The following is a 55125-nucleotide window of genomic DNA, read 5'->3' on the forward strand; positions in this document are numbered from 1 at the left end:
CTTCCGGCGCAGGCTGGCCGAGGAGCTGGGCGTCGACCCCGGGCCGCGCCTGAGGCTGCTGCACCAGCGGGTCCTCACCTCGGCCCCGGAGCTCGCCCCCCCCCCCCCCCCCCCCCCCCCGCCCGGCCCCCCCCCGCGCGGCCCCCCCCCCACGCCGCGTTCCGGCGCAGCACGAGACTGCGCAGCACGAAGCTGCCGCGGCCGCCGGCGATCCGGCGGCCGGACACCCGGACCGTCCGGACCGTGCGGACCATCCGGGCGAATCCGACCCCGAGCACTTAGCCGACGGGTCCGGTCCCGGGCCGTTACCCGAGCACTCGCCCAAGCGATCAGGCGCGCGGGCGGGGCCGGGTCCCCGGGGCCGCGAGCCATCGCCTTCGGACCAGGAACTCATCCGGCGGCTCAAGGAGGGGTACCGGCTCGGGACCGCGAGCCCGACGGCCGGTGAGACCCTCTACCGCCGCCACCGCGAGGCGGCGCTCGCCTACGCCCGCACCTGTTGCCGCACCCTCCACGACGCCGAGGACCTCGTGTCCGAGGCGTTCATCCGTACGTTCCATGCCGTCCGGTCGGGTGGGGGTCCGCGTGGCCCCTGGCGCCCGTACCTGCTGACCGTCATCCGCCACACCGCGATCGAGTGGAGCGCCGGCGACCGTCAGGTGCTGCTCACCGCGGACTTCGAGTCCTGGCGGCAGCAGTCGGCCGAGGCGGACCCCCAGCAGCGCCTGCTGGCCGACGAGGACCACAGGCTACTGATCCGCAGTTTCCAGACCCTCCCCGCGCGGTGGCGGACCGTGCTGTGGCACACGCTGGTGGAGGGCGACTCCCCGCATCACGTCGCCGCGCTGATGGGCCTGTCCCCCAGCGGTCTCACCTCCTTGGCCTTCCGGGCCCGTGAGGGGCTGCGCGAGGCGTATCTGCGCGCTCATGTGCAATCCGTGTCCGCGGACAACGACCGCTGCCGCCACTTCGGCTCCCTGATCGGCGCGGCGGTGCGGCGTGGCGCCGTGCGCGGCCGCGGCCTCGCGCGCCATCTGGCCGAGTGTGGCCTCTGCTCGCAGGCGTACACCGAGCTGCTCGCCCTCAACGCGGCCATGCCGGTGACCACTCGGGCCACGGAGTCCGCGGGGTCTCGGGGCTGAGCGCCGGGGCGGCGAGCACGCACATGGAACTGCCGGCCGCGGATCGCGGCCGGCAGTTCCGTGTGCGGGGCTCATGGCCCCGGGCTCACAGTCCGTTGACGCGCGCCTCCCTCGCCATGCCGCCCACGGGCCGCAGGCCGGTCGGCGCTCCGCGCCCCCTGCGGGTGACCACCCGGGAGTAGTGGCGCCGGATCCGGTCCATCTGCGCCATCAGCCGGCGGCCACGCAGCGCCATCTCCAGCTCGAAGCGTATCCGCGGGTCCCGCAGGCCCGGCCCGAAGAGCTTCTCGATCTGCCGCAGCCGGTAGCGCACCGTCTGCGGATGCACCTTGAGCGCCTTGGCCGCCTCGGGCGCGCCACCGCCCTCGAGCCAGGCGAGCAGGGTCATCTGCAGCCGCTCGCTCTGCCGAGGGGTCAGCCCGGCCAGCGGCTTGAGCCACCGGGAGGCCAACGCCCGTACCAGCGACTCGTCCTGGAGCAGCAGCAGCGTCGAGAGGTGGTCGTCCACGAAGAGGATCCGGGCCTCGGGGCCGCTGCGCGCATGGGTCATGGTCAGCAGCCGCCGGGCCCACCGCACCGAGGAGGCCGCGTCGTTCAGCGGAACGACGTGGCCGACGGCGGCGGTACGGCCGCGCAGCGCGGCCTCCAGCGCACCGCGCGCGGAGGCCGGCTCGGTGCCGGGGTCCCGGTCGGGGTCCGGCTCGGCGGTTGCTCCCGGGTCGGCCAGGGGGGTGTCCGGGCCGGTGTCCGGGCCCGTGCCGGTGCCGGCATCCGAGTCGGGGTCGGGGATCAGCAGGCACAGCTCGTCGCCGACGGCGCCGATCAGAGTGTCGCCGAACACCGCGGCCAGTTGCGGCGCCTCGCCCGGGGTGGGCAGGGCGATGGCCTGGACCGTTTCGGGCAGGGGCCAGCGGGCGGCCCGGGACAGTTCGGCCAGGGCACGCTCGGATACGGGTGCCTCGCCGACCAGGGCCTCGAAGAGGTCGCGCCTGGCCCGCTCGGGCGGTACTTCGGTCAGGGGGCCACGGCCCCGGGCGCCGTCGGCCACCGCTTGCTCGGCGGCCTCCTCACCAGGGGTCCGGTAGCCGAGTGCCGTCAGGAGAGCCTGTTCGACTGTCCATCGGACCTTGTCACGCTCAGTGTCCTCCAAGAGGTCGGCGAATCCCGGAATTCTGCGCCGAAGGGTCTCAACCACTTCTTCGGCCAGGGACGGGAGTTCATTGCGCAGGACGCGGGTCCGCTCGCCACGGGGGGGACGGGGGGACCAGATGCGGTTCGCGAGTTCGCCCATCATTACCTCGTTCTTGCCGGGGGGAGGCCTGGCCGTTGGGGGGTCGGTCAGGCCCGTGGAGGTTGCCTCCGTCGCCGGTCGTCCGCTCCGGAAAAGGGAGTCGAGGGTCCTCCGATGAATCTTGGAGGAGCCCCTCCCCTACCGGTCCCGGCGCTTTGCCGGGTCTTTGCCATCGAAATGACAGTGGAGCAGCCCGCGGCGGTGTGGGCAGTGGTCGTCCACAAGAAGTTGTCACGTTACGACAAATCTTATGGAGATCACGTGTAGTTCGGAGATGCTGCCGTACCCAAAGACGACTTGACGTACTCGTCACTCGCGCGATCAGGCGCGATCGGGAGGCTTTCGATGCCCATGCCCCAGCCGCCGACTCCCCCGATTCCGGGGCCGCGCCGCAGGGCTCGCCACGGCGGATCAACCATGCCACAAGGACTCGGAGGATCCGGCGGACGACGAGCCGACCGCCGCGCCCGCCCGGTCCGGGCCGGCATCGGCTGGCCGCGCCACACCGCGCTGTACGCCGCTGTCGCGGCGGTCATCGTCTCACTGATCGTCGCCGGCAACGCCGGTGCGTTTTCCAAGACTTGGGCCTTCCTCGACTTCGGGGCCGGTGTCCTCGCGCTGGTCTCGCTGAGCAGCGCCGTACTGTGGGGCCTCGCGGCCACCGACCGGCTGATCCTCCACTCGCACCACCGGCTGCTCGCCCAGGGTGTCCACCGTGGCGCCGCGGTGGCCGGCCTGCTCTTTCTCGCTCTCCATGTGTGGGTGAAGGTGGCAGAGAGTCACACGAGCGCCGCAGCCATCGTGATACCGTTCGCTGACGCAAATAAACCTGTGCTGATCGGACTTGGCACCTTGGCTGGATACCTGTTCATCACGGCGGCGGTGACGGGAGCGGTACGCAGCTCTTTCGCCTCCGCCGGCAAGTCCCGCTGGCGGTACCGCTGGTGGCGGGCGCTGCATGTGGCCGCGTACCCCGCGTGGTGCGCCGCGCTGATCCACGGTCTGAAAAGTGGCCGCGCCGCGAAGGACTGGGCGACCGCCGGATATGTCATGGCGCTGGCCGCCGTGGCCATCACCTTGTGGATCCGGCTCGCCACCCGACGGGCCGAGCGCAGCGAGCGCGGCGCCATCGTCACCGGCCAGATGAGCGCGGTGGGCGGTGCGCAGGGCGGCCGGCCCCGCAGGCCCGTGCCCTCCTCGCCCCCGACGGCCGGCGGGGCCTCCTCCCGTGACGGTGAACCCCTCGGCGCCTCGCGCGGGTGGGGCGCGTGATCTCGACCAAACCCAGACTGGCCTGCATCGATCCGCCCCGGCTGCTGGCCGGGCTGGATGAGACGTACCGGCTCGACCGCGTCGGACACCTGACGGTCCATGGCTCGATGCCCGCGCTGCGCGCGGACGAGCTGGTGGCCCTCGCGGAGAACATCGACCTGCGCGGCCGAGGCGGCGCGGGTTTTCCGTTCGCCAAGAAGGTGACGGCCGTCATGGAGTCCGCAGGCCGCCGGGACGGGCGCTGCGCGGTGGTGGTCAACGGCAGTGAGGGCGAGCCCAGTTGCCTCAAGGACACCGCCCTGCTGCTGCACACCCCGCATCTGGTCATCGACGGCGCCGTGCTGGCCGCCACCGCGCTGGGCGCCGACGATGTGGCCATCGCCGTCCACCGGCCGGACGTCGAGGAGTCGCTGAGCGCCGCCATCGCCGAGCGTGGCCCGAGCGGGCCGCGGGTGCAGGTGAGCGTGACGGACGACCGCTTCGTGGCCGGCGAGGGCGGCGCCGTCATCAACGGCATCAGCGGCGCCCCGGCCATCCCCAACGGCCGCAAGATCCGCACCAGCGACAGCGGCCTGGGCGGACTGCCGACCCTGCTGTCGAACACCGAGACCTTCGCCCAACTCGCCGTGGCCGCACGGATGGGCGCCCTGCCGTTCCGCTCGGTGGGGCTGCCCACCGAACCCGGCACCACCCTGCTGACGGTGGGCGGGAAGTACGTCATGGAGACCCCGTTCGGGGTGCCGCTCACCTACGTTCTGGAGCTGTGCGGTCTCACCCCGGGCCAGGGGGTTCTGGTGGGCGGCTACCACGGCAAGTGGCTGCTGCCCGACAGCCTCGCGTCGGTCAACATCTCCCGGGAGTCCATGGAGAAGTACAACGCGCGTCTCGGGGCCGGAGCGGTGCTGCCGATCCCGGAGAACACCTGCCCGGTCGGCGAGACCGCGCGGGTGGCGCGCTGGCTGGCGGGCGAGACGGCCAACCAGTGCGGACCCTGCTTCATCGGGCTGCCCGCGCTCGCGGACGCCATCGGTCAGGTCGAACGCGGCGGTGGGCAGGCCGCGTTGGACAGTGTCAACGGGTACATCCAGTCGGTGAAGCGCCGTGGCGCCTGCAGCCACCCCGACGGCACGGCCGGCTTTGTGACCACCGCGCTGGAGGCGTTTCCGGACGAGTTCCGGGAACACGCGCTCGGCGCCGGGTGCGGCCGCCCCACGCTCGGGGTGCTGCCGCTGACCGACGGCGCCTCCTCCGGGCCGCTGGCCCTGCCGCCCGGCCCCTCCGCCACCCGGCGGGACGACCGGGACGCCTCGGAGCAGCTTCTCGTGGACTGGACGCTGTGCCAGGGCCATGGGCTGTGCGCGGACATCCTCCCCGAGGTGATCGAGCTCGGCATCGACGGCTATCCGCACAAGGCCAAGTACGGCGTGCCGCGCCAGCTGCGCGGGCAGGCCGTCCGCGCGGTACGGCGCTGCCCCGCGCTCGCGCTGCGCATCGAGGCGTAAACCGGCCTCAACCCCAGCCTGACACCTCTCACTTCTCGACGGCCGTCATGGAACGGCCGTCGCTTCGTTTGCGCTCAACGGACACCGTGTTTTTGCGTCTGATGACAAATTCCGAAGCCCATGAACGCCCGCCGAGACCCCCTCCGTATGCAAGTGACGTCGGCGCAAAACAACCGCCGGACCGCAAGCTTGAAGGAGTGGGCATGAAGAAGCGGCAGATCGCGTTCGCCGGGGCCTCCGTCGCGATGGTCCTGTTGACCGCGGCGTGCGGCAGCACGGAGAACAAGTCCGCGGGCAGCACCAACGTCCAGCCCATCGGCGGCACCCAGACCGTGGGCGTCGGCGCGACTCCGGGCTCGTCGGGCTACGGCACCAGCGCCGGCACCGGGAACGAGGCCGGGGGTGACACCGGCGACGCCGCCTCGGGGTCCGGCAAGGACGCGCTGACCGGCCCGGCCAAGCAGCTGTCCGTGCGGGACGTCCCGAAGCTGGGCTCGGTCGTCACCGACAGCAAGGGCTGGACGCTCTACCGGTTCGACGAGGACACTTCCGGCGCCTCCCCCAAGTCCAGCTGCAACGACGCCTGCGCCACCAAGTGGCCGCCGGTGCCCGCGAGCGACGCCACCGTCAGCACCGGGATCGACAAGAACGGGCTCGGCTCGGTCCTCCGTGCCGACGGCACCAAGCAGCTGACGCTGGGCGGCTGGCCGGTGTACCGCTACGCCGGGGACACCAAGGCCGGGGACACCAAGGGCCATGGCGTGGGCGGCACCTGGAACGCGCTGGCGCCCGACGGCAAGCCGGCCGGGAAGAAGGCCGCCCAGGACGACAGTCTCCAGCTCTCGGTCAACGACAACGCCAAGCTCGGGAAGATCGTCGTGGACGGTCAGGGCATGACCGTCTACCGGTTCGACAAGGACAGCGCCTGGCCGATGAAGACCGGCTGCCTGAACGCCTGCCTGGAGACCTGGAAGCCCGTCAAGCCCGTCGACACCAGCAAGGTCGCCGGGGTCGATCCCAAGAAGCTCACCACCTTCACCCGGCCCGACGGCTCCAAGCAGCTGGCCTTCGACTGCTGGCTGCTGTACACGTTCACCGGGGACACCAAGCCCGGCGACACCAACGGACAGGGCAAGCAGGGGCTGTGGTTCGCGGTCACCGACAAGGCCAAGAAGGCCGGCGTGGCCGCCTCGGAGTGATACACAGACAGCGGTCCGTACAGAAGCAGCGGTCCACCGAGCGGGGGGCCCGAGGCCACGGGCGCACCGGGCCACCCCGCCGGACCACCATCGGGAGGTTGACGTGTCACACGTACTGCGTGCCACCGCGCTCTGCGCGGTGCTGCTGGTGAGCGGCTGCGCCGGGAGTGAGGGGCAGAGCCACGTGAGCCACGCGCAGAAGAAGGCCTCCCCGTCCGCCGGGAACTCCGGCGACAACTCCGGCGCGGACTCCGCCGAACCCGCGTCGCTGAGGAAGATCGCCGATGCCATCGGCTGCAAGGCGAACGTCGTCACCGACGCCGAGGAGCTGCGCCAGGCGGCGTGCAAGGCCGGCAAGGCTCAGTACACCGTGGTCACCTTCGCCACGGACAAGGGAAAGCGCGCCTGGCTGTCGGAGTCCAAGGACTACGGCGGCACCTACCTGGTGGGCTACCGCTGGTCGGTGACGGCCCCGTCGGAGGACTCCCTGAAGCCGCTGCGCGTCAAGCTCGGCGGCACCATCGAGACCGGGACCTCCCACGAGGGCATGGAGATGGAGCCCGGGACGGGCCACGCAGAACACACTCAGCACGACTGACTGCAGGTCAGGGTCTGCGACTGTCCGCCCACTTGACCAGGTCCGGATCGGCGAGGCTCGCGACCCACAGATCCACCGGTGGGGTTTCGTCGGCGTCGCCGGCGTCGTGCGGGGGTTTACGCGGGCCCACCGCGAGGACTCTGAGCCCGGCCCGGGACGCGGACAGGAAGCCGCAGTGGGAGTCCTCCACCGCCAGGGCGTCGCCGGGGGCCGCACCACACAGGCGGGCGGCCTCCAGATAGACGTCCGGATACGGCTTGGGGCGCACCTCCCCCTCCGGGACCAGCACATGGCCGAAGTACCGCAGCAGCCCCGCGCGGGACAGCCCGGTCTCGACCACGTCGCGCGGGCAGTTGCTCGCGACGGCCAGCGGCGCGAACGCGGCGGCCTTGCGCACGAGTTCGGTGGCGCCCGGCATGGTGACCGGGTCGTCGGCCACCAGTTGACGGAAGCTGGCGAGGAGTTGTTCGGTCATCTGCCCGGCGAGGGCGGGGGACCCGGCGTACTCGGCCAGCATGCGGCCGCACTCGGTGTAGTGGAGGCCCTTGGTGGCTTGCGCGAACTTCCGGTCGGGGGCGCTGCCGTGGCGGCTGAGCACCACTTCGCGCGCCTTTTCCCAGTGGCGTTCGGAGTCCATGAGGGTGCCGTCGCAGTCGAAGACGATGGCGGTGGGGGTCCAAGCGAAAAGCGTGTCGGCTGTCATCTGCCTGCCGTTCCATGGGAGTGGACGAATCGGCGCAGGGGGTGCCTGTACCTGCGGAAGAGCAGCGCAGTGGGGTTCCTGGCGGCTCAGGCGCGAGAGCGCCAACCGCTGCCGTCCGACGCGCGAGCGCCTGATGGCGTGCGCGATGCGGGAAGCCGTACAGGCGGAGACTCGCCTGCCCGAAAGATAACGATCACTACGTTAGTTTGATGACCCGCAGTAAGCAAGAAACTACTATGTGTCGGCGTTTTGTTCGTCGATCTTTTGCTCGTCAGCGGTGTGCTCGCCAGGAACTTTGTTCGTCGCTCAGAGGTACTGCAGTGCGCCGACCGCGGTCCATTCCCCCGCCTGCCTCAACCGGAAGACACAGGTCCTGCCGTGCGGGACGCACTCCACCCAGGCGGGCGGGGCGAATTCGGTGAAGCGGAGGGCGCGGAGCCGGCAGCCGACGGGGCGGGTGAGAACACCCTCCGTCGCCAACGCCACGGCCTGGCGGGCGGCTTCCAGCAGCACCAGACCCGGCACATGGTCGCTCCAGTGGTCGAAGAAGAAGGGGTGGCGGGGGTCCGCCGGGTCCAGCCGCAGCGCGCCCGCCTCCCGCACCACCAGGACGTCGCGCGCCGCCGGCACCGCCACGGACCGCGGCGTGGGCCGCGCGAGGGCACCGGACCGCGGCCGCGCGGCCGGCTGCGGCGCCGCGCGGCGGGCCGTCTCGTACGCCTCCGGGGCGAGGAAGCGCGCCGTGCCACCGGCCCACGCGAAGGGCACCCCGCCCGCGAGAAGGTGGATGTCGAGCCGCAGGCCGGAGACGAACCGGCCGCAGGGCGTCGCGCGCACCTCGGTCACCGCGGCGCGGCAGACCACGTCCGTGGCCCCGTGTTCGGCCCGCGGCTCGGCGGCCGGGTCGAGCGCGAAGGAGATGTCCCTGATCACGAAGTGCGCCCCCGCGGGGGTGGCGAAGTGGCGGGAGGGCAGATAGATGCCCAGCTGGCGCAGGGTTTCGGCGACCATCAGGGGATGGTGGCGGCCGTCTTGGCCATGCGGGAAGGTGGGATGGGAGCGGGGCCACTGCGCCGCGGCCACGAACCGGTCGCCGCCCAGCGCGCGGACGTCGGTCAGCAGCACTTCGGCCACCGAGGCGCGGTGCACCGCCTCGCGCGCCACGGTGCGGGACCAGCTCAGCCGCCGCGCCGCGAGTTCCCACGGCTCCGGGAAGCCACGCACCTCACCCATGATCGCCATAAAATACTAATAATCGTGGACCTGTGGGTCTTCGCCTCCATGACATGCGACAAGTCCGCTAAGTTCACCCCGACAACGCACCCCACGCGACGGAACGAGGACGGACACCACGTGCAAGAGCGGGCCGAGCAGACACGCCGATCCCTTCTGGAAGCGGCGGCTTCTCTCTTCGACGAACGGGGCTACGCCGGCACCAGCATCAGCGACATCGCCGCCCGGTCCGGCCATACCAGCGGCGCCATCTACTTCCACTACGCGAGCAAGGAGAGACTCGCGCTCGCCGTCGTCGAGGGACACTTCGCCACCTGGCCGCCGCTGATCGAGCAGTACACCAACACCGCTCCTACCACGGCCACTGCCACCGGCACCCCGGCCCTGGAGCAGCTGGTGCGGTTGAGCTTCGCGGTGGCCCGCGCCTTCCGCGACGACATCGTCGTACGGGCGGGGGCGCGGCTGTGGACGGAGCGCACCCTCATCGCGGCGCCGCTCCCGCCGCCCTTCGTCGGGTGGATCGACGCCGTGACCGCGATGCTGGAGCGGGCGCACGCCGAGGGCGACCTCGCCCCGCACATCGACCCCGAGCGCGCCGCCCGGACCGTCGTCTGCGCCTTCTTCGGCGTGCACACCGTCTCCGAGGCCCTGGACCGGCGCCGGTCCATCGAGGACCATCTGGCCGATCTGTGGGCGCTGCTGCTGCCCTCGCTCCAGACCCGCCCCATCGCCGCGGAGCTGTTCCCGATGGCCCGGCAGGGCTGAGAACGGGGCCGGGGGCGGGGCTGGGGGCGGGGCTGGGGCGGGGCCTTGCGGACGCGTGGCTACCAGATCTCGCCGACCCACTCGGGGTGGTCGACGAACGGGTTCCGGTTGTGCTGGTAGTCGTCGTATATCACCTGGTTGCGCCGCTGCTCGAAGGCGTCCGGCGGGTCCTCGGCGTTCCACTTGCGCAGCACGGACAGCCGCCCCAGATACGGCTGACTGCCGTTGCCCGCCTTGTCGTTGACCTCGAGGTCGGCGAAGCCGTCGCCGCCCTCGTAGCGCACCGCCATGTAGAAGATCATGCGGGCCACATCGCCCTTGACGGCATCGCGGGGCTCAAAGGAGTCGGAGTCGGTGTAGTTGCCGGGTGCCTCGGACACCTGGGAACCGCCCTCGTCGAAGTCCTTGTTGCCGCGTGTGCTGTTGACCGACACATCCTCGGGGCGCAGATGGTGCAGATCGGTGCCCGGACCGGTCGCGGTGCCGAAGTCGCCGTGTGACTTGGCCCAGACGTGTTCCCGGTTCCAGTCGTTGGCGTTGCCGCCGTTGGAACTCTTGCTCTGCGACCGGCCGCTGTAGAGCAGGATGACGTTGGCGGAGTTGCCGGGGTCCTCGTCGGTGTTCTTGAGGGCCTCCCACACCTGGCTGTAGGAGATCTTGGTGTTGGTGCTGATGATCTTGTGCAGCGCGTCCTTGAGCGGCTGCCCCGTCTTGCCGATCGCGTCTTTGTAGTACGTGTCGTCATATCCAGCGGCCCGCGTCGAGTTGGTGAGCGTGGTGCCGGCGGTGGCGGGGGTCTGCGCGGTGGCGGTCATGGCCGCCGCGCAGGCCAGCAGTGCCAGGGATTTCCAGCGGGTCACACGGGTCATGTGCACAGGCGGTCCTCTCCCCGATTCACGTTCGATCGCCGAAAGCGTGTCAGAGTGCCGATCCGCCACAGGTGAACGACCGGGAGAGGTTTTGTGACAGGGTCATGACCAAAGCCCTTCGAGGGAACGGCTCCGCCCCTGACTCCCCCGGGGGATTACAGCGACGCGCCCCCGCACATCACCAGCGTCTGACCGGTGGTCGAGCCGCCCTCCGGGCCGAGCAGAAACGACGTCAGCCCGGCGACCTCCTCGGGACGTACGAGCCTGCCCAGCGGCGGCACGACCGGAGGGGTCGCGCTGCGGCCGGGGTCCCGCAGCATCGGGGTGTCCGTGGGGCCGGGCGCCACCACGTTCACCGTGACCGCGCGGGGTGCCAGCTCCGCCGCCCAGGACCGGGCCATGGCCGCCAGCGCCGCCTTGGTGGCCGCGTACTGGCTCTTGCCCGGCACACCGGTCATGGTGCGGCTGCCCACGAGCACCACCCGTCCGCCGTCCGCGATCCGGTCCACCAAGGTGTCGACCAGGACCTCGGCCGCCTGCGCATGAACCCGCCACATCAGATCCCCGTCGGCCGCCGACAGCCCACCGAGCCGCGCGGAGCGCTGGACACCCGCCGCGTGCACGATCGCGTCCACCCCGGCCACCGGGGCCAGCGCGCCCCGCAGCGCCTCCGGACGCGCCAGATCGACCGGGATCCAGCGCATCCGTTCGGCGGACACCGGCTCCGTACGGCTGATCCCGGTGATCCGCCACCCCTCGTCCAACAGCCGGGCGGCGATGGCGGCGCCGATGCCGGAGCTGGCTCCGGTGACCACCGCGTGGCGGGGCTCAGACATCGCCCGCCCAATCCGGCGCCACCCGTACGTACTTGATGGCCCGGCGGTGGTAGGTGTACGCGATGTGCAGCGCCCCGTCCGGTGTCTGGGTCACGGAGGGGTAGGACAGCTCGCGGTTGAGGCGGTCGCGCGAGTTGTTGGTCAGGCAGTGCCCGTCGCCGGTGTCGAGATCCCGGCGGTGCGGCCAGGTGTGACCGCCGTCGGACGAGAGGGCGAGGCTCATCGGAGCCCGCGGCGCACCCCAGAAGGCGGTCCTGCCGCCGTCGGCCACCTCGGGCGGGGCGGTGGTGGCCGGGGACTCGCCCGCCCGGCCGTCGTCGTCGATCTCGTCGTAGAGCGAGACCCGGCGCGCGGTGGCGTCCGCGGCGCTGCTGTGGTTGTAGACCAGCGCGAGCCGTCCGTCGGCGAGCGGGACGTACTGAATCGAGGAGTTGTTGTTGGGCAGCTCCGTCGCCACCGGCTCGCTCCAGGTCTCGCCCCCGTCGCTCGAGTGCGAGCGGTACACCGCGTCCGCCCACCGGCTGCGGAAGAGGGCGAGCAGGGTGCCGTCGGGCAGCGCGTGGACGTTCATGTGCACACATCCGGTGGACCCGGGCACCGGCCGCTCCCGCCAGGTCAGCCCCTGGTCGTCGCTGATCATCACCGCACTGGTGTCGTGGTCCCCCACCCACGCGGTGCCCGGGGTGGCGACGCAGTGGAACACCGGCAGCAGCCACCGGCCGTCTTCAGGTACGACCAGGGGCTGGCGTACGAAGACACCGCCCACCGCGGTGGCCGGGAACAGCGTGCGCGCCGGCCCCCAGGTGGCGCCCTCGTCCGCCGAAGTCCGCAGCCGCACCTCGGCGGTGTCCTGATGGCCCGCCTGCTGGGCGGTGTGCAGCAGCCACAGTTCACCGGTCGGCGCGGAGAAGAGCACGGGGTTCTGCTCCGAGCGCGCCGGGTCGTCCGAGAGCCGTACCGGGTCGGTCCAGGTGTCCGCGCCCGGGGCGAGCCGGGAGAACCACACGCAGATGTCGGCGACGCCCTCCTGCGTGCCGCCGAACCACACGCACCCGAGGTCGCCCCCGGGGAGGACGGCCAGGTTGGCGGCGTGGTTCTGCACGGCGGGAGCCGGCAGGAACGCCTCGGCGCGCGCCGGGTCGTCCGGGCGCTCGCGCACCCGCCCGTCGGTCCGCAGCTCCTCCTCGGCCTGCGCCGGGGTGGTGTCGTGGTCGGCGGTCATGCCGCGGGCTCCTTCGGTGGTGCGGATGTGGGTGTCAGGTACGGGCGCTCTTGCCGTACGGATGGCCGGGGGCACCGCCCAGCGGTAGCTGGGGGCGAGCCGAAGGGGCGCGGCCGCCCGCACCGGAGGCGCTGATGTGCGCCGCGACAGGGGGCACCTCCCAGCGGTGGCTGGGGGAGGCTGAGGCGCCCCGGAGGCGAACCGAGCCGCAAAAGAGGGGCAAACTCACCGGTTGTACGCCGGCATCGGCCCCCGCAGCCGGGCGCCGACCTCGTCGCAGGCCGCGACCACGTCGGCCGGTAGCGGACCCGCCTGGGCCGCCGCCACATTGGCCCGCAGGTGCTCGACGCGCGAACCGCCGAGCAGCAGCGCGTCCACCCCGTCCCGGCCGAGCAGCCACCGCAGCGACAGCTCGACGAGCCCGAGGCCCGCGCCCTCGGCGATCTGGGCCAGGTCCTGGACGGCCTCGAACAGCCGGGGGTCCCAGTACCGCCGCCGGTACATCTCGGCCAGCCGGGAGTCGCCGAACCGTCCCGACTCCGGCGTCTGTCCGAAGACATGGCGCCCGGTCAGCAGCCCGCCGCCAAGCGGGTTGTAGACCATGGTGCGCACCCCGCTGGTGGCCGCGTACTCCAGATACTCCTCCTCCACCCGCCGGGCCAGCAGGTTGTACAGCTGCTGGGCGACCACCGGCCGCGGCGCGCCCACCCGCTCCGCGGTGTGGCCGACCTCCGCGATCTGCCAGGCCGCGTAGTTGGACACGCCCAGGGCCAGGACCTTGCCCTCGGCGACGAACTCGGCGACGGTGCCGAGGGTCTCCGTGAGCGGGGCCGACCGGTCGGGCTGGTGCAGGTAGAAGAGGTCGACGTGGTCGGTGTTCAGCCGCCGGAGGCTGCCTTCGAGGGCCGCCCGCAGCCCGCGCGCGGACAGCGGGGAGTGGTCGCCGTGGTCGGGATGCGGCATCCCGGCCTTGGTGGCCAGCACGATCCGGTCCCGGCGGCCGGGCAGCAGCTCGGCCAGGATCGTCTCGGTGATCCCGCCGGCGTATGCGTTGGCGGTGTCCACACCGGTCACCCCGGCGTCGAGCGCCGCGTCCAGCATCGCGGCGGCACCGGCGCGGTCGACCGTGTCGCCGAAGGTCATGGTGCCCAGCACCAGGCGGGAGAGCGGCACCGGTACGCCGGGCAGCTCCACCGCGCCGGGCGAGGTCCGGGAGGTGGTGTCGGGGTGGGTCATCAGGGGGTGGCTCCTTCGGCCTGCGCCCCGGCGCACGAGGCGCGCCGGGGGTGACGGGATGGTGGGTCAGGACGGGGTGGCGGGGTCCGGCGACATCGCGGTGTCCGGTGACATCGCCGGGGCCGGTGACTCCGCGGCCGCGGTGGCGATCGCGGAGACCAGGGCGCGCGGCTTGCGCCCCCGCATCGTCGTCGGGTCGAGCGCGGCGCGCCGCAGCGCCCTGGTGTACGGCTCGGCGGGCGCGGCGAGGACCGTCTCCGTGGGGCCGGACTCGATGACCCGTCCGCCCCGCATCACCACCACTTCGGAGCTGATCTCTCGGACCACGCCGAGGTTGTGGGAGATGACGATGTAGGCGAGCTGTCGCTCGGCCTGCAGATCGCGCAGCAGCTGGAGCACCTGCGCCTGAACGGAGACGTCCAGGGCGGAGGTGGCCTCGTCGCAGACCAGCAGCTCGGGGTCGCTGGCCAGGGCACGGGCGATGCCGATCCGCTGCCGCTGCCCTCCGGAGAACTCGCCGGGGCGCCGGTGGAGCGCCCCGGCGGGCAGCCCGACCTGGTCGATCAGGACCGCGGCCCGGCGGGCGCGCTCGGCCTTGGAGGTGACGCCGGCCAGCAGCAGTGGCTCGGCCACGGTTTCCTCGGCCGTCAGATGGGGGTCCAGGGAGCCGTACGGGTCCTGGAAGACCATCTGCACCCGGCGGCGCAGCGGGCGCAGCCGCCGCTCCGGCAGGGTGGCGATGTCGGTGCCGTCGAGCAGGATGCGGCCCGCCGTGGGGCGCAGCAGCCGGACGAGGGAGCGGGCGATGGTGGACTTGCCGCAACCGGACTCGCCGACGACGGCGAGCGACCCGCCGCGCTCGACGGTGAAGCCGACGCCGTCCACGGCGCGCAACTTCCCGCCCTGGACGGGGTATTCGACGACGAGGTCCTCGACGGCCAGCAGGGGTGTGGTCACAGCGCCTCCCGGGGTGCGGCGGCGGGGGCCTGGGGGGCTCCCCCAGCTACCGCTGGGAGGTGCCCCCCTTCGTCCCAGGGGCCCAGGGTCGGGACGGCGGCGAGCAGGCCGCGGGTGTACGGGTCGGCGGGGTGGTCGACGATCCGCTCGACGGGGCCGGACTCCACGAACCGGCCGTCGCGCATGACGTGGATGCGGTCGGACACCAGGCGGGCCACGCCCAGGTCGTGGGTGATCATCAGGATGCCGATGCCGGTGCGCTCCTGCAGCTCCATGAGCAGGTCCAGGACGCCGGCCTGCACGGTGACGTCCAGGGCCGAGGTCGGTTCGTCGGCGACCAGCAGCTTCGGCTCGGCGGCCAGGGCGATGGCGATGAGGACACGCTGCAGCATGCCACCGGAGAACTGGTGCGGATAGGCGCCCCAGCGGGTCTCGGGGCGCGGGATCCGCACCCGGCCGAGGAGTTCGATGCCGCGGGTGCGCGCCTCGGCCTTGGACAGCCCGGGGTGGCGCAGCCGCAGCGCCTCGCCCAGCTGGTGGCCGATGGTGTGCACGGGGCTGAGCGCGGTCATCGGGTCCTGCGGGATGAGGGAGACGCCGCGGCCGCGGATCCGCCGGATGGCCTTGGGGTCGGCGATGATGTCGCAGCCGAGCACACGGGCGGTGCCCGACAGCACGGCCAGCCCCTCGGGCAGCAGGCGCAGCAGGCCCATGGCGGTGGTGGACTTGCCGGAGCCGGACTCGCCGATGAGCGTGACCGTCTCGCCCGGGGCGATGGTGAAGCCGACCCCGTCGACGGCGCGGACCACGCCGCGGTCGGTGATCAGCTCGATCTGCAGGTCCTCGACTTCCAGCAGGGGGGCCGTCTCGCCCAATTCGCTCGTCCGGCTCATGAGGACACCGCCTCCACGACACGTCGGCGGGTACGGTCGCGCAGACCGTCGCCCAGCAGGTTGACCCCGACCACCAGGAGCACGATGACCAGGCCGGGCAGGGTCACCAGCCACCAGGAGGTGGTGATGTAGTCCTGGCCGTCGGAGATGATCCGCCCCCAGGTGGCGAACGGCCGCTGGGGCCCGGCGCCGAGGTAGCTCAGCGCGCTCTCCAGCAGCACCGCCTGGGCGAGCAGCAGGAGGACGACCAGGGACGCCTGACGGACGATGTTGGGGATGATGTGGCGGCCCAGGATGGCGGCCTGGCGCAGTCCGAGCACCCGGGCGGCGGCCACGTACGGCTTCTCCCGCTCGACCAGGACCAGCGACCGGGTGAGCCGGGCCACCTCGGGCCACTGGGCGACCGCGATCACGCAGGTGATGACGGTGACGGAGGGGCCGAAGAGGGCGACGACCAGCAGCAGCATCATCAGCAGCGGCAGCGACATCTGCGCCTCCAGCAGCCGGGAGACGACCGCGTCGACCCAGCGGCCGAAGTATCCGGCCGCGGCGCCGGCGACGATGCCGATGAGGCCGGAGACGACGACCGCCAGCACGCCGATGGACAGTGACACCTGGCCGCCGTGCAGCACACGCGAGAGCAGGTCGCGGCCGAGCTGGTCGGTGCCGAAGAGGTGGCCGTCGGTCAGCGGCGGCAGCCGGCGCGCGGAGAGATCCTGGTCGTCCGCGCCGGCCAGCGGCAGCACCTGGGCGAGGGCGACGGGGACCACCACCAGCAGGGTGCACACGGCGCCGATCCACAGTTTCAGGCTCGCGCTGCGGCGGCGCCGGGTGGCGGTGGCGCGCCCCAGGTCCTTCGCGGTGACCGCGCTCGGGCGGGGCGGGTGAGCCGTCGTGGCCGGGGCCGGGGGTTCGAGGGCGCCTTTCATGTCTCAGGCCGCCTTTCCCAGGCGTACCCGCGGGTCGAGCAGCGGGTAGGCCAGGTCGATGAGGAGTTGGACGAGGACCGCCAGGGCGGCGGTGACCAGGACGGTGGCCTGGATGAGCGGGTAGTCACGGGTCTCCAGGGCGCGGACGACGAGGGAGCCGACGCCGGGCCAGCCGAAGACCACCTCGACCACCACGACGCCGTTGAGCATCGCGGCGAACCGGGTGCCGAGCGCGGTCAGCACCGGGATGGCGGAGTTGCCCAGGGCGTAGCGCCAGGTCAGCGCGCGCTCCGAGACGCCGCGGGAGCGGGCGACGGTGATGTACGGGGAGGCGAGGGCCGCGACCATCTCGCGGCGGACCAGCCGGGAGATCAGCGCCATCTGGAGGATCGCCACGGTGACGGTCGGCAGGACCAGGCCGCCCCAGGTGGTGAACCCCGAGGCGGGGAGCACCGGCACCAGCACGGCGAAGACGGTCAGCAGCATGACACCGATCCAGAAGTCCGGCATGGACTGTCCGGCGATGGTGAGGACGTTGGCGCCCAGCTCGCGCTTGGTGTCGGCGCGGCGGGCCATCCATACGCCGAGCGGTACGGCGACGAGGGTGGTGAGCGCGATCGCGGCGGCGGAGAGGGTGATGGTGTACGGGACGCGGTCGAGCACCACGTCGAGGGCGGGGGTGTGGAAGGAGTAGCTGGTCCCGAGGTCACCGGTGAACAGGTCGCGCAGGAAGACCCCGTACTGCGTCAGCAGGCTGTCGTCGAGGCCGAACTGTTCGCGGATCCGCGCCAGGTCCGCGCTGGTCGGGTTGGGGCCGGCCAGGGCCGCGGCGGGGTCGCCGGGCGCCATGCGCACCAGCACGAAGACGGTGGAGAGGGTGAGGAAGACGGTCAGGACGCTCTGGCCCAGCCGGCGGAGCAGATAGCGGATCACGCCTCAGCCCTCCAGGCGCACGGCGGCGACGTCGTAGGAGTTGACCTGCAGGAGCCGCACGTCAGTTACGCGGGTGCGGCGGGCCAGCACCACATTGGGGATGAAGGCCCACAGGCAGGGTCGGGTGTCCCAGATCGCTTTCTGGACGGCGGCGAGCTTCTTGTCGCGGACCTTCTCGTCGCTCTCGGCGGAGGCGTCGGCCAGCTTGGCCGCGATCTCGGGGAAGACATAGCCCTGGTAGGTGTCCCGGGTCTTCTCCTTCTCGGGGGTGCCTCCGTACATGCCCTGGAGGCTGGTGCTGGCGTAGCCGGTGGGGACGGAGTAGCCGTTGCCGAGGACGTCCCAGTCGCCGCGGCGGCCCTGCCGCCACTGCAGGATGTCGCCGCCCGGCTGGAACTGCTGCAGGGAGGCGCGGACGCCGACGGCGCGCAACATCTCCAGCACGGCCTCCATCACCGAGGTGTCCGCGGGGAACTCGCCCGACTCCCAGATGATCTTCACTTTGAGGTCGTCGGCGCCCAGCGCGGCCAGTCGTTTGCGGGCCTTGCCGGGGTCGTGGACGTAGGACCCGGTGCGCACCGCGCCCCGCAGGGCCAGCGGGACCACGCCCTCGGCCTGCTGGGCGGAGCCGGTGAGCACATCGCGCACCAGGGCCTCCCCGTCGATGGCGTAGCTCAGCGCCTCGCGCACCCGGGGGTCGGCCAGCGGATGTCCCCGCAGTTTGCGGAAGTTGAAGAAGAGCTGGTTGACCCGGGTGCCCGAGGTGCGGTCGAGCCGCACGCCGGGCAGTCCGCGCAGCTGCTCCGCGGAGTCGGGGGTGATGGTGTCGATCACGTCGAGCTCGCCGCTGCGCACCGCGACGACGCGGCTGGACTCCTCGGGGACGAAGCGCACCCGCACCTTCTCGACGGCGGGGCGCCGTCCCCAGTAGTTGCGGTTGGCGGCCAGGGAGTATTCGCCGGTGCCGGAGTTCGCCGAGGTGACGATGTAGGGGCCCGAGCCCACCCCGCCGGACAGCTCCTCGGGGCGGTTCTTGGCGGCCGGAGTGATCAGGATGTTGGCCATCAGCTGGTCGAGGATCGGCACCGGGTGTTCGGTGCGCAGATGGAACGTGCGCTCGTTCACCGGCTCGACGGTGGGCAGCTCGGGGAACAGGCCGATCAGGAAGGACCCGTTGACGCCCGCGTACATCTTCAGGGCGGTGGCCACGTCCTTGACCGTGACCGGGGTGCCGTCGGAGTACCGCACTCCGGCCCGCAGCCGCACCGTCCAGCGGGTGGGCTCGGTCATCTCGAAGCGGTCGGCGAGCACCAGCTCGGTCTGCAGGCCCTTGCCGATCCGGGTGAGCCCCTGGCGGACGGCGCGCTGCACCGTGACCGCCGCGTCGAACTGGTTGAGCTTGTTGTCCAGGCTGACCAGGGAGCGGTTCAGCCCCAGGCTGATGGTGCCGGGGCCGGGGGCACCGGTGGGCCCCGCGCACCCGGCCAGGGGGCCGAGGGCGAGGCCGGCTGTGGCACTCGCGCCCAGGCGCAGCAGGGTCCGCCGGCTGGGGGGCGGACCGGATGAGATACGGGTCATCGTCGACCTCTCGGCATTTCAGGGGAGCGACCGGCTCGCTCGATCCGCCCGGATCGCCGCCGGGCGGTCTTAGTGTCGCGGCGGTCACCGTGACACGGATGCGCGTTTCACGCAATACCTCTCGCACACTTCGCGCAAGGTGTGTCATCATCGAGATCGTCGGGGCGGCGCGTGCCGCCGTCCTCCGCTTCCCCGCGGTTCCATGCCGTTCCGTGCCCGTTCCGTGCCCGTTCCGTGCTGTCGCTGGTCGTTCGAGGAGGTACCGGTGGAACCGAAGCCCAGCAGACGGCTGCTCGCCATCGCGGACGACCTGTCCGGCGCGGCCGAGACAGCCGCCGGGCTTGAATCGCGCACAACGCGCAGTCGGGTCGTACTTGTTGGGGACTCCGCCGCCCCGCGCCACCCGGGCGAGGCGACCGTACTGGACCTCGACTCGCGCCATCTGCCCGCCGCCGAGGCGGCCGAGGCGGTCCGCGCCGCACTGGCCCTGCCGCCCCCGGGCGACCCCCTGGTGCTGAAGAAGATCGACTCGCTGCTGCGGGGCAATGTCGCCGCCGAGGTGGCCGCCCTCGCCGCGGACGGAGCCGGCGTGGTCGTCGCACCCGCGCTGCCCGCCGCCGGGCGCGCGGTGCGCGCGGGCGTCGTCCACCTCGGCGCCACCCCGCTGCACCACAGCGACGCCTGGCGCGCCGAGCCGGCGCCCCCGCCGCGCTCGGTGCGGGGCGCGCTCGGCCCGGCCCGCAGCGCGCTCATCCCGCTCACGGCCGTACGGACCTCCCGGCGCACCCTGCTGACCGCACTGCGGTCCGCCCTGGCCGAGGGGCGGGTGGCCGTCTGCGACGCGGAGACCGACGCCGACCTGGACGCGATCGTCGAGGCCGCGCTGGCCGACGGGCCCGGCACCCGCCTGGTCGGCTCCGGCGGCCTGGCCGCCGCCGTCGGCCGCCACCTGACGGGCGGCGAGCCGCTCCAGGCCGAGACCGCCACCGAGACCGCCGCGCCACCCCGGGCCACAGCGGTCACGACCGGCACGCGGCCGCTGCTGGTCGTGGTCGGCACGGCCGAACCCTCGGCCGCCGAACAGATCCGGCGACTGGCCGCCGACGGCGCCATCGTCCTGCGGCTCCCCCTCGACGCCCTGTGCGCGGACGGCTCGGCCGCGCCGATGGCACCGCCGCCGCTCCACGACGACGCGGTGACCGTCCTCACCCCCGCGCCCGGCCCGGCCCCGGCCGCCCTCGCGCCCCGACGGCTGGTGCACGGCCTCGCCCGCGCCGTCGCCGCCGCTCTCGCCCGCCACGACGGCACTGTCGACCTGGTCCTGACCGGCGGGGAGACCGCCCGGCGGGTGCTGGACACGCTCGGCGTCACCGAGCTCCACCCCGTCGGCCAGGTGCACCACGGCGCCGTACACCTCCGTACCCCCGACGGGCGATCCGTCGTGACCCGCCCGGGCAGCTTCGGCGACGCCGACTCACTGCGGCAGATCGTCCACGCGCTGCGCCCCCACCCGACTCAACGGAAGGTCCGTCCATGAACCCATCCCCCATTCCCGCCTCCCACGCCGACGGCCCGCTCCCCCTCATCGCGGTCACCATGGGCGACGGCGCGGGCATCGGGCCGGAGGTGGTCGTCCCCGCCCTGCTCGACCAGGCCACGCTGCGGCGCTGCCGCCCGGTGGCCATCGGGGACGCGGCGCGGCTGCGCCAGGCCGCCCGGCTGCGGGACCTCGACTGCGAGATCGTCCCCGTCTCCGGACCCGAGGAGGCCGAGTTCACCCCGGGGCGGATCAATGTGATCGACCTGGACCTGCTCCCCGCCGACCTGCCCTGGGGGCGGCTGTCCGCGGTGGCCGGGGACGCCGCCTACCAGTACGTGCGGGTGGCCGCCGAACTGGCCATGAGCGGCGCGGTGCAGGGCATCTGCACCGCGCCCCTGAACAAGGAGGCGCTGCACGCGGGCGGCCACCTCTTCCCCGGGCACACAGAACTCCTCGCCCATCTCACCGGCGTCGACGAGGTGTCGATGATGCTGGCCACCCCGACCGTGAAGGTCATCCACGTCACCACGCACATCGGCCTGATCGACGCGGTCAACCGGATCGAGCCCGGCCTCGTCGAGCGCACCGTACGCCGCGGCCACGAGGCGATGGTCCGCGCCGGGAACCCGAACCCGGTGATCGGGGTGTGCGGCATCAACCCGCACGCCGGCGAGAACGGGCTGTTCGGCTACGGCGAGGAGGAGGAGAAGATCGTCCCCGCGCTGGAGGTGCTGCGCGCGGACGGCATCGACGCCCGCGGCCCGCTCCCCGCCGACACCGCCTTCTTCCTGGCCGGCCGCGGCGACTACGACCTGATCGTGGCGATGTACCACGACCAGGGGCACGGCCCGGTCAAGGTGCTCGGCCTGGAGGCGGGGGTCAACCTCACCGTCGGGCTGCCCGTCATCCGCACCTCCGTCGACCACGGCACCGCTTTCGACATCGCCGGTACCGGCAAGGCGGACGCCGGTAGCATGATCGAGGCCCTGCGGCAGGCGGCCGAGATGTCCTCGGCCTCCGCCCGGTGACGCCAGGACCAGAAGGACGAGTGACGACGTGACGATGCCTGCCCAGGGAGCGCGGGGCCGCCGCGACCAGATCGTCCACCTCGCCACCACCACGGGCCTGGCGAGCGTGGAGGAGCTGTCCCGCGCCTTCGGGGTCACCGCCTCCACCATCCGCCGCGACCTCGCCCAACTGACCGCCGCCGGGCGGCTGGCCCGCACCTACGGCGGGGCGATGGCCCTGGTGGCGCACCCCGAGGCATCGCTGCGCCAGCGCACCGGCGAGGCCTTCGAGGCCAAGCGGGCCATCGCCCGGTGGGCGGCGGGGCGGATCCGTACGGGCGAGCAGGTCCTGCTCGACGCGGGCTCCACCGTCGGCGCCCTGGCCCATGAGCTGCGCGCGGCCGAGGATCTGACGGTGGCGACGACCGGGCTCACCGCGCTGCAGGAGCTCTCCGACGTGGACGGCGTGCGGGTGGAGTGCCTCGGCGGCACGCTGCGCACGCTGAGCCAGAGCTTCGTCGGGCCGCTCGCCGAGGCCGCGCTGGAGCGGATGACCTTCGACCGGGTGTTCCTGGGCGCCGACGGCGTGACAGCCCGCCACGGTCTGTGCGAGGCGGACCTGCGCCAGACCCGCCTCAAGGAGCTGATGGCCCGCCGGGCCGACGCCGTCTATGTGCTGGCCCACGCGGCGAAGGTCGGCCGCCGCCCCTTCCACACCTGGGTCCAGCTGCCGCCGGGATGGACGCTGGTGACGGACGGCGCCGCCGACCAGGACGAGGTGCGGGCGCTGCGGGCGGCCGGGGTCGAGGTCGTGCTCGTCGACGCCGGCTGAAGCCGGACCGCAGAGAATTCCCTATACAACACCGAGAGAAACCCGGAAACACCGAGAAACGCCAAGAAAAACCGGGAAACATGTAATGGCGGAGATTTACGGGCAAGCCAGAACAGATAGGATATGCGTGGACGATGATTCGGATTTCAGGATTCGGATCAGGGAAGCGTCGCATGGCACGCTGATGCCCCATGACGCGGTTCCCCGCCCGCCGCTGGATTTCCCGGAATGTCGACGGGAGAGGCGGAGGAGGCATGACCGGGGGACGGCAGGGCACTCGCGTCGCGATGGATGAGTGACCGTCGTCAGCAATTCTGGAGGTCACCGTGACACGGCAGGCCGATCCCCGGCACCTCTCCCCCGACAACCGCGAACCCGCGCCGCCGTCGCCGACCCCGTCGCCCGGCCCTGGCGGGCCGGAACCGGGTCCCGGGCCGGGCCCCGAGCCGGGGCCGACGCCCGGGCCGCCGCCGGACCCCGCGCCCAGCCCTCCGCCGGGCCCGCCGCCCGGCCCGCCCCCGAGCCCGCCGCCCGGTCCGCCGCCGCATCCGGTGCCCCAGCCGCCCGGCCCCGATCCGGTCCCGGACCCCTCTCCCGCCCCCGGGCCGCTCACCCGGGAGGCCCGCTGGTGACTGACGCGCCGCTAGGACGTGGTGCGCTTGGGCGTCGCCGCCTTGGCGGCCCGCTTGGCCTCTTGCTTATGGGCGCGGACCTTGTCCAGTGACTCGGGCCCCGTGATGTCGGCGACCGAGCGGTACGAACCCTCCTCGCCGTAGGGGCCCGCCGCCGCGCGCCACCCCTCGGGCCGCACACCGAACTGCTTGCCGAGCAGCGCCAGGAAGATCTGCGACTTCTGCTTGCCGAAGCCGGGCAGCGCGTTCAGCCGGCCGAGCAGCTCCTTGCCGGTGGCGACGTCCCGCCACACGGCCGCCGCGTCGCCGTCGTACTCGTCGACCAGGTATTGACACAGCTGCTGCACCCGCTTGGCCATGGACCCCGGATACCGGTGCACCGCGGGCTTGGCCGACAGCACCTCGGCGAACCGCTCCGGGTCACAAGCGGCGATCTCATGCGCGTCCAGGTCGTCACCGCCCATGCGCCGCGCGATGGTGTACGGCCCGGAGAACGCCCACTCCATGGGCACCTGCTGGTCGAGCAGCATGCCGGTCAGCGCGGCCAGCGGGCTGCGCCCGAGCAATTCATCGGCCTCGGGGCGCTGGGCGAGGCGAAGGGTGACGTCCATCCCGCCCGCGTACCCCCCGCGACCGGGCCGAACCAGTCTCCCCCGGCCGGGTTCCGCCGCACGGGGGACGCGCGAGGGGGCAATTCAGCCGAATTGCGAGCTATTGGGGACCGTGCGAATCTGGTGGCGACCCTGAATTCGATCAACCAGAGGGAGGCCGAGCGCAGCGGGACATTAGCGCATCGATGTGCCGCGGGCAGGATGTGACATCGGACCACGGAGACGAGTGACCATGTCAGCAACCGCGACTCGCCACCGGCGCCATGACGACACTCCCGATACCGACGGTGACTTCGCTCGCCTTTCCCGATTGCCGTCGGGACCGGAGCGCGACGCCCTGCGTGAGGCGATCATCTGCGCCTGGCTGCCCGTGGCAAAACGTCTGGCTCTGCGTTTCCGCAACAAGGGCGAGAACATGGAAGACCTCACCCAGGTCGCCTCTCTCGCCCTGGTGAAGGCGGTCGACCGCTACGATCCCAACCTCGGCCACGCATTTCCCTCCTATGCGATCCCGGTCATCACCGGCGAACTCAAGCGGCACTTCCGCGACTACCTGTGGACGCTGCACGTCCCCCGCAACATCCAGGAAGTCCGCTCCCGCACCCGCTCGGCACGCGACGCCCTCGAGCAGGAGCTCGGCGGCCGCACCCCCACCATCACCGAGATCTCCAGCCGCACCGGCATGCCCAAGGAAGACGTGAAAGCGGGCCTGGAAGCCAGCGCCTCGTGCACTCCGCTGTCCCTCAACGCCGCGGTCCAGGGCGCCGAGGAGCGGCTGCTCGCCGAGACGGTGGGCGCGGACGACGCGGCGATCGAGCGGGTCGTCAACCGGGAGGCGCTCCGGGCACTGATCACCCACCTTTCGGAACAGGACCGCTACGTCCTGTACCTGCGGTTCTTCGTCGGCCTCTCGCAGAGCCAGATCGGCGAGATCCTCGGCTTCTCGCAGATGCACATATCCCGCAGGCTCTCCCGGCTGTACAGCGAATTGAGGCAGGGTCTGCTGGCCCATGCCTGACCCCGCCGGGCGGGGCCCCGCCCGGCCGCGCAGGAGGTGGCCGATGGTCTCGGAGACGGCCCGTATCGCCACGGACGGCGCGCTGCTGGTGGGCGATCTGACGGTGCCCGAGGGGGCCCGCGGCGTGGTGGCCTTCGCCCACGGCAGCGGCAGCTCCCGGCACAGCCCGCGCAACCGCTCGGTGGCCGAGGTGCTGCAGCGGGCGGGCCTGGGGACGCTGCTGTTCGACCTGCTCACCGTGGACGAGGAGCGGGTGGACGCGATCACCGCCGAGCACCGCTTCGACATCCCCTTGCTGGGCCGGCGCCTGGTGGCGGCGGTGGACTGGCTCGGCGGGCACCCGGCGACCGCCGCCCTTCCGGTCGGGCTGTTCGGCGCCAGCACGGGCGCGGCGGCGGCGCTGGTGGCCGCGGCGGAGCGGCCGGAGCGGGTGCGGGCCGTGGTCTCCCGCGGCGGCCGCCCCGATCTGGCGGGCGGCGTGCTCTCCCGGGGCCGCGCTCCGGTGCTGCTGGTGGTGGGCGGCGAGGACCACGAGGTGCTGCGGCTCAACGAGCAGGCGGCGGCGATGCTGGTGGCGCCCCACTCCGTGCATGTGGTGCCCGGTGCGACCCATCTGTTCGAGGAGCCGGGGACGCTGGCCCAGGCGGCCGCGGCGGCCCGCGACTGGTTTCTGGACATGACCGCGGCCCCCGCGGGAGGGCCGGGCGGCTCCCGCCGGTCCCCCCGGCGGCCTTGAGCGAGCTGAGGGGAGGTCAGGAACCCAGTACCTTTCTCAAGTCGTAGCTCACCGGCTCCTCCAGCTGGGCGTAGGTGCATCCGCGCGGCTCGCGGTCGGGCCGCCAGCGGCGGAACCGGGCCGTGTGGCGGAAGCGGTCGCCCTGCATATGGTCGTACGCCACCTCGCACACCCGCTCCGGCCGCAGCGGCATCCACGACAGGTCCTTGACGCCGGTCCAGCGGCTGGGCGCGCCGGGCATCCGGCGTGCCTGCTGGGGCGTTCGCGCCTCCTCGCTGGCCCAGCCGGCCCAGGGGTGTCCGTCGAGGGTGTCCATCCGCAGCGGCTCCAGCTCGGCCATGAGCTCCTGCCGGCGCCGCATCGAGAAGGCGCCGCACACGCCGACGTGCTGGAGTCGGCCGGCGGCGTCGTACAGGCCCAGCAGCAGCGAGCCGACGACCGGGCCGGACTTGTGCGGCCGCATCCCCGCCACCACGCAGTCCGCGGTCCGCTCGTGCTTGACCTTGACCATGACCCGCTCCCCCGGCCGGTAGCCGAGGTCGGGGCGTTTGGCGACGACGCCGTCCAGGCCCGCGCCCTCGAACTGCTGGAACCACCGCTCGGCCAGGCCCGGGTCATCGGTCCAGGGCGCGGTGAAAACCGGGTCGGCGGCCTCCCGCAGCGCCTCGGTCAGCGCGTCCCGCCGCTGCCGCAGGGGCGTGTCCATCAGGGACTCGTCACCCAGCGCGAGCAGGTCGAAGGCCACCAGGCTCGCCGGGGTCACCTCGGCGAGGTGGCGCACCCGCGAGTCGGCGGGGTGGATGCGCTCCAGGAGCGCGTCGAAGTCCAGGCGGCCCCCGCGCGCGATGACGATCTCACCGTCGAGGACGCAGCGCGGCGGCACATTCGCCAGGAGGGCGCCGACCAGTTCCGGGAAGTAGCGGGTCAGCGGCTTGCCCGAGCGGCTGATCAGCTCGATCTCGTCCCCGTCGCGGAAGACGATGGCCCTGAAGCCGTCCCATTTCGCCTCGTACCACATGCCCGGCGGGATGGCGGCCGCGGACTTGGCCAGCATCGGCTCCACGGGTGGCATGACCGGAAGGTCCATGTCCCGATTGTCCTCCCCCAGCCACCGCTGGGAGGTACCCCCTCCTCCCCGGCGCGGCGCCCGCCGGGAGGTGACCTGTGGCCCGCGGGCCTAGCGTTACCTCCATGGGAGAGACGGCGGAGCTCACGGTCGGCGAGCGCACGGTACGGCTGACCAACCCCGGCAAGGTCTATTTTCCGCGGCGGGGCTTCACCAAGCTGGACGTCGCCCGCTACTACCTGGCCGTCGGCGACGGCATCCTGCGGGCGCTGCGGGACCGGCCGACGACGCTGGAGCGCTACCCGGACGGCGTAGAGGGCGAGTCGTTCTTCCAGAAGCGGGCGCCGAAGAACCTGCCCGACTGGATTCCGACCGGGCGGATCTCCTTCCCCAGCGGGCGCCACGCGGACGAGATCTGTCCCACCGAGCCCGCGGCCGTCGTCTGGGCGGCGAATCTGGGGTGTCTGACCTTCCACCCGTGGCCGGTCCGGCGGGAGGACACCGACCACCCCGACGAGCTGCGGATCGACCTGGACCCACAGCCGGGGACCGACTACGAGGACGCGGTGTGGGCGGCCGGCCAGCTGCGGCCGGTGCTGGAGGAGCTGGGGCTGCGGGGGTGGCCGAAGACCTCGGGCGGCCGTGGGCTGCATGTGTTCGTGCCCATCGAGCCGGTGTGGACCTTCACCCAGGTGCGCCGGGCCGCGATCGCCGTCGCGCGTGAGCTGGAGCGCCGCGCGCCGCGGCGGATCACCACGGCGTGGTGGAAGGAGGAGCGCGGCGAGAAGGTGTTCGTGGACTACAACCAGACGGCCCGCGACCGGACCATCGCCAGCGCCTATTCCGTGCGCCCCCGGCCGCACGCCCCGGTCTCGGCGCCGCTGCTCTGGGAGGAGGTGCCCGACGCCAGGCCGCGGGACTTCGATCTGGCCACCATGCCGGTGCGGTTCCGGGAGCAGGGCGATGTGCACGCCGACATGGACCGGCAGCCATGCCGGCTGGAGGCCGCCCTGGAGCTGGCCGACCGGGACGAGCGGGAGCACGGCCTGGGCGATCTGCCCTATCCGCCCGAGCATCCGAAGATGAAGGGCGAGCCGAAGCGGGTGCAGCCCAGCCGCGCCAAGAAGTGAGGCGGCCGCCTGTCCCGGGCGGTGGCCGAGGGCGCCCACACTAACCAGCGCTTACCCCGTCCGGTGAACGCTCGCGCAGCCGCGCCAGGAGCAGCGCCACATCGTCGTCCGGCGCCCCGTGCAGGGCGGCCAGCACCTGGTCGCAGGTCCGCTCGAGCGGGCCCTGCTGGCGGCCCAGCAGCTCCAGCAGGGTGCACAGGCCCACGTCGATGGACTGGTGGCGCTTCTCGACCAGACCGTCGGTGAACAGGGCCAGCAGGGTCCCCGGCGACAGCTCGCACTCGACCGAGGCGAACGGTACGCCGCCCACGCCCAGCGGCGCGCCGCTGGGCATGTCGAGGAGTTCGGCCCGCCCGCCCGGGCGCACCAGCACCGGTGGCAGATGGCCGGCGGTGGACAGCCGGCACCGGCCGCTGCGCGGGTCGCAGACCGCGTACAGGCAGGTGGCGATCGAGTCGCCCAGGGCGGTGGTGATGTCGTCGAGGTGGCGCAGCAGCTCGGCGGGCGCCAGGTCGAGCTGGGCGAAGGCCCGGGTGGCGGTGCGCAGCTGGCCCATGATCGCCGCGGCGTGGATGCCCTTGCCCATCACGTCCCCGACCACCAGGGCCACCTTGCCGTCCCGGAGCGACAGTACGTCGAACCAGTCGCCGCCGGCCGCGCTGACCGCGGGCAGATACCGCGAGGCGATCTCCAGGCCGTCCAGGTCGCGCGGCTGCTGGGACAGCATGCTGCGCTGCAGGGTGAGCGCCGCGTCGCGCTCCCGGGCGTACAGGCGGGCGTTGTCGATGCACAGCGCGGCGCGGGTGGCCAGTTCGCAGGCGAGGGTGAGGTCCTGTTCGTCGAAGGGCCGGTCGTTGATCGTGCGGTGCAGGCTGAGGGTGCCGAGCACGCTGCCGCGGGCGATGAGCGGGGCCGCCAGATAGGAGTGGACGCCTTCCTTGCGCAGCACGGCGGCGGACGCCTCGTCCCGGGCGATGCGCCGCAGGTCCTCCGCGGCCACCCGGGGCACGAAGATCGGCTGGGCCTCGCGGACACAGCGCGTGATCATGCGGCTCGGGTCGTACCGGGCGATCTCGCCCACCGGGTCCGCCGCGTGCACGGCGTCGGTGGGGTAGCCCGCCGCCACGGCCAGCGCCCGGAAGCGGGCCGAGCCATCCGCGCCCAGCCGGGCCATGGGCTCGCGGTGCACCACGGCGTCCAGCACATCCACGGCGGCGAGGTCGGCCAGCCGGGGCACGGCCACATCGGCCAGCTCCTGGGCGGTCTGCCGCAGGTCCAAGGTGGTGCCGATGCGTATTCCGGCCTCGGCGATGAGGGCCAGCCGCTCGCGGGCCTCGGCGGCCTCGCTGGCCGCCCGGTGGCGTCGGGACACGTCGATCACCGAGACGGCGATGCCCAGCACGCGACCGCTGGGGTCCTCCAGCCGGTAGTACGACTCCGACCAGGCGTGGTCGTGGTTGGGGTCGGCGGGGGTGCGGCCGACGGTCTGCTGGTCGAGCAGCGGCTGCCCGGTCTCCATGACGTGCAGCAGCGCGGACTCGATGGCCCGGGCGTCCAGCCCGGGCAGCACGTCCTTGAGGCGCCGGCCGCGGACGTCGCCCTCGGAGAGGCCGTTCATCTCCAGCAGGGCCGGATTGGCCCGGGTCCACCGCAGGTCCGTGTCGAACACGGCGAGGCCCACGGGCGACTGCTCGACCAGGAAGCCGGAGACGGCCAGGTCGGTCTCCAGCTGCCGTACGGTGCCCTCGTCGGCCGCGAGCCCGAGGGCGTAGGCGTCGCCGCGGGAGTCGCGCAGGCCCATGGTGCGGAACTCGACCCGCAGGGCGGTGCCGTCCTTGTGCCGGACCGGAAAGACGCCCGCCCACATCTTGCCCGCCCGCACCCGTGCGAACAGCTCCACCGCGGACCGCCGGTTCTCGCGGTCGACCAGCAGGCGGGCGGCGTTGCGGCCCAGGGCCTCGGAGGAGCGGTAGCCGAGCAGCTGCTCGGCCTCCGGGCTCCACAGGGCGATACGGCCGTCGCTGTCCAGCACCACCGCGGCGACCCGGAGCAGATCGAGCAGTCCTCCGGGGGCGGCGGCGAGGTCGTTCAGGTCCGCCTCGCCGTCCCCTCGCGGGCGGTCTCGCGCGGTTGGCGGGCGGTCTTGCGCAGTCATCCCGGCACCTCATTCCCGCTGCCCGTGCGCAGGGGCGGGCCGACGCGGCACCGGCGGTCAGCCGGGCGGGCCTCCGGCTCTCCGTGCCCTTCTTCTGTCATACCTCTCCGGGCCCGGCCGCGCACACCCAGGTCACGCGGCGGGCGCGGCCGTGACGGTCAGGTGGTGGGACGGTCAGATGGTGAAGGGCCGCTGCCGGGCGAAGGCGGGGACGGGCGGGCCGGCCTGGAACAGGTTGGGGGTCTGGTCCGGGGGCATCCGCTTGGTGATCTCCCGGTGCAGCCTGCGGTAGCTGCCGTCGAAGGCGCCGTCCCGCCAGACGTCCAGGAGCGTGCCCGTGAACAGGCCGTTGACCATCCCGTCCGCGGAGGTCTGGTTGTCCTGGCAGCCGGAGATCTGCAGCACGGTGGCGTCGATCTCGGCGAGGTCCTTGGCGGTGCGGGTGTTCTGGATCTCGTCGTAGAAGGCGCGGTCCCGCTTGTAGACGACGGACTGCACCGGAAGCGGCATGACCCTGATCCGCTTGGCGACCTCGTCCGGCTGGTCGGTGCTGAAGCGCCGGTCGAGTTCGCCGCGGCTGAGCACCTCGGGCAGGACCTTGGCCACCGTCCCGCTGTGGCAGCTGTCGGAGAGCATCCAGATCCGCACCCCCTTGGCGAACTTCCCGAGCAGGCCGAAGAGTTCGTCGTCGACCAGCTGCCGGTCGTAGAGCACCCAGGTCTCGTCCAACCGGTCGCCGGTCTCGTCGTGGTTGAGGTCCGGCACCTGGCCGCCGTGGCCCGAGTAGGTGAGGAAGAGGATGTCGCCCCCGGTGAGCCGGCCGGCCGCGGCCGCCAGGGTGGCGGACACCGCGTCGGCCGTGGCGGCGGAGGTGAGCAGCGGGTCGGTGACGGTGAAGCCCGCGGCCTCGGCGAGCCGCGCCATGTCGCTCGCGTCCTGCTCACAGGCGTTGAGGTCACCGCTCCAGCCGTCGTAGCGCGCGGGGTCGACCTGGTTGAGGCCGATGTGGACCGAGAGGCCGGTTGCCATGGGGGGCTCCTTCCGGGGGGTGGCGGTGAAGACATACCTCCTCCGACTCAGCGATGATGAGGCGACTTGACCCGCCATGCCTCGTTTCATTGGTCCATCCGGGCGATCCGCACCACGAACAACTATCCGTACGGGGGAAGACGCCCGCGGCGAGCCCGTCGGCCCTGGGAGCCCGGACCGCCTCACATGCTCGCCGCGGCGCTGCGCGGGGTGACCCATCTCTGCCTCATCGCCCCGGTGGCGGAGGCCGGGGTCGGCTTCGTCGACGCGGCGCGCGTCAGCGCCGAGGTGTCCGGCCGGGCCGCACGCCATGTCGCGATGGCACCGCGACCTTGGCCGGGCGGCCGGCCGGCCCGGGATACCCCAGGGAGTTCGCCGCCACCCGCTCCTTCCGCGACTTCGCCATCGAGCACCGCGCGGACTGGGCCTGAGCGGGGTCTAGCGGAACAGGGCGTATGAGGCGCGGTCCCGGGGAACGGGCGGTGCGGCGTCCCGCAGCGCGGCCCACAGGGCCCGGCTGTCGGTGAGCGGGCCGCCCGGCCTGACCAGCCAGATGTGGCCCTGCCGTACGCACCCGGGCCGGGGGCAGCGCAGCACCCGGCCCGGCCCGGCGGCGGCGACGGCGCGGCGGCGGCCGTGGCCGGACCCCCGCAGCCACGCCTTCCATTCCCGGGCCGAGCCGGGCGGCACGAGGAAGGAGAGCACATGGCTGGCGGTGGCCAGCATCACCGGGCCGACGACCGCGTCGCGCCGCCGCAGCGCCTGGACCACGGCCATCCCGGTGCCCTCGGACATCCGGACCAGGTCGAAGAGCGGGCCGACCGGGAGGTCGGCGAGGCCGTCGCCGCTGGCCCACTGCACGCGCACCCGGCCCGGCTCCTCCCCGACCGACGACAGCAGCCAGTCGGCCGCGGCGGTCTCTACGGTGCCTCGCCCACGCATCTCGCCTCCGGTCTCCCTGCTGCCCCGTCCGCTTCTGTCGCACCGCCCCGGGGGCCTACCCCGCCCGCCCGAGCGCCAGCGTGAACCACACCTTCTTGCCCGCGCCGTCCCCGTCCGGCGGATCGGTGCCCCAGTCGCTCGCCAGGACGTCGACGATGGCCAGCCCCCGACCGGACTCCTCCGTCTCGGCCGCCGTACGGAAGACCGGCCGGACCGGCGAGCCGTCGGCCACCTCGATGCGCAGCTCGTCCCCGGCGGGCTCGACGCCCACGGTGACGGTGACGGTGTCATCGGGGCCGCTGCTGCCGTGCTCCACCGCGTTCGCGAACAGCTCGTCGGTGGCCAGCACCGCGCCCTCCACGGCGTCGTCCAGCTGCCAGTACTTCAGGAAGGCGGTGAGCATCCGGCGGACGGCGAAGGCCCGGTCGGTCCGGGCCGGGAACTCGGCCCGGAAGAAGCGGAGGGTCGCCAAGGAGATCACCGGTCCCTCCCCGCCTGTCGCGCCTGTCGCGCCTGTCGCGCCGATAACGCGCCCGGCGTGGGTGGTTGATGCCCCGGTAAGCGGGTAAGCGCATGCTGCGTCCCCTGGCCAGGTTCCCCACCGCGGCATCCGCGCCGGGGGCGAGGGGTGCGCGCCCCTCGGCCCACGCGCCGGGGCCGGCTGCCACGGGCGGCTGCGGCCCGGTCGCGGCGGCTGCCGGGTTGCGGCATGAATTCCTCCTTCGAAGACAGCGGGACGTACGTCGGTCACCGTTCACGTAGACAAACGGTTGGACTGTCCGGTCGGCGAGGGGGCACGGGGGTTGTTCGGTTGCACGGGCGTAGTGGTTCGGGTCGCACGCCTCGCGGACTGTACGGTCCGGGCGTGGCAAGCGTGAGTGAGGACCGCCGGCCGGGACTCTGCCCGGCCGCGCGGTCCGGTGTGGACGGCAAGCGGATCGTGGTCACCGGCGGCACCCGGGGCCTGGGCGAACAGATCGTACGGCTGCTGCTGGCGGACGGCGCCTCGGTGGCCACCTGCGCGCGGTCGGAGCCCGATCTGGCGGCCCTGGCGAAGTCACTGCCCGGCCAGGGGGGCGAGACGCTGTTCACCCGCGCGCTGGACGTCATCGAGCCGGGGCGGCTGGAGACGTTCGTCGATGGCGCAGCGGAACGTTTCGGCGGTCTGGACGGCGTGGTGGCCTGCGTCGGCGGCGCCCGCGGCGGCGGCCTGGAGGAAGCGGACGCCCACGACTGGGCCGCCACCTGGGAGTTGAACGTCGGCCACACCGCCCGGCTGGTGCGGGCCGCCGTGCCGCATCTGCGCGGGGCACGCGGGTCCGGAGGCGGATCGGTCGTGGTCATCGCCTCCATCTCCGGCTGGAAGCCGGGACCGCAGGCCCAGTACGGCGCGGCGAAGGCCGCCCAGATCCACCTCGCGGCCTCGCTGGCGCGCGAACTCGGACCGGACGGCATCCGGGTGAACGCCGTCTCCCCCGGGTCGATGCTCATCCCCGGCAAGCGCTGGGACCGCATGCGCGGCGAGGAGCCGGAGGCGTTCGCCAGGTTCGCGAGGGAGTTCCCGAACGGCGAACTGGTCGCGCCGCAGGAGGTGGCGCGGGTCGTCGCGTTCCTTCTCTCGGACGCCTCCAGCGGCGTCTCCGGCGCCCATGTCCCGGTCGACCGAGCCCAGAACGCCCCGAGCCCGGAGGGTTATTGACGCCCTCTCGGCCTCGCTCGGGCCCTGCACACCCCCGGCGGTGCAGGGCCCGGGCGCGGCCTCCTTCCGGGCCGCATGGCGGTGGAGCCCGGAAGGAGCCGGGGAAAGAGTGCCGCAGCGCGTCTCAGGCCGCCACGCCCAGCAGGGCCCGGGAGCGGAGCTCGAAGTCGCGGACCCTGGGCTCGCCGCGGTGCGGCCGCAGCCGGGTACGGAAGTCGCGCAGGGCCTGGACCGAGCGCTCGCTGTGCACACCGCTGAGCGCGCTGAGCGCCGCGTCGGCGGTGCCGATCGCCTCGTCGAGCCGGTTCTGCTGCAGATGCGCGGTGGCCAGGACCGAGCGGCTGATGGCCTGTCGGCGGCGCCGGTCGCCGTTGGCCCGCACCGACTCGTCGGCCGCGCGCTCGGCCTCCGCCGCGCTGCCCAGATCGCGGAAGCACAGCGCGGCCTCGGCCTCCAGATAGTGGTGATCGAGAAAGCGGACCCACTCCGACTCCTCCTCGGCGCCCCGGCTCGCCTCCAGCGCGGCGTCCGCCGAGCGCAGCGCGCGGGCGGCCTCGCGGGGCTCGTCGAGGGCGGCGTATCCGCGGGCCGCCATGGCGTGCAGTCGCATCAGGCCCAGCGGGCTGCCCGCGTTCTTCGCCGTGGCCACGCCCACCCGGGCGAGCTCGACGCCCGCCTGGGGCTGGCCGAGGTTGGTGGCCAGGTGGGACAGGCCGGCCAGGATCTGGCCGCCGAGGATCCGGTCGCCGCCTTCCGCGCACAGCCGCAGCGCCTGGGTCATATAGCGCTGGGCCAGGCCGTACTCGGCGTTGTCGTAGCTGCTCCAGCCGGCCATCGCGGCCAGCTTGGCCGCGGCGGTGAACAGCTCGCGCCGCTCGCCCGTGGCCACGCCGCGGCGCTGCAGCATGGGGACGACCTCGGTCGACAGGTACAGGACGATGCTGGCGCGGACCTGGCCGCCGCCGAAGCGGTTGTCCATCTCGTCGAACATGCTGATCGCGGCGCGGACCTGCTCGATCCGGCCGGCGTCGGCGGCCGCGGCCGGTCCGTCGGCGGCCGGGCCGGCGGTGCCCTGGTTCTCGACCAGCCACAGCAGCCATTCCCGCTGCGGGGTCACCAGCGCGCCGGCGACGAAGGGGACCGCACCCAGCAGGCTGCGGCGGGATATGTCGGTGGAGCCGAGTTCGGCGAGCGTGTGCAAGGTTTCCGCCACGTCCTCCCGGTAGGCCAGCGCCCGGGCGACGACCGGGCGCTGTCGGTCGGGGATGAAGCCGAGCTCGGCGGGGGCCACCGGCCGGCCGAGCCGGTGGGAGAGCACGGCCGCGATCAGTTCCGGCGTCGTACCGCGCGGCTGGCCGCCCTGCAGCCAGCGGGTGACGGACGCCTTGTCGTAGTGGGAGGAGTGTCCCTGACGGCGGCCCAGCTCATTGACGCGCAGGGCCAATGAGGCGTACGAGCAGCCGGATTCCTTGAGGGCCGCGGCCAGCGCCTGGTTGGTGGCCGGGCACCGGCGCCGGGTGCCCGGTGCCGCGCCGTCGGTCACCGCGGCCACCCCTGGCTCATGTCATGGCCGCTGTCGTGGCCGCGCGCCGCCGAGCCGCTGAGTGCCTGTAACGCCTTAGCGGAGAAGGCTGGTTGAGGGCACCAGCCGTGGTGCGTGAGATGGGTCACGTGCCCCACTATGCGCGCCGACAGACTCAGCTCGCAAGCTTCGTTCTGATAATTTCAAAACGATCCGCATCGCTCTGTCAGGTGCTCCGAGGTCATGGCACACTGCACCCACATGACGGTGATTGCGGGAGGCAGGACGTGAGTGAGGCACGGCCGGGGAGCGCCGCCCCCACCGTCTTACGCATGGTCCTGGGCAAGCGCCTGCGCCATCTGCGGGAGCAGGCCCACATATCGTTCGAGGAGGCCGCCCGGGCCGTCGAGGTGACGCCGCTGACGGTCCGCCGGATGGAGAAGGCCGAAGTCGGCCTGAAGATCCCGTACGTCAAGGAGTTGCTGCGGACCTACGGCGTCCCCTCACCGGAGATCGACGACTTCCTGGACCTGACCCGGGAGGCCAACCAACCCGGCTGGTGGCACCAGTTCCGCGATGTCGTACCGGAGTGGTTCAGCGCGTATGTGAGCCTGGAGAGCGAGGCCACCGTCATCCGCGCCTACGAACCGCACTACGTCCCCGGTCTGCTGCAGACCGAGGACTACGCCCGCGCGGTGCTGCGCGCCGGTTTCCCGGGCGACACGGGCGAGGAGATCGAGCGCCGGATCGCCCTGCGCGTCAAGCGTCAGAGCCTGCTCTCCAAGCCGGACGCCCCGACCATCTGGGCCATCCTGGAGGAGACGGCGCTGCGCCGCCCCGTCGGCGGGGCCGAGGTGATGCGCCGGCAGATCGACCACCTCATCGAGACCCTGGCGATGCCCAAGGTCCGGCTGCAGATCATGCGGTTCACGGCGGGGCCGCACCCCGGGGCCTTCGGCCCCCTGCACTACTTCCGCTTCGGATTCTCCGAACTGCCCGACGTCGTCTACACGGAGGGCATCACCGGCGCGGTCTATGTGGACCAGCCGGGCGAAGTGGTCACCTGTCTCGAGGTGCTGGACCGGATGGCCGTCCAGGCCGAGCCGGTCGGCGAGACGATACCCATCCTGGCCGAACTGCGTAAGGAGCTCTGACATGACGGACCCGGTCTACAGCGGAATGCCGGCCATGGACCTCGGCACCGAGGGCTGGGAAAAGCCCTGGAGCGGAACCAACGGCGGCACCTGCATCGAGGCCAAGAAGCTGCCGGACGGCCGCGTCGCGCTCCGTCAGTCCACGGACCCGGCCGGGCCGGCCCTGATCTACTCCCGGGCCGAGGTCGCCTCGTTCCTCGAATTCGCGAAGGCAGGCCGGGCCGACTTCCTCATCGCCTGATCGGCCCGCGCCACACCGGAAAGCCGTCCCGGAAACCACTACGCCCGCACAACCGCACAACCCGGCCCCGGACTCCCCTCGACCGACCGGGCCACGCACACTGAATGCCCCGTGCGAGATCGACGGACGGCTGCGGAGATGACCGGGGTGGCGGGGATGGATCTTCAGGAGGCTGCGCGGCACCGCGTTCTGATCGTGGAGGGCTGCTCCGGCGCCACCCGGGCCGGGCTGCTGACCTGGCTGGCCCACCGCCACGGGTTCGCCGTCGAGCGCTCGCCGACCGAACTGCCCGCGCTCGACCCGGCGCGGCCGTACCGGGAGCTGCTGCGGCGCCCCGGGCCGCTCGCGGTGGACTCCGGGTTCGTCGGCGAGCTCGTCTACGGGCCGCTGCGCCGGGGACACTCCCGGGTGACATGGATCCAGGCCTTCGACTTCGCCGAGACGGTGGCCGAGCGCGGCGGCGCGTTCGTCCATCTGACGGCGCCCCCCGCGCGCACGGAGCGGCTGGCCGGGCGGGGCGCCACAGCCGCGGCCATGGCGGAGACCGAGGCCGCGACCGCCGCCTATGAGCGCGCCTTCACGACCCTCGCCCAGCACGCCCCGGTCTTCACCCTGCGCTCAGGCGCCGCGAAGTACCCGGCCTCGGCGGTAAGTTGGAGCTCCGCGTACGGCCTCACGCATGGCAGGAGAATCCCTAGATGACTCACGGCTCGTCCACCCCCGGTCGGCAGGCCGCCTTAGGCAAGATCGACACGTCCGTGCCGCACTCGGCCCGCATCTGGAACTACTGGATGGGCGGCAAGGACAACTACGAGGTCGACCGGGTGGCCGGCGACCAGTACCGCGAGGTCGCGCCGACCATCGAGGTCATGGCCCGCGCGTCCCGGGCGTATCTGATCCGCACGGTGACGCACGTGGCCGGAGAGGCCGGGATCCGCCAGTTCCTGGACATCGGCACCGGGCTGCCGACGTACGACAACACCCACCAGGTCGCCCAGCGGGTCGCCCCCGAGGCCCGGATCGTCTACGTCGACAACGACCCCCTGGTGCTCCGGCACGCCCAGGCCCTGCTCACCAGCACCCCCGAGGGCGTCACCGACTACATCGACGCCGATCTGCACGAGCCGGACACAATCCTCGAGGCCGCGAGCAAGACGCTGGACTTCAGCCGCCCCGTCGCGCTCATGCTGATGGGCATCCTCGGCCATGTCCAGGACTACGACGAGGCCCGGGCGATAGCGCGGCGGCTCCAGGACGCGCTCCCCTCCGGCAGCTACTTCGTGCACTACGACAGCACGGACACCGACCAGGCGCTCCAGCAGGCCCAGCAGGGCTACGACGACACCGGCGCGATCCCCTACGTCCTGCGCAGCCCCGAGCAGGTCGCGCGCTTCTACGACGGCCTGGAGCTGATCGAGCCCGGCGTCGTCTCCTGCCCGCTGTGGCGCCCCGAGCCCGCCGGCGCGCCCGTCGAGAAGACCGATGTCTACGGGGGCGTCGCCCGCAAACCCTGACGCCCCGGCGCCCGCCCCTAACGGATCTGCATGCCGGACAGGGTGCGGGCGATCACCAGGCGCTGGATCTCGCTCGTGCCCTCGAAAATGGTGAAGATCGCCGCATCGCGGTGCATCCGCTCCACCGGGTACTCACGGGTGAATCCGTTGCCCCCGAGGATCTGCACCGCCTGGGCCGTCACCGACTTCGCCGTCTCTCCGGCGAAGAGCTTGGACATCGACCCCTCCGCGGCGCCGAAGGACTTGCCCGCGGTGGCCATCCAGGAGGCGCGCCACACCAGCAGGCGCGCCGCGTCGATCCGGGTGCGCATGTCGGCGAGTTGGAAGGCGATGCCCTGGTTGTCGATGATGGGCCGGCCGAACTGCACCCGGTCCTTGGCGTATTCGAGCGCGACCTCGTACGCCGCGCGGGCCACGCCGACCGCCTGGGCGCCGACCGCCGGGCGCGAGGCCTCGAAGGTCGCCATGGCGGCGTTCTTGCCGCGCTCGGTGCCGCTGCGGGCCCGCTCGCGGGCGCGGGCGAGGCGCTCCTCGAGCTTCTCCTTGCCGCCGAGCAGGCAGTGGCCGGGGACGCGGACGTCCTCCAGGACCACCTCGGCGGTGTGCGAGGCGCGGATACCGTGCTTCTTGAACTTCTGGCCCTGGGAGAGGCCGGGCGTGCCCGGGGGCACCACGAAGGAGGCGTGGCCGCGCGCGCCCAGGTCCGGGTCGACGGAGGCGATGACGACGTGGACGCCCGCGATGCCGCCGTTGGTGACCCAGGTCTTGGTGCCGTTGATGACCCATTCGTCCTTGGCCTCGTCGTAGACGGCCCGGGTGCGCATCGCGGCGACGTCCGACCCGGCGTCCGGCTCGGAGGAGCAGAACGCGGCGACCTTCACGTCGTTCGCGTCGCCGTACATGGGCGGGATCCAGGTGCCGACCTGTTCCTCGGTGCCGTTGGCGAGGACGGCGACGGCGGCCAGGGAGGTGCCGACGATGGAGAGCGCGATGCCGGCGTCGCCCCAGAAGAGCTCTTCCATCGTCATCGGGATGCCGAGACCGGTGGGGTCGAAGTACTGCTGGGCGTAGAAGTCCAGCGAGTACAGTCCGATCTTGGCGGCCTCCTGGATGACCGGCCAGGGGGTTTCCTCCCGCTCGTCCCATTCCGCGGCGGCCGGGCGCATCACCTCGACCGCAAATCCGTGAATCCAGTCGCGGACCGCCCTCTGGTCGTCGTCGAGCTCGAACGAGAATTCCGGCATTACCCCTCCACCTGACTATTACCGTCGGTAACAAGAGTCTGTTACTCACGAGTAGACGATGTCAACTCCCCCAGCCGATCCACCCCCTCGCTTGAGCCAAGGGTGTTACGTTTCGCAGGCGTAAAGAAGCACCAGGGGGCGGGAGGCGACTTCATGGACACCGGCACCAGCCAGCGCGACGATCAGCAGCAGGCGACCGAGCGGCGGCGCAAGGAGCTGCTGGAGGCGGCGGACCGGGTGGTGCTGCGGGACGGGCCCGACGCCTCGATGAACGCCATCGCGGCGGAGGCGGGCATCACCAAACCCATCCTGTACCGCCACTTCGGCGACAAGAGCGGGCTCTACCGCGCCCTGGCCAAGCGCCACACCGACGCGCTGCTCTCCTCGCTGCGCGCCGCCCTCGACGCCCCCAACGACCGCCGGGAGCGCGTCGAGGCCACGCTGGACACCTATCTGGCGGCGATAGAGGCACGCCCTCAGGTCTACCGCTTCCTGATGCACCCCTCCGACGACGCCCCCCAGGCCGAGCGGGGCTTCGACATCGGCCGCCACTCCGCCCCGGTGCTGCGCCGCCTCGGCGAGGAGCTGGCCAAGGTGATCGCCGATCGGCTCGACCTCGGCCCCGGGGGCACGGAGCTGGCCCGCGTCTGGGGACACGGAATCGTCGGCATGATGCACGCGGCGGGCGACTGGTGGCTGCGCGAGCGGCCCTGTTCCCGCGCCCAGTTGGTGCGGCACCTCACCGATCTGCTGTGGGGGCGGCTGGCCACCATGGACGACCGCGTCGGCGCGCCCGGCTTCTGAGCGGGGACTCTGAGCGGGGACGGGGCCACAGGTCCGGACAGGGCCTACGGTGCGTCCGCGGCCCAGGGCGCCCGCCGCACGGCGCGCAGCGCCCGCCGGCGCCGCAGCCCGGTGAGCCGGTCGGTGAACAGCCGCCCGTCGAGGTGGTCGCACTCGTGCTGCAGACAGCGCGCGAAGAAGCCCGTGCCTTCCACCCGCACCGGCTCCCCGGTCACCGTCACGCCCTCCACGACCGCGTGGTCGTAGCGCGGGGTGCCCGCCTCGATGCCGGGCAGCGACAGACAGCCCTCCGGCCCCCGCACCGTCACCCCGCAGGCCTCGACCAGCCGCGGATTGACCACATGCCCCAGATGCCGGCGGTCCTCGTCGTCCGGGCAGTCGTGGACGAACACCCGCAGGCCCACTCCGACCTGGTTGGCGGCGAGACCGACGCCCTGCGCCGCGTACATCGTCGCGTACATGTCCTCGACCAGCCGGGCGAGGGCCGCGTCGAAGACGGTGACCTCCTCGCAGCCCGTGGCCAGCACCGGATCGCCGAGCAGCCGCATCGGCCGCACCAGTCCGCGACTGCCGGGGATCGCGCTGTTTCGCATGGCAACAAAGCCTAGGTTGTGCGGGTGAGATTCGGGACAGCGCCCAGATCTCGATAGGCTGATCCCCGACCGTGGCCTCCCGGCTGGCGATTCCCCCGGCGCGGAGGGGGCGTACCACCGGCGCCTCAGGGGGCAAGAGCGGCGCCGGTATGCGAGGAGGACGAAGACGATGGCAGGCAACTCGGAGCCGCTGTCGCCGCGGGCCAAGCTGGCCGTGACGGCGGGCAAGGCCGCGGCGGCGGTGTCGCGGGCGGCGGGCCGCGGCAGCGGATCGGTGATCGGCGGCAAGGTGGCCCTGCGGCTCGACCCCGAGCTGCTCGGCAGGCTGGCGCGGCACCTGGACGTGATCCTGGTGTCGGCGACCAACGGCAAGACCACGACCACCCGGCTCATCGCCGAGGCGCTGCGGGCGGCCGGCCCGGTCGTCTCCAACGCGCTCGGCGCCAACATGCCCGCCGGGATCACCTCGGCGCTCGCCGGTGGCTCCGACGCCCGTTACGGCGTGATCGAGGTCGACGAGAAGTACCTCGCCGGGGTGGCCCGCGACACGGAACCGAAGGCCATCGCGCTGCTCAACCTCTCGCGCGACCAGCTCGACCGGGCCGCGGAGACGCGCATGCTCGCCGAGAAGTGGCGTGAGGGCCTGTCCGGCACCAAGGCCGTGGTGATCGCGAACGCGGACGATCCGCTGATCGTCTGGGCCGCCTCCTCCTCGCCCAATGTGGTCTGGGTCGCGGCGGGCCAGGAGTGGAAGGACGACGCCTGGTCCTGCCCGTCCTGCGGCGGCGTGCTGCAGCGCCCCGGCGACGACTGGGTCTGCGGCGACTGCGGTTTCCGCCGTCCCGTCCCCACCTGGGCGCTCAACGGCGACTACGTCCTGGACCCGCACGGCTCGGCCTGGCCCATCCACCTCCAGCTCCCCGGCCGCGCCAACAAGGCCAACGCCGCCACCTCGGCAGCCGTCGCGGCGGCCTTCGGGGTGCCGCCGCAGGTGGCGCTGGAGCGGATGTACCAGGTCCAGGCGGTCGCCGGGCGGTACGACGTGGTCACCTTCCAGGAGCGCCAGCTGCGGCTGCTGCTGGCGAAGAACCCCGCCGGCTGGCTGGAGACCTTCTCCCTGATCGACCCGCCGCCCACCCCGGTCATCCTGTCGGTGAACGCCCGCGGCGCGGACGGCACCGACACCTCCTGGCTGTGGGACGTGGACTACACCCGGCTCGCCGGGCACCCGATCTGTGTGATCGGCGACCGCAAGCTGGACCTGGCCGTGCGGCTGGAGGTCGCCGGGCTGGACTTCCGGGTCTGCGAGACCGTGGACGAGGCCGTGCAGATCGCCCCGCCCGGCCGGATCGAGACGATCGCCAACTACACCGCGTTCCAGGACCTGCGCCGCCGCGTGGGCAACTGAGTCCGCACGAGCGAGTCCGCACGAGCGAAAAGGGCATAAGGGAATTGCGACGGATGAACCAGAACAGCCTGCGCCTGGTGTGGGTCTACCCGGACCTGCTGAGCACCTATGGCGACCAGGGAAACGCGCTGGTCGTGGAGCGCCGGGCGCGCCAGCGCGGACTGGACGTCTCACGTCTCGACGTCCGCTCCGACCAGCAGATCCCCACCTCGGGTGACATCTATCTGATCGGCGGCGGCGAGGACCGGCCGCAGCGGCTGGCGGCCGAGCGGCTGCGCCGCGACGGCGGGCTGAACCGCGCGGTGTCCAACGGCGCCATCGTGTTCTCGGTGTGCGCGGGCTACCAGATCCTGGGACACGAGTTCATCAACGACCTCGGGCAGCGCGAGCCGGGCCTGGGGCTGCTCGATGTGGTCAGCACCCGGGGCGAGGGCGAGCGCTGCGTCGGCGACGTGCTGGGCGACATCGACGACCGGCTGGGGCTGCCGCCGCTGACCGGCTTCGAGAACCACCAGGGCGTCACCCACCTGGGCCCGGCCGCGCGCCCCTTCGCGCGCGTCCGGTTCGGCAACGGCAACGGCACGGGCGACGGCACCGAGGGCGCGTACAACGACACCGTCTTCGGCACCTACATGCACGGCCCGGTGATGGCGCGCAATCCGCACATCGCGGACCTGCTGCTGAAGCTGGCGCTGGATGTGAACGCGCTGCCGCCGGTGAACGACCAGTGGTACGAGGCGCTGCGCAACGAACGGATCGCGGCGGCCACCCAGCCTTCGTAAGCCACAAAAGGCACATATCGCCCAGATATTCGCGAGCCGACTCTGATCCGCGTGCCGGCTCCTGTGCGCCGATCGGCTCCGGGCGCCCGCATGGCGGACACACCACGGCCCCGCCGCCCCCCTCGCTTGTAGGGTGGCGGGGTCCCGCCGGACACCGCGGTCCGGCCGTCAGCCCACACTCCAGAGGTATCAGGGCCATGCGCATTGGTGTGCTCACTTCCGGCGGCGACTGCCCCGGCCTGAACGCTGTGATCAGGTCCATCGTGCACCGCGCGGTCGTCGACCACGGCGACGAGGTGATCGGCTTCCAGGACGGGTGGAAGGGCCTGCTGGAGTGCGACTACCGGAAGCTCGACCTGGACGCCGTAGGCGGCATCCTGGCGCTCGGGGGCACCATCCTCGGCTCCACCCGGGTACAGCCCACCCGGCTGCGTGACGGCGTGGAGCGCGCCAAGGGGCATGTCGCCGAGCTCGGCCTGGACGCGATCATCCCGATCGGCGGGGAGGGCACGCTCAAGGCGGCCCGGCTGCTGTCGGATTCCGGGCTGCCGATCGTCGGCGTCCCCAAGACGATCGACAACGACATCGCGTCCACCGATGTGACCTTCGGCTTCGACACGGCGGTCGGCGTGGCCACCGAGGCCCTGGACCGGCTGAAGACCACCGCCGAGTCGCATCAGCGGGTGCTGATCGTCGAGGTCATGGGGCGGCACACCGGCTGGATCGCGCTGCACTCCGGCATGGCCGCGGGCGCCCACGCGATCGTGGTGCCGGAGCGCCCGTTCCACATCGACGAGCTGACCAAGGTCGTCGGGGCGCGCTTCGAGGCGGGCAAGAAGTTCGCGATCGTGGTCGTGGCGGAGGGCGCCAAGCCGCTCGAGGGCACCATGGACTTCGAGGCGGGCGGCACGGACGTCTACGGCCATGAGCGGTTCGCCGGGGTGGCCCGGCAGCTCGCCGTCGAGCTGGAGCGGCGCCTGGAAAAGGAGGCGCGGCCGGTGATCCTGGGGCATGTCCAGCGGGGCGGCACGCCGACGGCGTACGACCGGGTGCTGGCCACCCGGTTCGGCTGGCACGCGGTCGAGGCCGTGCACCGCGGCGACTTCGGACAGATGACGGCGCTGCGCGGCACGGACATCACGCTGGTGCCGCTCGCGGAGGCCGTCGAGGACCTCAAGACGGTGCCCGCCGAGCGGTACTCCGAGGCCGAGTGCGTACTCTAGTGCCGCATCAGCCAAGGTTTGCCCCGCTCGCCGCCCTGGCACGGCCATCTGCTGCGTTGCCGAATCAGCCGAGTAGGCCCACTACGAGGCCGATCCGGCGCCTTGCAGCCGGCCGCACCAGGACGCCTCGCTACCGGGCAAACCTTGACTGACGCGGCACTGGGTACCGCATCTGCCGAAGGCCGGCGGCCCGTACCGCGACCATCACTCGCGCCACCACCACGGCGAGCGACCAGGTTCGCGAGAGCGGCGCCGGCTTAGGCGCAAAGAGGGAGAACACATGGATCACGGCGGGCACGGCATGCCCATGGATCTGCCGCCGTTCACGCTGTCACGAGGGCTGGAATTCGGCGGGGACCCGTTCTTCCTGGTCGGCTGTGTGGTGGCGCTCGCCCTGTACGGCTGGGGCGTGGCGCGGCTGGTGCGGCGCGGCGACCGCTGGCCGGTGAGCCGGACCGTGTCGTTCGCGCTGGGGGTCCTCACCATCGCGCTGGTGATGTGCACCAAGCTCAATGACTACGGCATGGTCATGTTCAGCGTGCACATGGTCCAGCACATGGTCGTCAGCATGGTCTCCCCGATCCTGGTGCTGCTCGGCGCCCCCGTGACGCTGACCCTGCGGGCCCTGCCGACGGCCGCGCGCGGCCGCAAGGGGCCCAGGGAACTGCTGGTCGCGCTGTTGCACAGCCGCTATGTGCGGATCGTCAGCCACCCGGCGTTCACGATCCCGATGTTCATCGCGAGCCTGTACGGGCTCTACTTCACCCCGCTCTTCGACTTCCTCATGGAGAGCAAGGTCGGGCATATCGCGATGATGACCCACTTCCTGCTGGTGGGCCTGTTCTTCTTCTGGCCGATCATGGGGGTGGACCCGGGCCCGCACCGGCCCGGCTATGTGATGCGGATGCTGGAGCTCTTCGCGGGCATGCCCTTCCACGCCTTCTTCGGGATCGCCCTGATGATGGCGAGCGAGCCCATGATCGGCGCCTACGAGCACCCGCCCGCCTCGCTCGGCATAGACGCGCTGTCCGACCAGACGGCGGCGGGCGGCATCGCCTGGGCCTTCAGCGAGGTCCCCTCGGTGATCGTCCTGGTCGCGCTGCTCGCCCAGTGGTACAAGTCCGACCAGCGCCAGGCGCGGCGTGCGGACCGTACCGCGGACCGGGACGGCGACCAGGAGCTCGCGGCGTACAACGCCTATCTGGCGTCGCTCCAGGCCCGCGGCCGCTGACCGCTTCGCGCCGCCCGACCACCCCGCTGCCCGTACACCCCGCTGCCCTCACCGCCAAACGACGTCTAGCGGTGGGGGCGGTGTCCGTAAGACCATGGCCTCGTGGGCCGTTGGGGCTGAGGAGGTTGCGGGGATGCCCGGATCTGCGAAGGCGATGACCGCGTGCACGGTAGGGGGCCTGGTCCTGGTGACCGCGTACTCGGTGGCCCTCGGCAGCAATGCGTGGCTCTGGTTCGGCTGGGTGGTGCTCGGCCTGCTCACCGTCGGGGTGGTGGTGGCCCGGGCCTGAACCCGCGCCACAGGGACCGCCACCGGGCCCGGAGCCCGGAGAGCCGCGCCCCGGGCCCGGCAACCGCCGCGCGCGGGGGCGCCGGCGGGTCCGCCGCGTCCGGCTGGTGCGATGGGTTCTGCGGGGGCACATAGCGGGCCGGGAAGTCCGGTGCCAGCAGGCCCGTCTCGGTCTCCACGGTGTCCGAGTCGCCCCGGCGCGGCGTGAACTCGGCGGGCAGCTCCACCAGGTGGCGGGAGATCCATGAGGCCGTCCAGCTCAGCCCGGTCTCCGGGACCGCCAGCCGCAGATCGGGCAGGCGCAGCAGCAGGGTGTCGATGCCGGTGTCGGTGATGGCGCGGCCGATGTCCTGGCCGGGGCATTCGTGCGGCCCGCCGCTGAAGGAGAGGTGCGAGCGGTTGCCGTACATGGGCGCGGCGATGTCGGGGCGGATGGCGGGGTCGACGTTTCCGGCGGCCAGGCCGAGCAGCAGCATGTCCCCGGCCCTGATCCGCCGCCCACCCAGTTCCGTGTCGCCGGTCGCCCAGCGGCCGGGGATCACGGCGAGCGGCGGTTCGTTCCACAGCACATGCTCGATGGCGTCCGGCAGGGTCATCTGGCCGCCGGTCAGGGAGGCACGGAAGCGCGGGTCGGTGAGCACCATCCGCAGCGTGTTGGCCATCAGGTTGGTGGTGGTCTCGTTGCCGGTGAGCAGCACCAGCCGCAGATGCTGGACGACCTCCTCCTCGGTCAGCCCGGAGGGGTGGTCCAGCAGCCAGGAGGCCAGATCCGCGCCGGGCTCGGCGCGCTTGCGCGCCACGAGGTGCTCCAGCGTCTCGGTGACGTACTCATTGCTGCTGATGGCCGTGTCGGTGCCCTTGATCAGGTCCCGGCTGGCCTCGACCAGCCGCGGGCCGTACTCGTCGGGCATGCCGAGCAGATGGGTGAGCACCAGCATGGGCAGCTGCTGGGCGAATGCGGTCACCAGCTCGGCGTGCCCGTCGGTGGCGAACTCGTCGACCAACTGGTGGGTGAACCGGGTGACCTGGCGGCGGATCCCGCGCCGGTCGAAGCGGTCCATGCTCCCGGTGAGCGCCGCGCGCAGCCGCTCGTGCTCGGCGCCGTCGGCGAAGGTGCACATGGGCTGCCAGCCGACCACCGGCAGCAGCGGCGAGTCGGGGGCGACCCGGCCCTCCCGCCAGTCGCCCCAGTGCCGGGAGTCGCGGGAGAAGCGGGAGGGGGTGCGGGCCGCTTCCAGGTTCTCCCGGTAGCCCAGGAGCAGCCACGCGGGCAGGTCGCCGGCGAGCCGGACGGGGGCCACCGCGCCGTGCTCGGCGCGCAGCCGCTCATAGAGGCCCATCGGGTCGGCTTCGTTCTCGGGTCCGAAGAGGTCCGCCGCGGCGCCGGAGCGGATGGCGGCGTGGGCGGGGCACCCGGGGTGGTCGGGGGGAGGGGTCACGGGGTCTCCGGGGTCACGGTGATGAGGGAGTGCAGATAGCGCACAAGGGTCAGCAGGGTGTCGCGGCTGGACCCGCGGTTTCGGGCATCGCAGTCGATCACGGGTACGGAGTCGGGCAGGTCCATCGCGGCGCGCAGCTCCGGCATGGGATGGACGGGGGCCTCGGGGAAGGCGTTGACGGCGACGACGAAGGGCACGGCGCGCTCCTCCAGCCGCCCGACCACGTCGAAGCTGACCTCCAGGCGCCGGGTGTCGATGAGTACGACGGCGCCCAGGGCGCCCTCGAACAGGCCGTCCCACAGGAACCAGAAGCGCTCCTGGCCGGGCGTGCCGAACAGATAGAGCACCAGCCGGTCGTTCAGGCTGATGCGGCCGAAGTCCATCGCCACGGTGGTCTCGGTCTTGCGCTCCACCCCGGCGATGTCGTCCACGCCGACCCCGGCCTGGGTCATGGTCTCCTCGGTGGTCAGCGGCCGGATCTCACTCACCGAGCCGACCATCGTCGTCTTGCCGACGCCGAACCCCCCGACGATCACCACCTTGACCGCCGCGCTCACCGAGGAGGGCAGGGTGTCCTCGCTGCGCGGTCCGACGGGCGCTTCGGAGCCGACGAGCGCTTCAGAGCTTCTGTAGTCCATGCATCACCGCTTGGAGGAGTTCGGGGTCGGGCAGCGCGGCGGCGGGGACCGGCGCCCGGGTTTCCACCTGGTCGTTCCCGAGCAGGTCCGCGAGCAGCACGGTGACCGCGGAGACGGGCAGGGCCAGATACGCGGAGATCTCGGCGACGGACAGCGGGAACTGGCACATCCTCAGGACGGCCGCGCACTCGGGGCGCGTCCCCGGCTCCGGCTCGGCCCGCGCCACGATCAGGGTGACCAACTCGACGCCGGCCCGCGCGGACCGGCGCGCGCGGCCGTCGGTGAGGGTGTACAGCCGCTCGGGGGCGCCTTCGGCGAGGCGCTCCCGCGGTTCGCTCATGCTGTCCGCCCGTCGACCCGTGGTGGACTGCTCAGGTGCTCGCCGAGCCGGGCCACCAGGCTTCTCATGCACTGGCCCATGAGCCCGGCGTCCACGCTGTCCTCGGCCAGCACCGCCAGATACGCTCCGACGCCCGCCGCCATCAGATAGAAAAAGCCGCCGCCGACCTCGATGGCGACCAGTCTCATCCGCCCGTCGCCCTCGGGTAATTCGGCGGCGATCGCCCCCGAGAGGCTCTGCAGCCCCGCGCAGGCGGCGGCCAGCCGGTCGGCGGTTTCCTCGTCGGCGCCGATCTGTGCCATGCACAGGCCGTCCGAGGAGAGGAGCACCACGTGGCGGGTCTGCGGAACGCTGGTCGCCAGGTCCCGGAGCATCCAGTCCATGTCGTACCGCGGTTGCGTCACTTGCCTATTCACCCTTATCCGACTCATTCGAGGTGTTCGACGATTCATCACGGTGCGGACGGCCGGGTTCGGTGTTCTCGGCCGCACCGGAAATTCCTTTGAAGAACGGGGCCAGCCACAACCCCGGCTCCACGGGCGGGTCGACCGGCGCCGGGGGCCCCGGGCACGCGGGCTCGGCGCCGGTCTCGACCCGGACGGGCCGGGTGACCTGGGGCATCCGACGGCGGCGCTGCGGCAGGCCGACGGTGTTGTGCGGCACCGGAACGCGGCTCCGGTCGAAGACGGGCCCGGGGCCGGGGCCGGTGCGCGTCGGCGCCGGGGTGGGCGTCGGCCGGGTCACCGGCTTGGGCGGGGGCAGCTTGGCGGCCCTGGCGATCATGCCGCCGGGCGCGGGGGTGGTGCAGATGATGCTCTGCGGTACGACCAGGACCGCGCGGACGCCGCCGTACGCGGAGGGGCGCAGCGAGAACTGGAAGCGGTACCTGTGGGCGAGCCTGCCGACCACCGCGAGCCCCAGGCGCGGCGTCTCGCCCAGGTCGTTGAGGTCAAGTCCGGTCGCCGCGTGGGCCAGCACCAGGTCGGTGCGCCTGCGGGCCTCCTCCGTCAGGCCCACCCCGGCGTCCTCGATCTCGATGGCGACCCCGGACTGGACCTCGACCGCGGTCAGGTGCACCCGGGTCTTCGGCGGTGAGTAGCGGGTGGCGTTGTCCAGCAGTTCGGCCATGGCGTGGATCAGCGGCTCGACGCTCGGGCCGACGATGCCGACGTCCGCCACCGAGTGCAGATCGACCCGCCGGTACTCCAGGATCCGCGACATGGCGCCGCGGCAGACGTTGTACAGCGGCACCGGGTTCTGCCACTGACGGCCGGGGCGGGAGCCGCCGAGCACCGCGATGCTGTCCGCCATCCTGCCGATCAGCGCGTTCCCGTGGTCGAGGTGGAGCAGATCGCTGAACACCTCGGGGTCGGCGCCGTGCTTGTCCTCCATCTCCCGCATGTCGTAGGCCTGCTGGTGGGTGATGGCCTGGACGCGGCGGGCGATGTTGACGAAGGCCCGCTGCGCGGCGTCCCTCAGGTCCTCCTCGGCGCGCACGGTGTGCAGCAGCTCCTCCAGGACCGCCCGGTGCGCGGACTCGAAGTCCGGGTCGAGGCACGGCGCGTGGTCGATGTCCTTCATCACCTCGGCGGGCTCCGCGCCGCGCCGCAGCCGGTCCACGGCCGCGGGGAGCAGCTCCTTGGCCAGCCGTCTGGTCTCCACCTCCTGGTCGACCAGGCGCTGCCGCAGCGCGGCCTCCCGCTCGGCGGCCTTCAGACGCAGGACCGCGGTGGCCCGCCCGCGGCGCACCGCCTCGGCCGCCGCCACGGCCACCGCCAGCGTCGCCGCCAAGCCGCACCAGACGACCGCCGCCCGCGCCCCGGTGGGAACCCGGGCCGCGGCCAACGCGGCGGCCAGCGCCGTCGCGGCGGGAGGGATCAGCCATACGAGCGCGGAGGCGGGCCGCCGGCCTCCGGGTGACGAGCCAGCAAATACCATGGGCGTCCTTAAGAACAGCGGGGAAAATTGCAGGGAGAAGTGCGGGGAGAACTTCGGGGAGAAGTGCGGGGGAAGGAGGCTGCGAAGAGCTCGCCTATGAGCCAAGGAGCATAGCGCTTTCGGCAGATGCCAAGACGAATATGCGTTTTTCTCAGAAATGCGCTGAAGTATGAATGGAAATGACGCAAGGATCGATCACGTTCTTTCATTTTCATTGCTTCATCGAAGTCTTTCGGACCGGACGACCATTGCGCCCAGAGCGGATCAGCGCAGGGCGAACGGATCTGGCCCGGGCCGCCGGAGGGCTCGTAGCGTCCGTCCATGACCACTGGAAACGCATTTGTGATCGGGGCCACAGGACAGATCGGACGGTCGGCGGTGCGCGCCCTCGCCGCCGAGGGCTGGCAGGTGCGGGCCGCCTCGCGCGGCGGCGGCCGCGACGAGCGGTGGCCCGAGGACGTACGGACCGTGACCGTGGACCGGGAGGACGACGCCGCGCTGGCGGCGGCCCTCGGAGACGGCTGCGATGTGCTGCTGGACTGTGTGGCCTACGGAGCGCGCCACGCCGGGCAGTTGCTCGGCCTCGCGGACCGGATCGGATCGGCGGTGGTGATCTCCAGCTGCACCGTCTACCAGGACGACCGGGGCCGCGGCTTCGACACCCAGGACGAGCCGGACGGCTTCCCGGAGTTTCCCGTACCGCTCCCCGAGTCGCAGCCGACCGTCCCGCCGAGCGAGGACACCTACAGCACGGGCAAGGTCGCGCTGGAGCAAGAGCTGCTGAACGCCGGGGACCGGCTGCCGACCACGCTGCTGCGCGCCGGGGCGATTCACGGCCTGTACAGCCCTCTGCCCCGCGAGGCGTACTTCGTCAAGCGGGTGCTCGACGGGCGGGCGGTGCGGATCCTCGCTCACGGGGGCGCGAGCCGTTTCCACCCGGTGCACGTGGACAACATCGCCGAGCTGGTGCGCCTGGCCGCCCGCAAGCCCGGCTCTCGGGTGCTCAACGCGGGCGATCCGCAGGCGCCGACGGTCGCGGAGATCGCGGCGGCGGTGGACGCGGCGATGGGCGCCACCAGCGAGCTGATCACGATCGACGGCGAGCCGCCGCGCCCGGGTCTGGGGCAGACCCCCTGGAGCACGCCCCGGCCGATGGTGTTGGACATGTCGGCGGCGGAGCGCGAGCTGGGCTACCGGGCGGCGACCGGGTACGCCGAATCACTGCCGGAGACGGTGGAGTGGACAGCCCGTCAGCTGGCGGGCGGGCGGAGCTGGCAGGAGGCGTTCCCCCTCATGGCGAAGGCGTACGCACCGCCCCGCGATCTCTTCGACTACGCCACGGAGGACGCGTGGCTGGCCGAGGGCGGGCGGTAATTCCATCGCGTCACGATCATCCCGGTGCGTAACCTCGGGGCCGGAAAGGCCCAGCTACGCGGAGGTAAGCGGATGAGCGCGCGGTTGCGCGGTATCGCCAAGGAGACGGAACGGATCGTCGCCGAGGGTCGGTACCGGGCGCCCCGGGGGCACCAGGTCTCCCTCGACGGCCCGATCGCCCGGGCCGCCGGGGCGACCTGACGGTACGGGCCGGAGCCGCTGGGCAGCGAAGCCGGGCCTGCGGACCGCGCCACGCGGTTCGAGGTGGCCGGGGAGAGCAGCCTGGAGCGCGCTCCTTGCCCTGCGGCACGGAGTATGCCAAAAACCTGCTAAGGTGACATTAATCGCCATCAGTAACCATGTTGGCGAATTTCGACAGGTCACTGACCTGTCCGGCGGTCGGAAGGATCGTCGTAATGGGCGGACGTAAGCGCCGTCAAACCCGCCGGAGCGATCCAGGAGGGAATCTCCCACCCTCAGGCGGGAGAGAGCTTCAAAGCGACCGGGTCATCCACTTCCTCGGTCGTCCCGGTATTCCGCAACAGCCGGGATGCACTGTTCGGCTCCTGGTATGACGTCGGCTTCCTGACGTCATACCAGGAGCCGAACGCCGGGGTGATCGCCCAGCGGACACCCGAGCTGGTGGCCGCCGTTCCGAAGGCGCTGGCCTCGCGTGCCGAGCGGGTGCTGGAGGTGGCCGTCCTGCACGGGTACCGCCACCTCGTGCTGGGCGCCTGGGGGTGCGGGGTGTTCCGCAACGACCCGGCGGCGGTGGCCGAGGCGTTCCGCGCCCATCTGACGGCCCCCGGACGCTTCGCGGGGCGCTTCGAGCGCGTCGTCTTCGCCGTGCTCGACCGCCGCCCGGAATCGCCGACGCGGGCCGCGTTCGCCGTCGCGTTCGGCACGGCCGCCGCGGCCTGACGGCCAACGGGGCGCTGACCCGGCGCCGGGCCCCGCCCCGCCGATGCGTACACACCCGCGGAACGGGGCCCGGGCCCAACCTGCTCCGGCTACTTGGCGGTGGCCGGGACGGGCGTGGCGTGCGGGTCGCACGTCACGTCCTCGGCGTCCACCGTGCCCTTCAGCAGATAGGCGTCCACCCGGTCGTTGATGCAGGGGTTCACCAGGCCGGTGACACCGTGCGAGCCCGCGTCCTTCTCGGTGATCAGTCGCGAGCCCTTCAGCCGCTTGTGCAGCTCGACGGCACCGTCGTACGGGGTGGCGGCGTCGCGCGTGCTCTGCACGATGAGCGTCTTCGGCAGACCCTTGTCCGCGCCGACCTCCAGCGGGGTCTGCTGTGGGGCGTCCCAGGTGGCGCAGGGCAGGTTCATCCAGGCGTTCGCCCAGGTCATGAACGGGTAGTCCGTGTGCAGCCGGGTGTTGTCCCGGTCCCAGGTGCGCCAGCTGGTCGGCCACTTGGCGTCGGCGCACTCCACCGCCGTGTAGACGGCGTTGCCGTTCTCCGAGGCGATGTTGCCCGCGGTGTCGGACAGATCCGGACCCGCCGCCTCGACCAACTGCTTCTCGTCACCGGCGAGGTAGCCGCTCCACACCGCGGCGACCGGGCCCCACGAGGAGTCGTAGTACGGCGCGCTCTGGAAGAAGCCCACCAGCTCGGCCGGGCCGACGACCCCGCCGATCGGGTGCTTCTCGGCGGCCGCGCGCAGCGTCTCCCACTGCCTCTGGACCTTCTGAGGGGTGTCGCCGATGTGGTAGGTCGCGTCGTTCTTGGCGACCCATGCCGTCCAGTCCTTCCAGCGTGTCTCGAAGGCGACGTCCTGGTCCAGGTTGGCCTGGTACCAGATCTTCTCCCGCGAGGGATTGACCACGCTGTCGACGATCATGCGGCGCACATGCGTCGGGAAGAGCGTCGCGTACACGCCGCCGATGTAGGTGCCGTAGGACACGCCGAGGTAGTTGAGCTTCTTCTCGCCGAGCGCGGCCCGGATGACGTCGATGTCACGGGCCGTGTTGGGCGTCGTCATGTACGGCAGCATCCATCCGCTGCGCTCCGCGCAGCCCTGCGCGTACTCCCTGGCGAGCTTGCGCTGTACTCGTTTGTCCGCCTCGCTGTCCGGCACCGGGTCCGGCTTCGGCGCCTTGACGTACTCCTGCGGGTCCGCGCAGGAGATGGGGGCGGAGTGGCCGACCCCGCGCGGGTCGAAGCCGACGAAGTCGTACGCCTTCGAGGTCTTCGTCCACAGCGGGTTCTTGGTGGTGACCCTTCGCGGGAACTTCAACCCGGAGCCGCCGGGCCCGCCCGGGTTGTAGATCAGCGCGCCCTGGCGCTCGGTCGCGCTCCCGGTGTTGCCGATCCGGTCCACGGCGAGCTTGACGGTGCGGCCGTACGGCTTGGCGTAGTCGAGCGGGACCGTCACATAGCCGCACTGGATGGGCTTCTCCAGACTCCAGTCGGCCGGGCAGTCCTGCCAGTCGATGCCCGCCGCGGCGGCCCTGGCCGCGGCGATCTGGACGCCGCGCGCTTCCGCCGGTCCCCCCGGCGTACGGCTCTTCGCGCTGGCCATGGGCGTGGTCAGTGCGCCCGCTATCAGCGCCCCGGTGAGCACGCCGCCGGCCGCGCCGAGCATTGCTGTACGTCTCACGTAGGTAATCCCCCTGCTGGTTCGCGCCGCACACGGCGGCGATGATCACAGAGTGTCAGAAGGATCCTCGCGCCTCACTGACAGGTCAGTACAGGGCAAAGCACGAAATCAGTGTTTCTTTATCAACACGTGAACATCCTGCCAACGGCGGCCCCTTGGACGGCCTCGCACCACCCGGGCCCATCGCGACCGGCCACGTCGTCGAACAGCCGCCGCAGCCGAAGCGCGTCCGGCGCCACCGCGGTGGCCAGGGCGGCGGGGCCCGCGAGCGGGGTGAGGACCGCCGTCTCGCCGAGCGGCCGGACGGGTACGGGCCGGTCCTCGAAGGCCGGGTCGACGAGGAGGAGTTGACCGGTCGCCCGGTGCCCGCCGAACACCGCACCGCCGTCCCAGCCGGGCGCCCCCGGCCCGTAGCCGAGCTCCTGGTCCAGCAGCGGCCGCCCGGCGCGGTACACCGTCAGACGGGTCGTCAGCCGGCCCGGCGGCTCTCCGGCCCGGCCGAGGACCTGCTCCTCGCGGAGCAACAGACGGGCGGTGGGGGCGAGCTCGACACGGCAGGTCATCCGCAGGTCGCTGCCGCGCGCGGAGATCAGCGGCTCGGGGAGCCAGCACAGCGTCGCGCCGTCGCCGACGGTGAGCCGTACGTCGTAGTGGGCGGGCTCGGCCGACCGGCCGGGCAGCGCGATGGTGGCCGCCGCCGACCCGACCCACAGCCGCGCGCCCGGCCCCACCGCCACGTCGAGGCCGATCCGATCGCCGCCGAGCGGAGCGCTCATCGCCCCGACCACGGTCACCCGCGCCTCCGCCCCCACCGACCGGGTCCGCCGCAACGCAAGCGGACCGTCCCCGGCGAGCACAGGCAACGCCGTCCCGCCACGCCCGTCCCTCTCCGCGACGATCCGGGCAGCGGCCCGTACGCCCGCCGCCACAACCGGCGCCCCAGCAGCAGCGTGCCCTGCACCCGCCTTGCCGGTCGGGGCGGAGGCGCGCCGGGATTGCGGGCCCGGCGTGGGGCCCGCGGCCGTGGCTGCCGCGGATCGCGGACCGCGTCCGTCTGGCGGAGGCGAGGGCGCCGTCACGCGTGGGCCGCCGTCCAGTCGGCCAGCCGGGCACGGACCCAGTCCGCGACCGGCTTGACGCCGTCCTCGGCGACCAGGGACGTGAAGGCGACGGGCAGATCGCCGCGCTGGGCGCGCGCGTCGTGGGCCATGCGCTCCAGGTCGGAGCCGACGTA

At 72.4% G+C, this 55125-nt stretch carries 55 protein-coding genes (1 of these 55 only partly in view); 26 read left to right on the top strand and 29 right to left on the bottom strand.

Annotation, left to right across the window (positions count from 1 at the left end):
• Window positions 1–392 precede the first annotated feature (392 nt).
• Window positions 393–1142, top strand: a complete 750-nt coding sequence (locus PV419_RS41430; protein ID WP_319698092.1) for a sigma-70 family RNA polymerase sigma factor — start codon at window positions 393–395, stop codon at window positions 1140–1142.
• A gap of 85 nt (window positions 1143–1227) precedes the next feature.
• On the opposite strand, the gene PV419_RS41435 is transcribed toward PV419_RS41430, so the two are convergent.
• Complete coding sequence (locus PV419_RS41435) at window positions 1228–2436, bottom strand: helix-turn-helix domain-containing protein (RefSeq protein ID WP_319697926.1); 1209 nt, start codon at window positions 2434–2436, stop codon at window positions 1228–1230.
• A gap of 414 nt (window positions 2437–2850) precedes the next feature.
• Between PV419_RS41435 and PV419_RS41440 the strand changes: the two genes are divergently transcribed.
• The 4 genes from PV419_RS41440 to PV419_RS41455 all read left to right on the top strand — a co-directional run bounded on the left by PV419_RS41440 (window position 2851) and on the right by PV419_RS41455 (window position 7004).
• A complete protein-coding gene (locus PV419_RS41440; protein ID WP_319697928.1) occupies window positions 2851–3705 on the top strand; it encodes a hypothetical protein in 855 nt (284 codons plus the stop codon).
• A complete protein-coding gene (locus PV419_RS41445; RefSeq protein WP_319697930.1) occupies window positions 3693–5207 on the top strand; it encodes an NADH-ubiquinone oxidoreductase-F iron-sulfur binding region domain-containing protein in 1515 nt (504 codons plus the stop codon). Before PV419_RS41440 ends, PV419_RS41445 begins: the two co-directional genes overlap by 13 nt.
• A 203-nt stretch (window positions 5208–5410) precedes the next feature.
• Window positions 5411–6406, top strand: a complete 996-nt coding sequence (locus PV419_RS41450) for an SCO0930 family lipoprotein (protein WP_319697931.1) — start codon at window positions 5411–5413, stop codon at window positions 6404–6406.
• Between the two features lie 103 nt (window positions 6407–6509).
• Entirely contained in the window at window positions 6510–7004 is a 495-nt protein-coding gene (locus tag PV419_RS41455) for a hypothetical protein (RefSeq protein ID WP_319697932.1), read from the top strand.
• A 7-nt stretch (window positions 7005–7011) separates the two neighbouring features.
• Here the strand turns inward: PV419_RS41455 and PV419_RS41460 are convergent, their stop codons facing one another.
• Complete coding sequence (locus PV419_RS41460; RefSeq protein ID WP_319697934.1) at window positions 7012–7707, bottom strand: HAD family phosphatase; 696 nt, start codon at window positions 7705–7707, stop codon at window positions 7012–7014.
• A 306-nt stretch (window positions 7708–8013) separates the two neighbouring features.
• Complete coding sequence (locus PV419_RS41465; protein ID WP_319697936.1) at window positions 8014–8940, bottom strand: ScbA/BarX family gamma-butyrolactone biosynthesis protein; 927 nt, start codon at window positions 8938–8940, stop codon at window positions 8014–8016.
• 120 nt (window positions 8941–9060) lie between these two features.
• Here PV419_RS41465 and PV419_RS41470 point away from each other — a divergent pair, with 120 nt between their 5' ends.
• Window positions 9061–9705 carry a ScbR family autoregulator-binding transcription factor gene (locus tag PV419_RS41470; protein ID WP_319697938.1) on the top strand — a complete coding sequence of 215 codons (645 nt, stop codon included), beginning with the start codon at window positions 9061–9063 and terminating at the stop codon, window positions 9703–9705.
• A gap of 59 nt (window positions 9706–9764) precedes the next feature.
• Here the strand turns inward: PV419_RS41470 and PV419_RS41475 are convergent, their stop codons facing one another.
• The 9 genes from PV419_RS41475 to PV419_RS41515 all read right to left on the bottom strand — a co-directional run bounded on the left by PV419_RS41475 (window position 9765) and on the right by PV419_RS41515 (window position 19158).
• Window positions 9765–10574 carry an endonuclease I family protein gene (locus PV419_RS41475; protein WP_319697940.1) on the bottom strand — a complete coding sequence of 270 codons (810 nt, stop codon included), beginning with the start codon at window positions 10572–10574 and terminating at the stop codon, window positions 9765–9767.
• A gap of 155 nt (window positions 10575–10729) precedes the next feature.
• Window positions 10730–11410 carry an SDR family NAD(P)-dependent oxidoreductase gene (locus tag PV419_RS41480; protein ID WP_319697942.1) on the bottom strand — a complete coding sequence of 227 codons (681 nt, stop codon included), beginning with the start codon at window positions 11408–11410 and terminating at the stop codon, window positions 10730–10732.
• On the bottom strand, window positions 11403–12632 hold the full coding sequence (locus PV419_RS41485; protein ID WP_319697944.1) for a sialidase family protein: 1230 nt from the start codon (window positions 12630–12632) through the stop codon (window positions 11403–11405). The genes PV419_RS41480 and PV419_RS41485 overlap by 8 nt, the downstream gene beginning before the upstream one ends.
• 225 nt (window positions 12633–12857) lie before the next feature.
• Complete coding sequence (locus PV419_RS41490) at window positions 12858–13868, bottom strand: aldo/keto reductase (protein ID WP_319697946.1); 1011 nt, start codon at window positions 13866–13868, stop codon at window positions 12858–12860.
• A 66-nt stretch (window positions 13869–13934) separates the two neighbouring features.
• The gene (locus tag PV419_RS41495; RefSeq protein WP_319697947.1) at window positions 13935–14825 is read right to left on the bottom strand and encodes an ABC transporter ATP-binding protein; all 891 of its coding nucleotides are present in this window, start codon (window positions 14823–14825) and stop codon (window positions 13935–13937) included.
• Window positions 14822–15718, bottom strand: coding sequence for an ABC transporter ATP-binding protein (locus PV419_RS41500; protein ID WP_319697949.1), 897 nt, complete (start codon window positions 15716–15718; stop codon window positions 14822–14824). The genes PV419_RS41495 and PV419_RS41500 overlap by 4 nt, the downstream gene beginning before the upstream one ends.
• Window positions 15715–16647 carry an ABC transporter permease gene (locus PV419_RS41505; protein ID WP_319697950.1) on the bottom strand — a complete coding sequence of 311 codons (933 nt, stop codon included), beginning with the start codon at window positions 16645–16647 and terminating at the stop codon, window positions 15715–15717. Before PV419_RS41505 ends, PV419_RS41500 begins: the two co-directional genes overlap by 4 nt.
• A 3-nt stretch (window positions 16648–16650) precedes the next feature.
• Window positions 16651–17580, bottom strand: coding sequence for an ABC transporter permease (locus tag PV419_RS41510; protein WP_319697952.1), 930 nt, complete (start codon window positions 17578–17580; stop codon window positions 16651–16653).
• Window positions 17581–17583: 3 nt separating this feature from the next.
• The gene (locus PV419_RS41515; RefSeq protein ID WP_319697953.1) at window positions 17584–19158 is read right to left on the bottom strand and encodes an ABC transporter substrate-binding protein; all 1575 of its coding nucleotides are present in this window, start codon (window positions 19156–19158) and stop codon (window positions 17584–17586) included.
• A gap of 265 nt (window positions 19159–19423) precedes the next feature.
• Here PV419_RS41515 and PV419_RS41520 point away from each other — a divergent pair, with 265 nt between their 5' ends.
• Genes PV419_RS41520 through PV419_RS41530 form a run of 3 tightly spaced genes read left to right on the top strand, consistent with a single transcriptional unit; the run spans window position 19424 to window position 22537 of the window.
• Window positions 19424–20695: a four-carbon acid sugar kinase family protein gene (locus tag PV419_RS41520; RefSeq protein ID WP_319697954.1), complete on the top strand. Its 1272-nt coding sequence runs from the start codon at window positions 19424–19426 to the stop codon at window positions 20693–20695.
• Entirely contained in the window at window positions 20692–21726 is a 1035-nt protein-coding gene (pdxA, locus tag PV419_RS41525; protein ID WP_319697956.1) for a 4-hydroxythreonine-4-phosphate dehydrogenase PdxA, read from the top strand. Before PV419_RS41520 ends, pdxA begins: the two co-directional genes overlap by 4 nt.
• 34 nt (window positions 21727–21760) lie before the next feature.
• Complete coding sequence (locus PV419_RS41530; RefSeq protein ID WP_319698094.1) at window positions 21761–22537, top strand: DeoR/GlpR family DNA-binding transcription regulator; 777 nt, start codon at window positions 21761–21763, stop codon at window positions 22535–22537.
• 643 nt (window positions 22538–23180) lie between these two features.
• Here PV419_RS41530 and PV419_RS41535 read toward each other — a convergent pair.
• The gene (locus tag PV419_RS41535; protein WP_319697957.1) at window positions 23181–23780 is read right to left on the bottom strand and encodes an HhH-GPD-type base excision DNA repair protein; all 600 of its coding nucleotides are present in this window, start codon (window positions 23778–23780) and stop codon (window positions 23181–23183) included.
• A 232-nt stretch (window positions 23781–24012) separates the two neighbouring features.
• Here PV419_RS41535 and PV419_RS41540 point away from each other — a divergent pair, with 232 nt between their 5' ends.
• Together PV419_RS41540 and PV419_RS41545 are read left to right on the top strand one after the other, a co-directional pair.
• Window positions 24013–24798 carry a SigB/SigF/SigG family RNA polymerase sigma factor gene (locus PV419_RS41540; protein WP_319697959.1) on the top strand — a complete coding sequence of 262 codons (786 nt, stop codon included), beginning with the start codon at window positions 24013–24015 and terminating at the stop codon, window positions 24796–24798.
• A 43-nt stretch (window positions 24799–24841) separates the two neighbouring features.
• On the top strand, window positions 24842–25534 hold the full coding sequence (locus tag PV419_RS41545; RefSeq protein ID WP_319697960.1) for a dienelactone hydrolase family protein: 693 nt from the start codon (window positions 24842–24844) through the stop codon (window positions 25532–25534).
• Window positions 25535–25550: 16 nt separating this feature from the next.
• Here the strand turns inward: PV419_RS41545 and PV419_RS41550 are convergent, their stop codons facing one another.
• Window positions 25551–26621 (bottom strand): ATP-dependent DNA ligase, encoded by a 1071-nt coding sequence (locus PV419_RS41550; protein WP_319697962.1) that lies wholly within the window; start codon window positions 26619–26621, stop codon window positions 25551–25553.
• Between the two features lie 104 nt (window positions 26622–26725).
• Here PV419_RS41550 and ligD point away from each other — a divergent pair, with 104 nt between their 5' ends.
• A complete protein-coding gene (gene ligD / locus PV419_RS41555) occupies window positions 26726–27730 on the top strand; it encodes a non-homologous end-joining DNA ligase (RefSeq protein WP_319697964.1) in 1005 nt (334 codons plus the stop codon).
• Window positions 27731–27770: 40 nt separating this feature from the next.
• Here the strand turns inward: ligD and PV419_RS41560 are convergent, their stop codons facing one another.
• The 4 genes from PV419_RS41560 to PV419_RS41575 form a co-directional block, all read right to left on the bottom strand.
• Window positions 27771–29885: a SpoIIE family protein phosphatase gene (locus PV419_RS41560; protein WP_319697965.1), complete on the bottom strand. Its 2115-nt coding sequence runs from the start codon at window positions 29883–29885 to the stop codon at window positions 27771–27773.
• Window positions 29886–30059: 174 nt separating this feature from the next.
• Window positions 30060–30914 carry a caspase family protein gene (locus PV419_RS41565; RefSeq protein ID WP_319697966.1) on the bottom strand — a complete coding sequence of 285 codons (855 nt, stop codon included), beginning with the start codon at window positions 30912–30914 and terminating at the stop codon, window positions 30060–30062.
• Between the two features lie 438 nt (window positions 30915–31352).
• Window positions 31353–31856 (bottom strand): hypothetical protein, encoded by a 504-nt coding sequence (locus PV419_RS41570; protein ID WP_319697967.1) that lies wholly within the window; start codon window positions 31854–31856, stop codon window positions 31353–31355.
• Between the two features lie 55 nt (window positions 31857–31911).
• Entirely contained in the window at window positions 31912–32337 is a 426-nt protein-coding gene (locus PV419_RS41575; protein WP_319697968.1) for an ATP-binding protein, read from the bottom strand.
• A 384-nt stretch (window positions 32338–32721) separates the two neighbouring features.
• Between PV419_RS41575 and PV419_RS41580 the strand changes: the two genes are divergently transcribed.
• Window positions 32722–33555: an SDR family NAD(P)-dependent oxidoreductase gene (locus tag PV419_RS41580; RefSeq protein WP_415925489.1), complete on the top strand. Its 834-nt coding sequence runs from the start codon at window positions 32722–32724 to the stop codon at window positions 33553–33555.
• Between the two features lie 124 nt (window positions 33556–33679).
• On the opposite strand, the gene PV419_RS41585 is transcribed toward PV419_RS41580, so the two are convergent.
• A complete protein-coding gene (locus PV419_RS41585; RefSeq protein ID WP_415925490.1) occupies window positions 33680–35107 on the bottom strand; it encodes a hypothetical protein in 1428 nt (475 codons plus the stop codon).
• 302 nt (window positions 35108–35409) lie between these two features.
• On the opposite strand from PV419_RS41585, the gene PV419_RS41590 reads away from it, so the two are divergent.
• From PV419_RS41590 to PV419_RS41605, 4 genes are all read left to right on the top strand, one after another.
• Window positions 35410–36231 carry a helix-turn-helix transcriptional regulator gene (locus tag PV419_RS41590; RefSeq protein WP_319698099.1) on the top strand — a complete coding sequence of 274 codons (822 nt, stop codon included), beginning with the start codon at window positions 35410–35412 and terminating at the stop codon, window positions 36229–36231.
• Window position 36232: 1 nt separating this feature from the next.
• Window positions 36233–36472, top strand: coding sequence for a DUF397 domain-containing protein (locus PV419_RS41595; RefSeq protein ID WP_319697969.1), 240 nt, complete (start codon window positions 36233–36235; stop codon window positions 36470–36472).
• A gap of 156 nt (window positions 36473–36628) precedes the next feature.
• A complete protein-coding gene (locus tag PV419_RS41600) occupies window positions 36629–37174 on the top strand; it encodes a hypothetical protein (protein WP_319697971.1) in 546 nt (181 codons plus the stop codon).
• Window positions 37171–37986, top strand: coding sequence for an SAM-dependent methyltransferase (locus tag PV419_RS41605; RefSeq protein ID WP_319697972.1), 816 nt, complete (start codon window positions 37171–37173; stop codon window positions 37984–37986). Before PV419_RS41600 ends, PV419_RS41605 begins: the two co-directional genes overlap by 4 nt.
• 17 nt (window positions 37987–38003) lie before the next feature.
• Here PV419_RS41605 and PV419_RS41610 read toward each other — a convergent pair whose 3' ends face one another.
• Window positions 38004–39230 carry an acyl-CoA dehydrogenase family protein gene (locus tag PV419_RS41610; RefSeq protein WP_319697974.1) on the bottom strand — a complete coding sequence of 409 codons (1227 nt, stop codon included), beginning with the start codon at window positions 39228–39230 and terminating at the stop codon, window positions 38004–38006.
• 153 nt (window positions 39231–39383) lie between these two features.
• On the opposite strand from PV419_RS41610, the gene PV419_RS41615 reads away from it, so the two are divergent.
• Window positions 39384–40034 carry a TetR family transcriptional regulator gene (locus tag PV419_RS41615; protein WP_319697975.1) on the top strand — a complete coding sequence of 217 codons (651 nt, stop codon included), beginning with the start codon at window positions 39384–39386 and terminating at the stop codon, window positions 40032–40034.
• A 44-nt stretch (window positions 40035–40078) separates the two neighbouring features.
• Here PV419_RS41615 and def read toward each other — a convergent pair whose 3' ends face one another.
• Window positions 40079–40627 (bottom strand): peptide deformylase, encoded by a 549-nt coding sequence (gene def, locus PV419_RS41620; RefSeq protein ID WP_319697976.1) that lies wholly within the window; start codon window positions 40625–40627, stop codon window positions 40079–40081.
• A 169-nt stretch (window positions 40628–40796) separates the two neighbouring features.
• On the opposite strand from def, the gene PV419_RS41625 reads away from it, so the two are divergent.
• The 5 genes from PV419_RS41625 to PV419_RS41645 all read left to right on the top strand — a co-directional run bounded on the left by PV419_RS41625 (window position 40797) and on the right by PV419_RS41645 (window position 45560).
• Window positions 40797–42035: a Mur ligase family protein gene (locus PV419_RS41625; protein ID WP_319697978.1), complete on the top strand. Its 1239-nt coding sequence runs from the start codon at window positions 40797–40799 to the stop codon at window positions 42033–42035.
• Window positions 42036–42088: 53 nt separating this feature from the next.
• Window positions 42089–42817, top strand: coding sequence for a glutamine amidotransferase (locus PV419_RS41630; RefSeq protein ID WP_319697980.1), 729 nt, complete (start codon window positions 42089–42091; stop codon window positions 42815–42817).
• 197 nt (window positions 42818–43014) lie between these two features.
• On the top strand, window positions 43015–44040 hold the full coding sequence (locus tag PV419_RS41635; RefSeq protein WP_319697982.1) for a 6-phosphofructokinase: 1026 nt from the start codon (window positions 43015–43017) through the stop codon (window positions 44038–44040).
• Between the two features lie 280 nt (window positions 44041–44320).
• Complete coding sequence (locus PV419_RS41640) at window positions 44321–45271, top strand: cytochrome c oxidase assembly protein (RefSeq protein WP_319697984.1); 951 nt, start codon at window positions 44321–44323, stop codon at window positions 45269–45271.
• Between the two features lie 133 nt (window positions 45272–45404).
• Window positions 45405–45560 carry a hypothetical protein gene (locus PV419_RS41645; protein WP_319697986.1) on the top strand — a complete coding sequence of 52 codons (156 nt, stop codon included), beginning with the start codon at window positions 45405–45407 and terminating at the stop codon, window positions 45558–45560.
• Here PV419_RS41645 and PV419_RS41650 read toward each other — a convergent pair.
• The 5 genes from PV419_RS41650 to PV419_RS41670 are packed head-to-tail and all read right to left on the bottom strand — an operon-like array spanning window position 45529 to window position 49914.
• Window positions 45529–46998, bottom strand: coding sequence for a cytochrome P450 (locus PV419_RS41650; protein WP_415925491.1), 1470 nt, complete (start codon window positions 46996–46998; stop codon window positions 45529–45531). The two genes, PV419_RS41645 and PV419_RS41650, sit on opposite strands and share 32 nt — an antisense overlap.
• Window positions 46995–47636 (bottom strand): GTP-binding protein, encoded by a 642-nt coding sequence (locus PV419_RS41655; protein WP_319697987.1) that lies wholly within the window; start codon window positions 47634–47636, stop codon window positions 46995–46997. The genes PV419_RS41650 and PV419_RS41655 overlap by 4 nt, the downstream gene beginning before the upstream one ends.
• Window positions 47617–47976 carry a DUF742 domain-containing protein gene (locus tag PV419_RS41660; RefSeq protein ID WP_319697988.1) on the bottom strand — a complete coding sequence of 120 codons (360 nt, stop codon included), beginning with the start codon at window positions 47974–47976 and terminating at the stop codon, window positions 47617–47619. Before PV419_RS41660 ends, PV419_RS41655 begins: the two co-directional genes overlap by 20 nt.
• Window positions 47973–48359 carry a roadblock/LC7 domain-containing protein gene (locus PV419_RS41665; RefSeq protein ID WP_415925493.1) on the bottom strand — a complete coding sequence of 129 codons (387 nt, stop codon included), beginning with the start codon at window positions 48357–48359 and terminating at the stop codon, window positions 47973–47975. Before PV419_RS41665 ends, PV419_RS41660 begins: the two co-directional genes overlap by 4 nt.
• A gap of 25 nt (window positions 48360–48384) precedes the next feature.
• Complete coding sequence (locus PV419_RS41670; RefSeq protein WP_319697991.1) at window positions 48385–49914, bottom strand: ATP-binding protein; 1530 nt, start codon at window positions 49912–49914, stop codon at window positions 48385–48387.
• Window positions 49915–50235: 321 nt separating this feature from the next.
• Between PV419_RS41670 and PV419_RS41675 the strand changes: the two genes are divergently transcribed.
• The 3 genes from PV419_RS41675 to PV419_RS53560 all read left to right on the top strand — a co-directional run bounded on the left by PV419_RS41675 (window position 50236) and on the right by PV419_RS53560 (window position 52209).
• Window positions 50236–51288 carry an NAD-dependent epimerase/dehydratase family protein gene (locus PV419_RS41675; protein WP_319697993.1) on the top strand — a complete coding sequence of 351 codons (1053 nt, stop codon included), beginning with the start codon at window positions 50236–50238 and terminating at the stop codon, window positions 51286–51288.
• A gap of 24 nt (window positions 51289–51312) precedes the next feature.
• Entirely contained in the window at window positions 51313–51489 is a 177-nt protein-coding gene (locus PV419_RS53555) for a hypothetical protein (protein ID WP_415925492.1), read from the top strand.
• Window positions 51490–51843: 354 nt separating this feature from the next.
• Window positions 51844–52209, top strand: a complete 366-nt coding sequence (locus PV419_RS53560) for a TIGR02452 family protein (RefSeq protein WP_415925494.1) — start codon at window positions 51844–51846, stop codon at window positions 52207–52209.
• An 89-nt stretch (window positions 52210–52298) separates the two neighbouring features.
• Here the strand turns inward: PV419_RS53560 and PV419_RS41685 are convergent, their stop codons facing one another.
• From PV419_RS41685 to ureG, 3 genes are all read right to left on the bottom strand, one after another.
• Entirely contained in the window at window positions 52299–53876 is a 1578-nt protein-coding gene (locus PV419_RS41685) for an alpha/beta hydrolase (RefSeq protein WP_319698103.1), read from the bottom strand.
• A 137-nt stretch (window positions 53877–54013) separates the two neighbouring features.
• Window positions 54014–54820, bottom strand: a complete 807-nt coding sequence (locus tag PV419_RS41690) for an urease accessory protein UreD (RefSeq protein WP_319697995.1) — start codon at window positions 54818–54820, stop codon at window positions 54014–54016.
• Window positions 54821–54966: 146 nt separating this feature from the next.
• A protein-coding gene (gene ureG / locus PV419_RS41695; protein ID WP_319697997.1) for an urease accessory protein UreG crosses the window boundary here: on the bottom strand, window positions 54967–55125 show its end. It continues 558 nt past the right edge of the window; the window shows 159 of its 717 coding nt (coding positions 559–717); its start codon lies off the right edge, out of view; the stop codon is at window positions 54967–54969.

This window comes from Streptomyces sp. ME19-01-6, from assembly GCF_033793745.1.
Lineage (GTDB): Bacteria > Actinomycetota > Actinomycetes > Streptomycetales > Streptomycetaceae > Streptomyces.

What these genes read in the sequence shown, in the direction of transcription:
- PV419_RS41435 (WP_319697926.1), bottom strand. Translation starts at nt 2,436, where the DNA reads ATGATGGGCGAACTCGCGAACCGCATCTGGTCCCCCCGTCCCCCCCGT.
- PV419_RS41440 (WP_319697928.1), top strand. Translation starts at nt 2,851, where the DNA reads ATGCCACAAGGACTCGGAGGATCCGGCGGACGACGAGCCGACCGCCGC.
- PV419_RS41450 (WP_319697931.1), top strand. Translation starts at nt 5,411, where the DNA reads ATGAAGAAGCGGCAGATCGCGTTCGCCGGGGCCTCCGTCGCGATGGTC.
- PV419_RS41460 (WP_319697934.1), bottom strand. Translation starts at nt 7,707, where the DNA reads ATGACAGCCGACACGCTTTTCGCTTGGACCCCCACCGCCATCGTCTTC.
- PV419_RS41465 (WP_319697936.1), bottom strand. Translation starts at nt 8,940, where the DNA reads ATGGGTGAGGTGCGTGGCTTCCCGGAGCCGTGGGAACTCGCGGCGCGG.
- PV419_RS41475 (WP_319697940.1), bottom strand. Translation starts at nt 10,574, where the DNA reads ATGACCCGTGTGACCCGCTGGAAATCCCTGGCACTGCTGGCCTGCGCG.
- PV419_RS41480 (WP_319697942.1), bottom strand. Translation starts at nt 11,410, where the DNA reads ATGTCTGAGCCCCGCCACGCGGTGGTCACCGGAGCCAGCTCCGGCATC.
- PV419_RS41485 (WP_319697944.1), bottom strand. Translation starts at nt 12,632, where the DNA reads ATGACCGCCGACCACGACACCACCCCGGCGCAGGCCGAGGAGGAGCTG.
- PV419_RS41490 (WP_319697946.1), bottom strand. Translation starts at nt 13,868, where the DNA reads ATGACCCACCCCGACACCACCTCCCGGACCTCGCCCGGCGCGGTGGAG.
- PV419_RS41500 (WP_319697949.1), bottom strand. Translation starts at nt 15,718, where the DNA reads ATGAGCCGGACGAGCGAATTGGGCGAGACGGCCCCCCTGCTGGAAGTC.
- PV419_RS41505 (WP_319697950.1), bottom strand. Translation starts at nt 16,647, where the DNA reads ATGAAAGGCGCCCTCGAACCCCCGGCCCCGGCCACGACGGCTCACCCG.
- PV419_RS41515 (WP_319697953.1), bottom strand. Translation starts at nt 19,158, where the DNA reads ATGACCCGTATCTCATCCGGTCCGCCCCCCAGCCGGCGGACCCTGCTG.
- pdxA (WP_319697956.1), top strand. Translation starts at nt 20,692, where the DNA reads ATGAACCCATCCCCCATTCCCGCCTCCCACGCCGACGGCCCGCTCCCC.
- PV419_RS41530 (WP_319698094.1), top strand. Translation starts at nt 21,761, where the DNA reads ATGCCTGCCCAGGGAGCGCGGGGCCGCCGCGACCAGATCGTCCACCTC.
- PV419_RS41535 (WP_319697957.1), bottom strand. Translation starts at nt 23,780, where the DNA reads ATGGACGTCACCCTTCGCCTCGCCCAGCGCCCCGAGGCCGATGAATTG.
- PV419_RS41540 (WP_319697959.1), top strand. Translation starts at nt 24,013, where the DNA reads ATGTCAGCAACCGCGACTCGCCACCGGCGCCATGACGACACTCCCGAT.
- PV419_RS41545 (WP_319697960.1), top strand. Translation starts at nt 24,842, where the DNA reads ATGGTCTCGGAGACGGCCCGTATCGCCACGGACGGCGCGCTGCTGGTG.
- PV419_RS41550 (WP_319697962.1), bottom strand. Translation starts at nt 26,621, where the DNA reads ATGGACCTTCCGGTCATGCCACCCGTGGAGCCGATGCTGGCCAAGTCC.
- ligD (WP_319697964.1), top strand. Translation starts at nt 26,726, where the DNA reads ATGGGAGAGACGGCGGAGCTCACGGTCGGCGAGCGCACGGTACGGCTG.
- PV419_RS41560 (WP_319697965.1), bottom strand. Translation starts at nt 29,885, where the DNA reads ATGACTGCGCAAGACCGCCCGCCAACCGCGCGAGACCGCCCGCGAGGG.
- PV419_RS41565 (WP_319697966.1), bottom strand. Translation starts at nt 30,914, where the DNA reads ATGGCAACCGGCCTCTCGGTCCACATCGGCCTCAACCAGGTCGACCCC.
- PV419_RS41570 (WP_319697967.1), bottom strand. Translation starts at nt 31,856, where the DNA reads ATGCGTGGGCGAGGCACCGTAGAGACCGCCGCGGCCGACTGGCTGCTG.
- PV419_RS41590 (WP_319698099.1), top strand. Translation starts at nt 35,410, where the DNA reads ATGGTCCTGGGCAAGCGCCTGCGCCATCTGCGGGAGCAGGCCCACATA.
- PV419_RS41595 (WP_319697969.1), top strand. Translation starts at nt 36,233, where the DNA reads ATGACGGACCCGGTCTACAGCGGAATGCCGGCCATGGACCTCGGCACC.
- PV419_RS41600 (WP_319697971.1), top strand. Translation starts at nt 36,629, where the DNA reads ATGGATCTTCAGGAGGCTGCGCGGCACCGCGTTCTGATCGTGGAGGGC.
- PV419_RS41605 (WP_319697972.1), top strand. Translation starts at nt 37,171, where the DNA reads ATGACTCACGGCTCGTCCACCCCCGGTCGGCAGGCCGCCTTAGGCAAG.
- PV419_RS41610 (WP_319697974.1), bottom strand. Translation starts at nt 39,230, where the DNA reads ATGCCGGAATTCTCGTTCGAGCTCGACGACGACCAGAGGGCGGTCCGC.
- PV419_RS41615 (WP_319697975.1), top strand. Translation starts at nt 39,384, where the DNA reads ATGGACACCGGCACCAGCCAGCGCGACGATCAGCAGCAGGCGACCGAG.
- def (WP_319697976.1), bottom strand. Translation starts at nt 40,627, where the DNA reads ATGCGAAACAGCGCGATCCCCGGCAGTCGCGGACTGGTGCGGCCGATG.
- PV419_RS41625 (WP_319697978.1), top strand. Translation starts at nt 40,797, where the DNA reads ATGGCAGGCAACTCGGAGCCGCTGTCGCCGCGGGCCAAGCTGGCCGTG.
- PV419_RS41630 (WP_319697980.1), top strand. Translation starts at nt 42,089, where the DNA reads ATGAACCAGAACAGCCTGCGCCTGGTGTGGGTCTACCCGGACCTGCTG.
- PV419_RS41635 (WP_319697982.1), top strand. Translation starts at nt 43,015, where the DNA reads ATGCGCATTGGTGTGCTCACTTCCGGCGGCGACTGCCCCGGCCTGAAC.
- PV419_RS41640 (WP_319697984.1), top strand. Translation starts at nt 44,321, where the DNA reads ATGGATCACGGCGGGCACGGCATGCCCATGGATCTGCCGCCGTTCACG.
- PV419_RS41645 (WP_319697986.1), top strand. Translation starts at nt 45,405, where the DNA reads ATGCCCGGATCTGCGAAGGCGATGACCGCGTGCACGGTAGGGGGCCTG.
- PV419_RS41655 (WP_319697987.1), bottom strand. Translation starts at nt 47,636, where the DNA reads ATGGACTACAGAAGCTCTGAAGCGCTCGTCGGCTCCGAAGCGCCCGTC.
- PV419_RS41660 (WP_319697988.1), bottom strand. Translation starts at nt 47,976, where the DNA reads ATGAGCGAACCGCGGGAGCGCCTCGCCGAAGGCGCCCCCGAGCGGCTG.
- PV419_RS41665 (WP_415925493.1), bottom strand. Translation starts at nt 48,359, where the DNA reads ATGGACTGGATGCTCCGGGACCTGGCGACCAGCGTTCCGCAGACCCGC.
- PV419_RS41670 (WP_319697991.1), bottom strand. Translation starts at nt 49,914, where the DNA reads ATGGTATTTGCTGGCTCGTCACCCGGAGGCCGGCGGCCCGCCTCCGCG.
- PV419_RS41675 (WP_319697993.1), top strand. Translation starts at nt 50,236, where the DNA reads ATGACCACTGGAAACGCATTTGTGATCGGGGCCACAGGACAGATCGGA.
- PV419_RS41685 (WP_319698103.1), bottom strand. Translation starts at nt 53,876, where the DNA reads ATGCTCGGCGCGGCCGGCGGCGTGCTCACCGGGGCGCTGATAGCGGGC.